This window comes from Pseudorhodoplanes sp., from assembly GCF_050250235.1.
In the GTDB taxonomy this organism is placed as follows: Bacteria; Pseudomonadota; Alphaproteobacteria; order Rhizobiales; family Xanthobacteraceae; genus Pseudorhodoplanes.
Map to the genome: position 1 here is coordinate 1 of NZ_JBFWPA010000020.1, position 56554 is coordinate 56554.

Annotated in this window: 50 protein-coding genes and 13 pseudogenes (1 of these 63 cut by a window edge); 47 read left to right on the forward strand and 16 right to left on the reverse strand. The window is 58.3% G+C overall.

The annotated features are described in order from the left end of the window. Positions 1 to 393: 393 nt before the first annotated feature. Both AB7F49_RS11455 and AB7F49_RS11460 read right to left on the reverse strand, forming a co-directional pair. A protein-coding gene (locus AB7F49_RS11455) for an IS3 family transposase (protein ID WP_428522388.1) occupies positions 394 to 1499 on the reverse strand; the annotation gives its coding sequence in 2 pieces (ribosomal slippage) (positions 394 to 1244 and positions 1244 to 1499; 1107 coding nt in all). A 64-nt stretch (positions 1500 to 1563) separates the two neighbouring features. After that, positions 1564 to 1683: pseudogene (locus AB7F49_RS11460) on the reverse strand (IS1595 family transposase); the annotation flags it as partial. A 38-nt stretch (positions 1684 to 1721) separates the two neighbouring features. Between AB7F49_RS11460 and AB7F49_RS11465 the strand changes: the two are divergent. The 13 genes and pseudogenes from AB7F49_RS11465 to AB7F49_RS11525 all read left to right on the forward strand — a co-directional run. Beyond that, a pseudogene (locus AB7F49_RS11465) lies at positions 1722 to 1913 on the forward strand (IS110 family transposase); the annotation flags it as partial. 282 nt (positions 1914 to 2195) lie between these two features. After that, positions 2196 to 2612 (forward strand): FAS1-like dehydratase domain-containing protein, encoded by a 417-nt coding sequence (locus tag AB7F49_RS11470; RefSeq protein WP_428522390.1) that lies wholly within the window; start codon positions 2196 to 2198, stop codon positions 2610 to 2612. Then, on the forward strand, positions 2600 to 2992 hold the full coding sequence (locus AB7F49_RS11475; protein ID WP_428522392.1) for a MaoC family dehydratase: 393 nt from the start codon (positions 2600 to 2602) through the stop codon (positions 2990 to 2992). The genes AB7F49_RS11470 and AB7F49_RS11475 overlap by 13 nt, the downstream gene beginning before the upstream one ends. Continuing rightward, positions 2989 to 4164 carry a thiolase family protein gene (locus tag AB7F49_RS11480; RefSeq protein ID WP_428522394.1) on the forward strand — a complete coding sequence of 392 codons (1176 nt, stop codon included), beginning with the start codon at positions 2989 to 2991 and terminating at the stop codon, positions 4162 to 4164. The genes AB7F49_RS11475 and AB7F49_RS11480 overlap by 4 nt, the downstream gene beginning before the upstream one ends. Before the next feature lie 8 nt (positions 4165 to 4172). After that, positions 4173 to 5645, forward strand: coding sequence for an aldehyde dehydrogenase family protein (locus AB7F49_RS11485; RefSeq protein WP_428522396.1), 1473 nt, complete (start codon positions 4173 to 4175; stop codon positions 5643 to 5645). A 61-nt stretch (positions 5646 to 5706) separates the two neighbouring features. Continuing rightward, a complete protein-coding gene (locus tag AB7F49_RS11490; RefSeq protein ID WP_428522398.1) occupies positions 5707 to 6474 on the forward strand; it encodes a Phenylacetic acid catabolic protein in 768 nt (255 codons plus the stop codon). A gap of 32 nt (positions 6475 to 6506) precedes the next feature. Further along, positions 6507 to 7538 carry a 2Fe-2S iron-sulfur cluster-binding protein gene (locus AB7F49_RS11495; protein ID WP_428522400.1) on the forward strand — a complete coding sequence of 344 codons (1032 nt, stop codon included), beginning with the start codon at positions 6507 to 6509 and terminating at the stop codon, positions 7536 to 7538. A gap of 2 nt (positions 7539 to 7540) precedes the next feature. Next, positions 7541 to 8461, forward strand: a complete 921-nt coding sequence (locus AB7F49_RS11500; protein WP_428522517.1) for an alpha/beta fold hydrolase — start codon at positions 7541 to 7543, stop codon at positions 8459 to 8461. 18 nt (positions 8462 to 8479) lie between these two features. Next, positions 8480 to 9697, forward strand: a complete 1218-nt coding sequence (locus tag AB7F49_RS11505; RefSeq protein ID WP_428522402.1) for a thiolase family protein — start codon at positions 8480 to 8482, stop codon at positions 9695 to 9697. A 153-nt stretch (positions 9698 to 9850) separates the two neighbouring features. Continuing rightward, positions 9851 to 10612: an SDR family NAD(P)-dependent oxidoreductase gene (locus tag AB7F49_RS11510; protein WP_428522404.1), complete on the forward strand. Its 762-nt coding sequence runs from the start codon at positions 9851 to 9853 to the stop codon at positions 10610 to 10612. A 142-nt stretch (positions 10613 to 10754) separates the two neighbouring features. Beyond that, entirely contained in the window at positions 10755 to 12644 is a 1890-nt protein-coding gene (locus tag AB7F49_RS11515; RefSeq protein ID WP_428522406.1) for a feruloyl-CoA synthase, read from the forward strand. 35 nt (positions 12645 to 12679) lie between these two features. After that, positions 12680 to 13909 (forward strand): ABC transporter substrate-binding protein, encoded by a 1230-nt coding sequence (locus AB7F49_RS11520; RefSeq protein WP_428522408.1) that lies wholly within the window; start codon positions 12680 to 12682, stop codon positions 13907 to 13909. Positions 13910 to 14032: 123 nt separating this feature from the next. After that, complete coding sequence (locus AB7F49_RS11525; protein WP_428522410.1) at positions 14033 to 14740, forward strand: TetR/AcrR family transcriptional regulator; 708 nt, start codon at positions 14033 to 14035, stop codon at positions 14738 to 14740. A 3-nt stretch (positions 14741 to 14743) separates the two neighbouring features. On the opposite strand, the gene AB7F49_RS11530 is transcribed toward AB7F49_RS11525, so the two are convergent. The 4 genes and pseudogenes from AB7F49_RS11530 to AB7F49_RS11545 form a co-directional block, all read right to left on the reverse strand. Then, positions 14744 to 15865 carry an ABC transporter substrate-binding protein gene (locus AB7F49_RS11530; protein ID WP_428522518.1) on the reverse strand — a complete coding sequence of 374 codons (1122 nt, stop codon included), beginning with the start codon at positions 15863 to 15865 and terminating at the stop codon, positions 14744 to 14746. A gap of 165 nt (positions 15866 to 16030) precedes the next feature. Further along, positions 16031 to 16489, reverse strand: coding sequence for an AMP-binding enzyme (locus AB7F49_RS11535; protein ID WP_428522412.1), 459 nt, complete (start codon positions 16487 to 16489; stop codon positions 16031 to 16033). A 43-nt stretch (positions 16490 to 16532) separates the two neighbouring features. Continuing rightward, positions 16533 to 16847: an AMP-binding protein gene (locus AB7F49_RS11540; protein ID WP_428522414.1), complete on the reverse strand. Its 315-nt coding sequence runs from the start codon at positions 16845 to 16847 to the stop codon at positions 16533 to 16535. Between the two features lie 103 nt (positions 16848 to 16950). After that, positions 16951 to 17124, reverse strand: a pseudogene (locus tag AB7F49_RS11545) (AMP-binding protein); the annotation flags it as partial. On the opposite strand from AB7F49_RS11545, the gene AB7F49_RS11550 reads away from it, so the two are divergent. Both AB7F49_RS11550 and AB7F49_RS11555 read left to right on the forward strand, forming a co-directional pair. Then, the gene (locus AB7F49_RS11550) at positions 17084 to 17296 is read left to right on the forward strand and encodes a hypothetical protein (protein ID WP_428522416.1); all 213 of its coding nucleotides are present in this window, start codon (positions 17084 to 17086) and stop codon (positions 17294 to 17296) included. The pseudogene AB7F49_RS11545 and the gene AB7F49_RS11550 sit on opposite strands and share 41 nt — an antisense overlap. A gap of 672 nt (positions 17297 to 17968) precedes the next feature. Next, positions 17969 to 18507 (forward strand): annotated as a pseudogene (locus tag AB7F49_RS11555) (transposase); the annotation flags it as partial. A gap of 277 nt (positions 18508 to 18784) precedes the next feature. Here the strand turns inward: AB7F49_RS11555 and AB7F49_RS11560 are convergent. The 4 genes from AB7F49_RS11560 to AB7F49_RS11575 form a co-directional block, all read right to left on the reverse strand. Continuing rightward, positions 18785 to 19711 (reverse strand): amidohydrolase family protein, encoded by a 927-nt coding sequence (locus AB7F49_RS11560; protein ID WP_428522418.1) that lies wholly within the window; start codon positions 19709 to 19711, stop codon positions 18785 to 18787. Positions 19712 to 19837: 126 nt separating this feature from the next. Continuing rightward, on the reverse strand, positions 19838 to 21082 hold the full coding sequence (locus tag AB7F49_RS11565) for a CaiB/BaiF CoA transferase family protein (protein WP_428522420.1): 1245 nt from the start codon (positions 21080 to 21082) through the stop codon (positions 19838 to 19840). Continuing rightward, on the reverse strand, positions 21079 to 22200 hold the full coding sequence (locus AB7F49_RS11570; protein ID WP_428522422.1) for an ornithine cyclodeaminase family protein: 1122 nt from the start codon (positions 22198 to 22200) through the stop codon (positions 21079 to 21081). The genes AB7F49_RS11565 and AB7F49_RS11570 overlap by 4 nt, the downstream gene beginning before the upstream one ends. 10 nt (positions 22201 to 22210) lie before the next feature. Beyond that, positions 22211 to 22714 carry a MarR family winged helix-turn-helix transcriptional regulator gene (locus AB7F49_RS11575; protein WP_428522424.1) on the reverse strand — a complete coding sequence of 168 codons (504 nt, stop codon included), beginning with the start codon at positions 22712 to 22714 and terminating at the stop codon, positions 22211 to 22213. Positions 22715 to 22787: 73 nt separating this feature from the next. Between AB7F49_RS11575 and AB7F49_RS11580 the strand changes: the two genes are divergently transcribed. The 8 genes from AB7F49_RS11580 to AB7F49_RS11615 all read left to right on the forward strand — a co-directional run bounded on the left by AB7F49_RS11580 (position 22788) and on the right by AB7F49_RS11615 (position 30393). After that, the gene (locus AB7F49_RS11580; protein ID WP_428522426.1) at positions 22788 to 23153 is read left to right on the forward strand and encodes a Rieske (2Fe-2S) protein; all 366 of its coding nucleotides are present in this window, start codon (positions 22788 to 22790) and stop codon (positions 23151 to 23153) included. Continuing rightward, entirely contained in the window at positions 23140 to 23418 is a 279-nt protein-coding gene (locus tag AB7F49_RS11585) for a hypothetical protein (protein WP_428522428.1), read from the forward strand. Before AB7F49_RS11580 ends, AB7F49_RS11585 begins: the two co-directional genes overlap by 14 nt. A 29-nt stretch (positions 23419 to 23447) precedes the next feature. Then, positions 23448 to 24695 carry an amidohydrolase family protein gene (locus AB7F49_RS11590; RefSeq protein ID WP_428522430.1) on the forward strand — a complete coding sequence of 416 codons (1248 nt, stop codon included), beginning with the start codon at positions 23448 to 23450 and terminating at the stop codon, positions 24693 to 24695. A 12-nt stretch (positions 24696 to 24707) separates the two neighbouring features. Continuing rightward, positions 24708 to 25748, forward strand: a complete 1041-nt coding sequence (locus AB7F49_RS11595; protein ID WP_428522432.1) for a YeiH family protein — start codon at positions 24708 to 24710, stop codon at positions 25746 to 25748. Positions 25749 to 25843: 95 nt separating this feature from the next. Then, positions 25844 to 26803, forward strand: coding sequence for a Bug family tripartite tricarboxylate transporter substrate binding protein (locus AB7F49_RS11600; protein ID WP_428522434.1), 960 nt, complete (start codon positions 25844 to 25846; stop codon positions 26801 to 26803). Between the two features lie 71 nt (positions 26804 to 26874). After that, complete coding sequence (locus tag AB7F49_RS11605; RefSeq protein ID WP_428522436.1) at positions 26875 to 28014, forward strand: ornithine cyclodeaminase family protein; 1140 nt, start codon at positions 26875 to 26877, stop codon at positions 28012 to 28014. Between the two features lie 253 nt (positions 28015 to 28267). Further along, on the forward strand, positions 28268 to 29233 hold the full coding sequence (locus AB7F49_RS11610) for a Bug family tripartite tricarboxylate transporter substrate binding protein (protein ID WP_428522438.1): 966 nt from the start codon (positions 28268 to 28270) through the stop codon (positions 29231 to 29233). 65 nt (positions 29234 to 29298) lie between these two features. Next, entirely contained in the window at positions 29299 to 30393 is a 1095-nt protein-coding gene (locus tag AB7F49_RS11615; RefSeq protein WP_428522440.1) for an ABC transporter substrate-binding protein, read from the forward strand. A 440-nt stretch (positions 30394 to 30833) separates the two neighbouring features. Here the strand turns inward: AB7F49_RS11615 and AB7F49_RS11620 are convergent. Next, positions 30834 to 31653 (reverse strand): annotated as a pseudogene (locus tag AB7F49_RS11620) (IS5 family transposase); the annotation flags it as partial. A gap of 535 nt (positions 31654 to 32188) precedes the next feature. Between AB7F49_RS11620 and AB7F49_RS11625 the strand changes: the two are divergent. From AB7F49_RS11625 to AB7F49_RS11645, 5 genes are all read left to right on the forward strand, one after another. Continuing rightward, complete coding sequence (locus tag AB7F49_RS11625; protein WP_428522442.1) at positions 32189 to 33442, forward strand: amidohydrolase family protein; 1254 nt, start codon at positions 32189 to 32191, stop codon at positions 33440 to 33442. 107 nt (positions 33443 to 33549) lie between these two features. Further along, a complete protein-coding gene (locus tag AB7F49_RS11630; RefSeq protein ID WP_428522444.1) occupies positions 33550 to 33738 on the forward strand; it encodes a hypothetical protein in 189 nt (62 codons plus the stop codon). A 4-nt stretch (positions 33739 to 33742) separates the two neighbouring features. Next, positions 33743 to 34162, forward strand: coding sequence for a Rieske (2Fe-2S) protein (locus AB7F49_RS11635; RefSeq protein ID WP_428522446.1), 420 nt, complete (start codon positions 33743 to 33745; stop codon positions 34160 to 34162). A 58-nt stretch (positions 34163 to 34220) separates the two neighbouring features. Further along, a complete protein-coding gene (locus AB7F49_RS11640) occupies positions 34221 to 35186 on the forward strand; it encodes a Bug family tripartite tricarboxylate transporter substrate binding protein (RefSeq protein WP_428522447.1) in 966 nt (321 codons plus the stop codon). Next, positions 35183 to 36202, forward strand: a complete 1020-nt coding sequence (locus tag AB7F49_RS11645) for a Bug family tripartite tricarboxylate transporter substrate binding protein (RefSeq protein ID WP_428522449.1) — start codon at positions 35183 to 35185, stop codon at positions 36200 to 36202. The genes AB7F49_RS11640 and AB7F49_RS11645 overlap by 4 nt, the downstream gene beginning before the upstream one ends. A gap of 620 nt (positions 36203 to 36822) precedes the next feature. Here the strand turns inward: AB7F49_RS11645 and AB7F49_RS11650 are convergent. Continuing rightward, a pseudogene (locus tag AB7F49_RS11650) lies at positions 36823 to 37095 on the reverse strand (Mu transposase domain-containing protein); the annotation flags it as partial. A 94-nt stretch (positions 37096 to 37189) separates the two neighbouring features. On the opposite strand from AB7F49_RS11650, the gene AB7F49_RS11655 reads away from it, so the two are divergent. The 3 genes and pseudogenes from AB7F49_RS11655 to AB7F49_RS11665 form a co-directional block, all read left to right on the forward strand. Beyond that, positions 37190 to 38455 carry an IS256 family transposase gene (locus AB7F49_RS11655; RefSeq protein ID WP_428522451.1) on the forward strand — a complete coding sequence of 422 codons (1266 nt, stop codon included), beginning with the start codon at positions 37190 to 37192 and terminating at the stop codon, positions 38453 to 38455. A gap of 43 nt (positions 38456 to 38498) precedes the next feature. Then, positions 38499 to 39027, forward strand: a pseudogene (locus AB7F49_RS11660) (IS30 family transposase); the annotation flags it as partial. Then, positions 39007 to 39372, forward strand: a pseudogene (locus AB7F49_RS11665) (integrase core domain-containing protein); the annotation flags it as partial. The pseudogenes AB7F49_RS11660 and AB7F49_RS11665, both read left to right, overlap by 21 nt. Positions 39373 to 39462: 90 nt before the next feature. Here the strand turns inward: AB7F49_RS11665 and AB7F49_RS11670 are convergent. After that, positions 39463 to 40380: a LysR family transcriptional regulator gene (locus AB7F49_RS11670; protein WP_428522452.1), complete on the reverse strand. Its 918-nt coding sequence runs from the start codon at positions 40378 to 40380 to the stop codon at positions 39463 to 39465. 163 nt (positions 40381 to 40543) lie between these two features. On the opposite strand from AB7F49_RS11670, the pseudogene AB7F49_RS11675 reads away from it, so the two are divergent. Further along, positions 40544 to 41355 (forward strand): annotated as a pseudogene (locus AB7F49_RS11675) (IS3 family transposase); the annotation flags it as partial. Positions 41356 to 41430: 75 nt separating this feature from the next. Here AB7F49_RS11675 and AB7F49_RS11680 read toward each other — a convergent pair. Together AB7F49_RS11680 and AB7F49_RS11685 are read right to left on the reverse strand one after the other, a co-directional pair. Then, positions 41431 to 42597 (reverse strand): NAD(P)/FAD-dependent oxidoreductase, encoded by a 1167-nt coding sequence (locus AB7F49_RS11680; protein ID WP_428522454.1) that lies wholly within the window; start codon positions 42595 to 42597, stop codon positions 41431 to 41433. Next, positions 42597 to 43496 (reverse strand): alpha/beta hydrolase, encoded by a 900-nt coding sequence (locus AB7F49_RS11685; protein WP_428522456.1) that lies wholly within the window; start codon positions 43494 to 43496, stop codon positions 42597 to 42599. The genes AB7F49_RS11680 and AB7F49_RS11685 overlap by 1 nt, the downstream gene beginning before the upstream one ends. A gap of 94 nt (positions 43497 to 43590) precedes the next feature. On the opposite strand from AB7F49_RS11685, the gene AB7F49_RS11690 reads away from it, so the two are divergent. The 10 genes and pseudogenes from AB7F49_RS11690 to AB7F49_RS11735 all read left to right on the forward strand — a co-directional run. Beyond that, the gene (locus AB7F49_RS11690) at positions 43591 to 45042 is read left to right on the forward strand and encodes a Rieske 2Fe-2S domain-containing protein (RefSeq protein ID WP_428522458.1); all 1452 of its coding nucleotides are present in this window, start codon (positions 43591 to 43593) and stop codon (positions 45040 to 45042) included. Positions 45043 to 45126: 84 nt separating this feature from the next. After that, a complete protein-coding gene (locus tag AB7F49_RS11695; protein WP_428522460.1) occupies positions 45127 to 46824 on the forward strand; it encodes an FAD-dependent monooxygenase in 1698 nt (565 codons plus the stop codon). A gap of 37 nt (positions 46825 to 46861) precedes the next feature. Next, on the forward strand, positions 46862 to 47881 hold the full coding sequence (locus AB7F49_RS11700) for an Ldh family oxidoreductase (protein ID WP_428522462.1): 1020 nt from the start codon (positions 46862 to 46864) through the stop codon (positions 47879 to 47881). Between the two features lie 109 nt (positions 47882 to 47990). After that, the gene (locus AB7F49_RS11705; protein WP_428522464.1) at positions 47991 to 49172 is read left to right on the forward strand and encodes a Gfo/Idh/MocA family protein; all 1182 of its coding nucleotides are present in this window, start codon (positions 47991 to 47993) and stop codon (positions 49170 to 49172) included. A gap of 11 nt (positions 49173 to 49183) precedes the next feature. Continuing rightward, entirely contained in the window at positions 49184 to 50149 is a 966-nt protein-coding gene (locus AB7F49_RS11710) for a Bug family tripartite tricarboxylate transporter substrate binding protein (RefSeq protein ID WP_428522466.1), read from the forward strand. A 45-nt stretch (positions 50150 to 50194) separates the two neighbouring features. Continuing rightward, positions 50195 to 50671, forward strand: coding sequence for a hypothetical protein (locus AB7F49_RS11715; protein ID WP_428522468.1), 477 nt, complete (start codon positions 50195 to 50197; stop codon positions 50669 to 50671). Then, positions 50668 to 52110, forward strand: coding sequence for an amidohydrolase family protein (locus tag AB7F49_RS11720; RefSeq protein WP_428522470.1), 1443 nt, complete (start codon positions 50668 to 50670; stop codon positions 52108 to 52110). The genes AB7F49_RS11715 and AB7F49_RS11720 overlap by 4 nt, the downstream gene beginning before the upstream one ends. Further along, entirely contained in the window at positions 52103 to 53056 is a 954-nt protein-coding gene (locus AB7F49_RS11725) for a VOC family protein (RefSeq protein ID WP_428522472.1), read from the forward strand. Before AB7F49_RS11720 ends, AB7F49_RS11725 begins: the two co-directional genes overlap by 8 nt. A gap of 51 nt (positions 53057 to 53107) precedes the next feature. Further along, positions 53108 to 53458, forward strand: coding sequence for a non-heme iron oxygenase ferredoxin subunit (locus AB7F49_RS11730; protein ID WP_428522474.1), 351 nt, complete (start codon positions 53108 to 53110; stop codon positions 53456 to 53458). A 64-nt stretch (positions 53459 to 53522) separates the two neighbouring features. Then, positions 53523 to 53795: pseudogene (locus tag AB7F49_RS11735) on the forward strand (transposase); the annotation flags it as partial. Between the two features lie 215 nt (positions 53796 to 54010). Here AB7F49_RS11735 and AB7F49_RS11740 read toward each other — a convergent pair. Next, positions 54011 to 54137 (reverse strand): annotated as a pseudogene (locus AB7F49_RS11740) (IS110 family transposase); the annotation flags it as partial. 227 nt (positions 54138 to 54364) lie between these two features. Between AB7F49_RS11740 and tnpA the strand changes: the two are divergent. The 5 genes and pseudogenes from tnpA to AB7F49_RS11765 form a co-directional block, all read left to right on the forward strand. Then, the gene (gene tnpA, locus AB7F49_RS11745; RefSeq protein ID WP_428522476.1) at positions 54365 to 54796 is read left to right on the forward strand and encodes an IS66-like element accessory protein TnpA; all 432 of its coding nucleotides are present in this window, start codon (positions 54365 to 54367) and stop codon (positions 54794 to 54796) included. Then, complete coding sequence (gene tnpB / locus AB7F49_RS11750) at positions 54793 to 55095, forward strand: IS66 family insertion sequence element accessory protein TnpB (RefSeq protein ID WP_428522478.1); 303 nt, start codon at positions 54793 to 54795, stop codon at positions 55093 to 55095. The genes tnpA and tnpB overlap by 4 nt, the downstream gene beginning before the upstream one ends. 38 nt (positions 55096 to 55133) lie before the next feature. Next, positions 55134 to 55475, forward strand: a pseudogene (locus AB7F49_RS11755) (acetyl-CoA acetyltransferase); the annotation flags it as partial. 38 nt (positions 55476 to 55513) lie between these two features. After that, a pseudogene (locus AB7F49_RS11760) lies at positions 55514 to 55651 on the forward strand (P-type conjugative transfer protein TrbG); the annotation flags it as partial. Continuing rightward, a protein-coding gene (locus tag AB7F49_RS11765) for a TrbI/VirB10 family protein (protein WP_428522480.1) crosses the window boundary here: on the forward strand, positions 55648 to 56554 show its 5' portion. The gene runs 296 nt beyond the window's last position; only the first 907 of its 1203 coding nucleotides appear in the window; its start codon is at positions 55648 to 55650; its stop codon lies beyond the right edge, outside the window. The pseudogene AB7F49_RS11760 and the gene AB7F49_RS11765, both read left to right, overlap by 4 nt.

Sequence of the window (56554 nt, forward strand, 5' to 3'; positions counted from 1 at the left end):
GCCGACATCATTGCGGCCATCCGACAACTGGTGCTGATCGCCAGCGATGATTTGATCGCCGGCATTCTCAACCGCAACGGCCTGGTGACCGGACATGGCAATCGCTGGACACGCGAGCATGTCACGGCACATCGGTCGCACCACAAGATCCCGGTCTTCCAGTCAGCACCGGACGGGAACGAGCCGTGGCTCAACCTGAACAGGGCAGCGCGCCTCCTTGGCATCGCACCCAAGACCCTCAGGTCGCCGCCGAAGCCGGCGAGATCGAGGGCGTTCATCCCCTGCCGGATGGTCCGTGGATATTCAGTCGGTCAGAACTGGCAAAGCCGCATGCAGCACAATCGTTCATCGCGCGCGGCAGAATCCAAAGCACCCCACGGGATCGCATCCCGATCAGCAAAACCTCTTCGCTTCAACCACATAGACAGATGGGTGTTGTGATGCACGATTGTAGTAGGTCACCCACCGCCCGATCCCAGAGCGGGTTTCCGATCCCGTCTCGAAGGCGTGGAGGTAGATGCACTCATACTTCAAAGACCGCCAGAGGCGCTCGATGAAGACATTGTCCATCCAGCGGCCGCGACCGTCCATGGAGATGCGGACGCCCGCTTCGATGAGGACCTCCGTGAAGCGGGGGCTGGTGAACTGGCTGCCCTGATCCGTGTTGAAGATCGTCGGGCGGCCGAACCGGGCCATCGCCTCCTCCAAAGCCTCGATGCAGAAGTCCGCTTCCATCGTGTTGGAAAGCCGCCAGGCCAGAACCCGCCGGCTGTACCAGTCCACGATGGCGACGAGGTAGAGAAACCCCCGTCGCATGGGGATGTAGGTGATGTCGGCGCACCAGACCTGGTCGGGCGTGTCGACCGTCATGACCCGCAAGAGATAGGGCCAGGTGCGGTGCTGCGGATGCCGCACCGTCGTCCTCGGCCGCTGATAGACCGCCGCGAGCCCCATCCGCGCCATCAGCCGTCGGACACGCTTGCGGCCGACGACATGACCGGCACGGCGAAGATGCCGGGCCATCTGCCGGGAGCCGTACCACGGTGTCTCCATGAACTGCTCGTCGATCGCCCGCATCAGCGCCAGGTTCTCCGGCTTCTCGACCCGTGGCCCACCATAGTAGGTCGACCGGCCGATGCCGACGAGGGCGCACTGCCGCACGACCGGCAGCGTCGGATGGTTCGGCTCGATCATCTCCCGCCTCCGCCCGGTGCTCATCGACCGGAGGCCCGTCGTAAAAAATCGCGTTCCACGACCAGTTGGCCGATCTTGGCGTGGAGCTGGTCGATCTCGCTTTCCCTCGCAGTCTCGACGGCCTCGACCTTCCCGGAAAACACCCCGGCCATCCCCTCGACCGCTTGCTTCTTCCAGGCGTTGATCATCGTCTGATGGACGCCGTGCCTGGCCGCCAATTGCGCAACGGTCATCTCACCCCGGATCGCTTCCAGCGCGACCTTCGCCTTGAACTCCGCGGAATACCGCTTCCTCTTCCCCGTCATCGGGTCCGTCCTCTCTCAGCCGAAACCAAGCTTAGCGGACCGTCCGGATTTCGGGGACCACCTCAGGGCGTACATGCCCGCCGAAATAAGCGCCGTCAATCTCGACATCGCCGAACAGCTTGGCACCCTTGGTCTCGGATGCGATGGCTTCGCGAAGCTTGTGCGCCAGCGCTGTCCCGTTTTTGCGAAATACGCACTCAGTGGCTTGCGCGTCAGCTTCGGGATTGTGGACATACTGTTCGGATTATTCCCGCTCAGTTCGTTAAGCCGTACCTGAAGTTGAATAAGAACGACACATTGGATGCAGGAGCCATCGCAGAAGCTGTCACACGGCCTACGATGAGGTTTGTGGACATCACGTCGATCGAACAGGCTGACATACAGGCGTTGCACAGAGCGCGAGATATGATGGTGACACATCCATCAGCAACCTCGGTCTGACCCACGACAGCCTCCTGAGGCTCCACAACTAGAGGGATCACTGAGCGAGAGCCGCTGCCAGGGGTTCGACGGATCCGGGTCTTGGCTGGAGCAAATTATCCGCCAGAACTGATATGTCGCTCCAGGAAAGGATTTTCATTGTAACGCGCTTCACGGACGGTGCCGACCATTAATTTACATATGTGTAAAAAAGCCTTGACCGGCTCCGTCGTCCACCTATACTCCCCACACGACAGCGGTGGGAGGACAACAGGGATGCGGGCCGAATTGCAGGGGCGAATCTACCCGCCATACAGGTTGCGACCGGACCGGTACAAGGCGAGCAAGCTCACGGCTGCGCTCGGTCTTGCCGCGGACGACAGGGTGCCACTGACCTATCTGATTTTCCTGCGCGGCGAGACGCTGGGCGTCGATCTCTTCAAGGATCTCGATATCCCGCGCGAGAAGGCGCTTCATGGCGGCCAGCGTTACGAATGGTTCGCGCCGGTCACCTTCGATGACGAACTGAGCGTCACCGCAACAAATCGACAAAGTGACCGAGAAACAGAGCAAGCGCGGGCCGATCCGGTTCGCCGACACTTCGCTCGAATATCGCAAGCTGAACGACGAACTGGCCCTGCGCGAGGTCACGCGTCTCGTCAAGCAATCATGAGGCGCGCATGTCCGGGCTGAAACAAGGTGACATCCTGTTCGGAGAGACGATCGCGCCGGCCGGCCGCGCGCGGGTTGCGCTGTTTTCCGAAGCGACCGAAGACCCGAACCCGATCCACGTCGATGATGACTTTGCGCACAAGGCCGGCTTTCCGACCGTGCTGCAGCAGGGGCCGATGACCACGGCACGATTCGCTCAGTTGCTCGCGAGAGTGGTCGGTGACGATGCGGTGACGTTGCTAGACGTGACCTTCACGGCCCCGGTCTATCCTGAGGATACATTGATCTTGCGCGCCGAGGTGGCCGAACCCGGCCCTTTGACCCGCTGTACACTGAGTGCGGTCAAGAGCGACGGCACCCAGACGGCGAAAGGTTTTGCCGACGTGAGGATGCCGGCTTGACAAGGCGGCACCCATATCGCGTGCTAGTGGCTGGCGGCGCCGTCGGTCGGTTCGGACGGCATCTGGATCGTTCGCTGGCGGACATCGCCGGGGAAGCAGTCGTGGAGGCCGTGGCGGCGGCGCGCGTGGCGCGCTCGGACATTGCGGCAGCCTTTGTCGGCAATGCCTTCGGCGGCACCATCATCGGTCAGGAATCGATTCTCGCGCAAACGCTGCTGGCGCCGGCAGGTGTTGCCGGCATTCCGATGCGCACGATCAAGAATGCCTGCTCCAGCGGAGCGGATGCCATTCATCTCGGCTGGAGCGCGATCGCTTACGGTCAATATGAGTGTGTGCTTGTGCTGGGCGCCGAGAAGCTTACCCATGAAGACAGGGCGCGCGCCTTCACGGCCCTCGCAAGTGCTACCGATCACGCACCGGTAGCGGACGGCCGCTCGGTCTTTGTGGATGTCAATGCCGGTCGCGCCAGGCAATATATGGAGCAATACAGCGTGACTCGCGAGCATTTTGCCAAGATCGCGGTCAAGAACCGGGCCCATGCGAGCTTGAATGCGCGGGCGGCCGAGCGCAAGCCGGTGACGGTAGAGGACGTGCTGGCGGATCGCGTGGTGGTCGAGCCGCTGACGCGCGCAATGTGCGGCGGCCTTTCCGATGGCGCGGCCTGTGTCATTCTGGTGAGCGAGGACTTTGCGGCGCGGCGCGGACTCAGCGGCACGTCCGAGATCGCGGCGTCGTCGGTGGTGTCCGGGTTGCCGTCCGGCAGTGAGGGCGGCAGCGCGACGCACCGGGCCGCCCGCGGCGCATATGAATCATCGGGCATCGACCCGCGCGACATCGCGGTCGCCGAAGTGCACGACCCGACCTCGCCGCAAGAGCTGTTTGACATCGAGGATCTGTTGTTCTGCGGCCGCGGCGAGGCGATCCGGCTGCTCGAGGACGGTGACACGCAGATCGGCGGGCGCATTCCGGTGAACACGTCGGGCGGGCTGACCAGTCGCGGCCATCCGGTCGGCGCCACCGGGGTCGCGCAGATCGTTGAAATTCACGAGCAGCTGACCGGCTGCGCCGGCGCGCGTCAGGTCGCGGGTGCCAGGGTCGGTCTCGCGCAAATGGCAGGCGGCCTTCTTGGCGGCGACTCCGCTGTTGCCGCCGTCCACCTTCTCTCAGTTTGAGGCCATCGATGTCCTACCAGATCCAGGATCGCTACGACCTTTTCATCAACAACGACTGGGCTCAGTCGTCGTCCAACGCGACGCTCGAAGCGAAGAGCCCGCTGACCGGCGATCTCCTGTGCACGGTGCCGGACGCGAGCGAGCGCGATGTGGTCGACGCGGTGATGGCGGCCAAGGCGGCCTGGCCCGCATGGCATCGCGCCGGCGCCAAGAAGCGGGCGGAGGCGATCACGAAACTTGCCGACCGTCTGCAGGCCGAAGCGGACCGCTTCGCCTGGCTCGAAACCGCCAATACCGGCAAGCCCTGGCGCGAGAGCAAGGCCAATGTGCTCACCGCGGTCGATCGCCTGCGCTACTACGCCGGCGTGTCGCGTGCGCTCGAAGGCCGCACCCTGTCGTCCGGCAATATCCTGAGCTTCGACTATCGCGAGCCGCTGGGCATCGTCGGCATCATCGGGGCCTGGAATTTCCCGATCAACATGTTCCTCGGCAAGATCGCCCCGGCCATCGCGGTCGGTAATGCCGTGATCTACAAGCCGGCCGAGCCGACGCCGGTGACGACGATGGAAGTCGCCAAGCTGATCGCGGAATGCCTGCCGCCCGGCGTCGTCAACATCCTGACAGGCGGCGGCGAGACCGCCGGGCTTTCGATGGTTTCGCATCCCGATATCCGCAAGATATCGCTCACCGGCTCGACCGCGACAGGACGCGCGGTAATGGCCGCCGCCGCGCCGTCGACCAAACAGCTCACGCTCGAACTCGGCGGCAAGAACGCCCAGATCGTGTTTCCGGATGCCGACCTCGACCGCGCCGCGCAAGGCATCATGCTCGGCGCCTTCATGAACCAGGGACAGGTCTGCACGTCCGGCTCGCGCGTCTTCGTGCACTTTTCGATCGCGAAGCAATTGCAGGAGAAGGTGCTCTCCCTGATCCCGCAGATGCGTTTCGGCGATCCGTTCGACAAGGCCACCACCATGGGCACCATGGTGTTCGAGGAACACCTGGAGAGCGTGCTTCACTACATCGACATCGGCAAGGCCGAGGGCGCGAGGCTCGTGACTGGCGGCAAGCGCGCAAAGCTCGACAAGTATCCGAAAGCGCTGGCGATCGAGCCGACCATCTTCTCCGAGGTCGAGAGCGACATGATGGTCGCGCGCGACGAAGTGTTCGGTCCGGTGGTGACGTTCCACACCTGGTCGACGGAATACGAGATGCTGGGCGCGGTGAATTTGCTGGATTACGGACTCGCTGCCGGCATCTGGACGGAGAATCTGGGCCGCGCGCATCGCACGGCGCAGGCCGTGGAAGCCGGCCGGATCTGGATCAATTGCTACAACCTGTTCCCGTCGGGATCGTCGTTCGGCGGCACCAAGGCGAGCGGTTTCGGACGCGAGGATGCGTTCGAGACCATGTTCGCCTTCACGCAGGTCAAGAACGTGATCGCCGACATCTCGGAGAAGCAGCGCAGCTTCTATCAGTGAGCGCGTCGCCGCGACTCCTTAACGCGCCCACCCCATCTCAGGACATTCAGGGAGACGATCGATGATCCAGCTTAATGCGAACCAGACCGGCATCGGCAACGTCACGCCGGACGTTTTCTTCCAGCAGGACGACGAGTTCAAGAAGCTCCAGCTGAACGTCATCGCCATTCATGTCGTGAGCGAGGAAGTCGGCGCCGATTTCTTCGAGCAGTCGATCCTGCGTGCGCCGTCTGCCGACATGAAGATGCGCATGGCGAAGACGGTGATGGAGGAATACGGACATCACCTTCGCTTCCGCAAGCTGCTCGAAGATCTCGATCTCGACTGGCAGGAGGTGATCAAGGACAAGGCGCATCTGAGCACTTTCGACGTGCCGATCGATACCTGGGCGGATCAGATGGTGTTTCTCGCGCTGGTCGACCGCGCCGCCGCACACCAGTTCCGGCACTTCATCAAGTCGCCCTACGAGCCGTTCCGCATCGCCTGCCAGGACACGCTGAATGAGGAATACGGCCACGTCGGCCTCGGCATGGACGGGGTGAAGGACCTCCTGAAGACGCCGGAGGGCCGTGCGCAGGTGGAGACGTCGGTGCAGAAATGGCTGCCGGTCGGTCTCGCGTCGTTCGGCGGCGACAAGTCGCGGACCAACGAACGCTATCGCCACTGGGGGTTAAAGTCGTCGACGAACGAGGACATGCGCGAGACCTATTACCAGCAGGTGCGTGCCTTCATCGTGAAGGACTGGGGTGTCCCGTTGCCCGCCACCAGCGGCGAGTTCACCGCCAGCATTGGCGGCGATCTGAGCAAGCACGTGATGTATGCGGGCTAGGACGGCGGTGACATCTCCAATCCGGTCTCAGCATGCTCGATAAGCCATCCGCCACTCATCAGGTGAAGCTCCTGCCGGAGGGCAACACGCTGGCCTGTCCGCCGACGCAGACGCTGCTGGATGCCTGCATCGCCGACGGCGTGCCGATCTCGTACAATTGCCGCTCCGGCGAATGCGGAGAGTGCATGGCGTCGCTGGTCTCGGGCGAAGTGCATGAACTGCCGGGCGCGGACCCGGCGATTTTCACCGACGCACATCGGTCGCAGGGCAAGATCCTCACCTGCATGTGCTTTCCCCGCAGCGCGCTGACCCTCGACATTCCGCTGCAGTCCGGCGCGCCGGCGATCCGCCCCGCGGCCGTCAACGCGATGGTGCAGCGGGTGGAGCGGCTGACGCCCTCGATCTTCGGCGTCACGGTCGAGACGCCATGGCCGATCGAGTACTATGCCGGGCAGGCCTTCGAATGGGTGGTGCCGGGTATCGCGCCGAACCGAACCTATTCGGCGGCCAACCGCCCCGGAAGCGACGTGATCGAGTTCCACGTGCGGGTGTATCCGGGCGGCAGGATTGGCGCGTTCGTGTCGGACCTGACCGCGGGGCAGCCGCTGCAACTCATGGGTCCCTACGGCCAGTTCCGGCTCTCCGGTAACGACTGGCGGCCCGCGCTTTGCGTCGCGGGCGGAACGGGACTTGCGCCGGTGATGTCGCTTCTGGAACATGCGGCGGCGACCAAGGACCGGCGGGCGATCCGGCTGTTCTACGGCGCCCGGTCGCAGGACGAACTCTATGGCCTGGACCGGATCGAGGCATTGGGGACGCTTTTGCCGGATTTCACGTTTACGCCCGTACTGTCCGACGAGCCGCAGGACTCCGGCTGGACAGGTGCGCGCGGTCTCGTGACCGACATCCTCGCCGAACAGGTGGGGGATGCTTTCGGGCTCGAGGCCTATCTCTGCGGTCCGCCTCTCATGATCGATGCCGCGGTCGACGTGCTGACGCGTTTCGGCGCGCTGGAACAGGACATCCGCTCCGACCGATTCGTACAGGCGAAGACATCGGCGTGAGCATGACGCTGCTTCAGCCTTTCACCGTCCCGCCGCCGGCCGAGGCCGTGAATCTCGTGATGGCGGACGGCGCGGTGATCCGGCTGCGCCGCTACGGCCGCGCGGGGCGAACGCGTCTGGTGCTGAGCCACGGCAATGGCCTCGCGATCAATGCCTATGTGCCATTCTGGCTGCCGCTGGCGGAAGACTACGACGTCGTGGTCTTCGACATGCGCAATCACGGCGAGAACTCGCTGCATAGTCTGGAGGGGCATAGCTGGGAGAACTTCTTCTCCGACATCGAAGAGGTGTTTCAGGGAATCCGCAACCACTTCGGCGCGGCGCGCACCGTCGCTGCCGTTCACTCCCTGGCTTCGGTCGCGACGCTCGGACACACTCTGCGCCATCCGGACCGCTGGGACGCGCTGTGCCTGTTCGATCCGCCGATCATGCCGCCCGCCGGGCATCCGCTGCACGACATCCAGCAAGCCGATATGGACTCGCTTGCGGCCCGCGCCATGCGGCGGCAGGAGATCTATGACTCGCCCGACCAGCTTGCGGCGCAGTTCCGGCGGCGTCCATCGTTCGGACGCTGGGTGCCGGAAGGCGCGGATCTGCTGGCCCGGCATACGCTGCGCCGCTTGCCGGACGGTCGCTGGACGCTGTGCTGCCCGCCCGCTTTCGAGTCCGACGTATTTCGCAAAAATGTCGACCCGACGCTGTTTCCCCGGCTCGGTGAAATTCGCGTGCCGCTGCGGATCATCGCCGGCGACCCGGATTCGCCTCATACCAGTCCCGCGGCACGGATCGCGAAATCGGCGCACGAGATATTCGGCGTCGATTGTGCGATGGTTCCCGGCACCACGCATTTCCTGCAGATCGAGGAGCCGCAGCGCTGCCGCGATCTGCTGATCGAGTTTCTGAGGCGGCACCGGCTGAACTGAACGAGCGAGTATGAAGCGATGACCTCACTTTCCGATCTGCGCATTCCCTACGGCGCTTATTGGTCGACGCCGTTTTCGCGCTGGCAGATGAGTCTGTCCGACCTGCACAGCATGAAGCTCGCGGCGGTGACCGCGGCCAAGGTCGCCAAGGACAAGGAATGGCCGCTGGAAACGCTCGACCATGCCGTGCTCGGCATGACGGTGCCGCAGGAGAAAAGCTTCTGGGGAACGCCCTGGGTGATGACCATGATGGGTGCACCCTTTGTTACCGGACCGACGGTGTCGCAGGCCTGCGCGACATCGGCGCGGGCGTTGTCAGCCGCGGCCAGTGAAATCGGAGCCGGAGACGCCTCCGCGTCGCTGGTCGTGACGTGCGATCGCACCTCGAATTCTCCGGTGGTCGTGCATCCCAATCCGCGCGGCGCGAGCGGCGCGCCGAGCGTCGAGAACTGGATGCTGGACAATTTCAACGACGAGCCGACCGGACATTTCGCCATGGTCGACACCGCGGAAAACTGCGCGCGAGACTGGCAGATATCGACGCAGGAGCAGCACGATCTCGCCGCGCTCCGCTATGAGCAATACCGCGATGCGTTGAAGGAAGACGCCGCGTTCCTGAAGCGCTTCATGACGCTGCCATTTGCCGTCCCGGACCAGCGCTTCAGGAAGGAGGCCGCGACGCTGACCGGCGACGAAGGCATCCACGACACCACGCTTGAAGGCTTGAAGAAGCTCAAGCCGGTGCGCGAGGGCGGCACCGTCACCTTCGGCGGCCAGACGCACCCCGCCGACGGCAATGCCGGGATGATCGTGACCAACACGGATCGCGTGTCCGAATTCACCCGCGAACCCGGCATCGAAATCCGCATTCTCGGATTCGGGCAGTCGCGCGAACGGCATGCCTATATGCCGGCGGCGCCGGTCAAGGCGGCACGGCGCGCGCTCGACGCGGCAGGGCTGACGATCGACAGGATCGACGTGTTCAAGTCGCACAATCCGTTCATCGTCAACGACATCGTGTTCGCGCGCGAGACCGGCGTCGATGCCACGCGCATGAACAATTTCGGCTGCTCGCTGGTATTCGGCCATCCGCAGGGCCCGACCGGTCTTCGCCTGATCATCGAGATGATCGAGGAACTTGTGCTGCGCGGCGGCGGCAATGGCCTATTCCACGGCTGTGCGGCCGGCGACACGGCGATGGCCACCGTTGTGTCGGTGCGCGACACGCGGAATTGATTGACGTCGTGTCCCGGGCGCGACGCAGCGCGATGCGGTGCGTCGCAGAACCGGGACCCAGTCGGAATATCAATGGGTCCCGGATCAGCGGCGCATCACTACGCTGCGCTTCGTGCTGCACCGCAGCCGGGACACAATCTGAGGCAGTCGAGCATGAACATCAAAGGACAAGGCGCTGTCGTCACCGGTGGTGCGTCAGGACTTGGGCGCGCGACGGCCGAGGCCTTGCATGCGGCGGGCGCGAGAGTTGCGATCCTCGACATCAATGCAAAGGCTGCGGAGGAGGCCGCCGCCGCGCTCGGGGGATTTGCCGCGGCCTGTGAAGTAACCAGCGCCGACCAGACCGCTTCCGCTCTTCGTGCGGCGGAGGACGCGATCGGCCCGATCCGCGTCTGCGTCAATTGTGCCGGCGTGGGTCCGGCGAAACGCATTCTCGGCCGCGACGGCCCCATGGATCTCGACGCCTTCGCCCGCGTGGTCCAGATCAATCTGATCGGCACCTTCAACGTGCTTCGCCTCGTCAGCGCGCAGATGGCGAAACACGATTCGCTGCCGGACGGCGAACGCGGCATCGTCATCAACACCGCATCGATCGCAGCCTATGAAGGGCAGGTCGGGCAGGCCGCCTATGCGTCGTCCAAGGGCGGCGTGGCTTCGTTGACTCTGCCGGCGGCGCGCGAGCTGGCGCGCCACGGAATCAGGGTTCTCGCGATCGCACCCGGGATCTTCGAGACGCCGATGCTGCATGCGCTGCCGGAAGCGGCGCAGCAATCGCTCGCCGCCGCCATTCCATTTCCTTCGCGACTCGGACGGCCGTCAGAATTCGCTGCGCTGGCCATGCATATCGTTGAGAACACCATGCTGAACGGCGAGGTCATACGCCTCGACGGCGCGATCCGGCTGGCGGCAAGTTGACCGTCGCGAGGCACCAAAAAAAATTTACGCAAACGTAAAAAATTATTGACTCCCTCCCTCTTTGGAAGGAGACTTGCTTCAAAGAACAATGGACGCAGCGCGCCTTCGTACGCGCAAAGACCGTCGCCGCCAGGGAGGTATGATGTCCGCATTCGCGCCGACCGCGCATGATTTCGTCGATATCGCGCTGGCCGCGCCGGCCGTCGACGTCGAACGGCGTGACAATGGCGAAATCGTGCTGCGTTCCCCGCTTCCCATGGCTGCGCATGCACGTCATGTCGGCGAATATCTGCAGCATTGGGCCAAAGCCGATCCGGCGCGCTCGTTTCTGGTCGAGCGCGATGCGGCAGGCGTCTGGCAGCATCTGAGTTTTGGTCACGCTGCGCAGCGCGCCGATGCCGTTTCGCAATGGCTGATCGAGAACGGCCACGATGCCGAGCACCCGGTCGCGGCGCTCTGCGACAATTGCGTGAACATGGGGCTGCTCAAGCTCGGTGCGATGCAGATTGGGATTCCGTTTCTCCCGGTTTCGCCGGCCTATTCGCTGATGTCGGAGAATTTTGCAAAGCTGAAGCATGTCATCGCCGAGCTTCAGCCGAGCCTGATCTACGTGCCGTCACTCGCGATGTTCGCACGGGCGCTCAAGGCGATCGACCGCACCGGAATTCGGATTGTGGCCGACGCGCCGCATCCGGATTTCCCCGATGCGATTCTGTTCGCGGAACTGCTCGCGGCCAAGGCCGGGCCGGATGTCGCAAGGCGGCGCGACGCCGTGACGCCCGATACGATCGCAAAGATATTGCTGACCTCCGGCTCGACCGGTATGCCGAAGGGGGTCATCAACACCCATCGCATGATGTGCGCCAACGGCACCGCGGTCGATCAGGTCTGGATCTTCCTGACCCGGACGCCGCCGGTGCTGGTCGACTGGCTGCCCTGGAACCACACCTTCGGCACCAACTTCAATTTCAACCAGGTGCTGCGCCATGGCGGCACCATGTATATCGACGCCGGAAAGCCAGCGCCCGGCAAGCTCGACATCACGCTGAAGAACCTGCGCGAGGTGCAGCAGACGCTGCTTTACAACGTGCCGCGCGGCTACGACATGCTGCTGCCGGCGCTGGAAGCCGACGATGATTTCGGCAGGTTCGTTTTCGAAAAGCTCGACGTGATCTTCTATGCCGGCGCGGCGTTGCCCCCGCATCTGTGGCAGCGGCTCGAGGCCCTCGCGATCAAGCATCGCGGCAAGCGGCTGCCGATCCTCTCGTCGCTCGGCTCCACCGAGACCGGGCCGGTCGCGAGTTTCTGCCACTGGCCGGCGTCCGATATCGGCGGCGTCGGCCTGCCGGTACCGGGATGCACGCTCAAGCTTGTGCCGGACGGCGGCAAGCTGGAGATGCGGGTGCGCGGCGCCAATGTCACGCCCGGCTATTTCCGGCGCCCGGACCTGACCGAAAAGGCGTTCGACGGCGAGGGCTTTTTCAAGCTCGGGGATGCGGTCGCCTTCATCGATCCGGAGCGTCCGGAACGCGGGCTTCGCTTTGACGGACGGGTCTCCGAGAATTTCAAGCTGTCGAGCGGCACCTGGGTGCAGGTCGGCGACCTGCGGCTGTCCGCGATCAGTGCAGCCGCGCCGGCGATCCAGGATGCGGTGGTCACCGGCCATGACCGCGAAGACATCGGGCTTCTGATCTTCCCGAATCTCGAAGGCTGCCGGACAATCTGCAATGAGCCGGATGCGCCGCTCTCTGACCTCGCAACGAGACCCGAACTGCACGCGCACCTGAGCAAGACGCTGGGCGCATTCAACGCGGCCAATCCCGGATCGAGCCGCCAGGTTGCGCGCGCCCTCATCATGACGACGCCGCCCTCGATCGACGGCAACGAGATTACCGACAAGGGCTACATCAATCAGCGTGCGGTCCTGGAAGGCCGCGCCGCGCTGGTGGCACGGCTCTATGCCGAAATGCCGCAGGCGGATGTGGTCCTTATTCCGCGCGAGGCGACGACGAAGCAGCAGAGCGCCGCCTGACGGCGGATTTCACGCGCACAACACGGGAGACGACCATGAGGGCATTTTCTGCCAGCGCTATTCTATTGTCTGCAATCATGCTGCCCGCAACACTGGCCGCAGGACCGGCGGCGGCTCAGGACCGCAAGCCGATCAAGATCGCTGTCATGAACGACATGTCCGGCGTCTATGCCGATTTTCAGGGCATCGGCTCGGTGGTGGCGGCAAGGCTGGCAGTCGAGGATTTCGGCAAGCAGATCGGCGACAGGCCGATCGAGATCGTGTTCGGCGATCACCAGAACAAGGCCGATATCGGCGCCACCATGGCGCGGAAGTGGTACGAGGTGGATGGCGTCGAGGCGATCGTCGACGTGCCGAATTCCGGAATTGCGCTCGCGGTGAGCGACATCACCAGAGAGAAGAACAAGGTGTTCCTGATCTCCGGCGGCGTGACGACCGACCTCACCGGATCGAAATGCACGCCGAACAATGTCCATTGGACGTTCGACAATTATGCGCTCGCCAACGGCCTCGTGCAGGCGGCGCTGAAAGCCGGCAACGATTCCTGGTATTTCCTGACCAGCGATTACGCGTTCGGGCACAATCTCGAACAGGCCGCATCGGGCCTGGTCAAGGCCAACGGCGGCAAGGTTCTCGGCGCCGTGCGGCATCCGATCGGCACCGTCGATTTCTCATCCTTCCTGCTGCAGGCGCAGGCCTCCAAGGCCAAGATCATCGCGCTCGCCAATGCGGGCGGCGACACCACGAGCGCGATCAAGGGCGCGGCGGAATTCGGCCTCAACAAGGGCGCGCAGAAGATGGCCGGCCTCGTCTTCATCATCAACAACGCGCATGCGCTCGGCGCCTCGGCACAGGGGTTGCTGGCCGTCAGTCCGTTCTACTGGAACACCAATGACGCGACGCGCGCCTTCGCGCAGCGCTTTCAGGCCGCGCATCCGAACAAGAACATGCCGAACGAGATGCAGGCGGGGGTCTATGCGGCGATCCTTCATTATCTCAAGGCGGTCAAGGCGCTGAATGGCGATACCAGCGGCGACAAGGTCGTTGCGAAGATGAAGGAAACGGAGACCGACGATCCACTGTTCGGCAAGGGCCGCATCAGGGTCGACGGCCGCAAGATCCACTCGATGTATCTTTTCGAGGTGAAGGCGCCGGGCGAAATGAAGAGCCCGTGGGACTATTACAAGCAGGTGCTGGAAATTCCGGGCGAGCAGGCCTTCCGGCCGCTCGACAAGGGCGGCTGCTCGCTGGTGAAGGCGAACTAGGCGCTAGGATGGCACAATTCCTCTCCCCGCTGGCGGGGAGAGGAAGAGCCGGCGTGAACTGGCACAAGACCCGCGGATCGGATATGCAGGGGCAGCGCCCTCAGCATCATCGGTGAACAACGTATGTCCGTCCGCGAGCCCGCCAAGAAGGTCAAGAAATCGGAACTCCGGCGCGAGGCGATTTTGCAGAACGCGCTGAAGATTTTCGACCGCCAGGGCTTCGCCAATACCTCGCTCGACGACATCGCCAAGGAGACCGGCGTCAAGCGCGAGGCGATCTATTATTATTTCAACAACCGCGCCGAAATCCTGCTGCACATCATCCGGCCGCAGAGCGAGTCCCTGGTCGAAGGCCTGCGCGAAGTGGTCAACTCCAAGGCATCGTTCCAGGACAAGCTTTACGGTGCGATCCGCAACCACCTCCACCGCTTCGACCGGCATTGCCTGGAAATGACCGTCAGCCTGCGCGATGTCTATCTCGAGGACGCCCGCGAGGTGCGCAAGGAGATGGACAAGATCTGGCGGTCCTACGAGTCGATGTGGACCGAATTGATCGCCGATGGCCAGAAGAAGGGCGATTTCGAAAAATACGGCGAGCCGAAGATGATCGCGTTCGGTATCCTCGGCATGTGCAACTGGCTGGCGCGCTGGTACGACCCGAAGAAAGCGATCGCGATCGAGGAGTTGATCGAGACCTATTTCGGCATGATCGCGTTCGGACTGGTGAAAGATCGCGCGCGGCGTTCGGTCCCGTCATCCGACAAGAAGGTTGCTCCGCGGCGCGGGGCGCGGAGCACACTGGTCGGAATTACGCTGAATGCGGTGAAGTAGTCTTCACCACTTCATGGCGCACTTGCCGGCGAAGTTGTCCTGGGCGTCCTTCACCACCGTGGCCGCGGTCTTGAGAGTCAGCACCCCGTCGGCATCCTTGACCACGTCCTGCAGATAGAAATCCTGAATCGGGAAGTGGTTGTTGTTGTACCGGTAAGGCCCGCGCACCGAAAGATAGTCTGCCCGGCGCATCGCATCCTTCTTTGACGTATCGCCCTTGACCGCGCTCACGGCGCTGTTGATGAGATTGGCGGCGTCGTAGGTCTGCGCGGCATAAAAGGAGGGGTAGGCCTTGTACTTCGCCTTGAAGTCGGCCACGAATGTCTTGTTGGCATCGTTCGGAAGATCGGCAACCCAGTGCTGGGTACCGGGAACGCCGAGCGCGAGATCGCCCTGACGCGGCAGCGACAGCGCGTCGATCGTGAAGGCGGTGTAGAGCGGGATCTGACCTCTCAATCCGGCCTGATTGAGCTGGTTGAGAAACTGGACGTCGGCCGCGCCGGGATAGAACACGAACAGCGCGTCGGGCTTGGCGGCGCGCACTTTCGAGAGCTCCGCCGAAAAATCGAGGTGATCGGGCCACTTGGTATAGTCCTCACCCGCGATCTTGCCCTTGAACACGCTTTTCACGCCCCCAAGGATATCCTTGCCGGCCGCGTAGTTCGGGCCCAGCAAGTAGAGCGACTTGATGCCTTTCTGGTTCATGTACTCGCCGATGGCGGCCGGGGTCTGATCGTTCTGCCAGGAAGTGGTGAAGAAGAACGGCGAGCAAAGCTCGCCCGCAACCTGGGACGGGCCGGCATTGGCGCTGATCAGGAACGTGCCGGAATCGATGACCGGTTTCAGCGATGCCAACAGGACATTGGACCAGATATAGCCGACCACGAAGTCGACCTTGTCGGACTGGACCAGCTTCTCGCTCTTCTGGCGGCCGATATCCGGCTTCTGGCCATCGTCCTCGTAAATCACCTCGACGGGTCGACCGCCGATCTTGCGTCCGAGATGATCGAGGGCGAGCTCGAACGCATTGCGCATGTCGTTGCCGATCACCGCAGTCGGGCCGCTGAACGTGCTGACGAATCCGATCTTGACGGGCTTGTCCTGTGCCATTGCGGCTGCGGTCATGGCGACAGCAGCGGCCGTGCCGAGAAGAATGGATTTCACGTGCTTTTTCCCTATTACGGACCCGTCATTGCGAGGGGCAAAGCGACGAAGCAATCCAAGTCCGCTGTTTTGTCATTGTCGAAACGATTGCCGCCACCGCTCCGCCGCGCTTGGGCGGCGCGTCGATCAATTGGCGGCGGCTTGCTGCCGCATCCGGAAGCGCTGAATCTTGCCGGTGCTCGTCTTCGGCAATTCGTCTACGATTTCGAACCAGCGCGGGCATTTGATGTGCGCAATGCGCTCGCGCACATGGTTGCGCAGTGCCTCGTCCAGGTGAGCGCGGTCGAACCGTTCTATTCGCGCGGGACCACATGAGCCTTCGGCTTGATCATCTCGTCGGCATCGGGATGGCCGACGACCGCGCATTCCAGCACCGCGTCGTGCTGCGCGATGACGCTCTCGACCTCTGCGGGCGAGACCCAGATGCCCGACCCGCAGCATGTCGTCGGAGCGGCCGACCAGAAGGAAATTGCCGTCCTCGTCCTGATGCATCTTGTCGCCGGTGAGCACACCGCCCGCGCTCATGAGTTCCGCGGTCTTCTCCGGCTTGTTCCAGTATTGCTGCGCCGCGGACGGACCGAACATGCGTAGGTATCCGATTTCGCCGCGCTTCACCGGTACGTTGTTGTCATCGACGATTTCGGCGCGAAAGCCATTGACCAGCTTTCCGCAACTGCCAGGGCACCGACCGCCCAGGCTGGTTGACGATACACATGTGAGTCATCTCGGTGGTGCCGACACCATCGAGGATTTCGACTCCCGCAAATTGTTTCCAGCGGTGGAGCAGGGCGGCGGACAGGGTTTCGCCGCCGCTGAGGCAGAAACGCAAATTGCGCGAGGCGTGGCGTACGCGATCCTGTCCGATCTTCTTTCGGCAAGACGCAGGAGCCCGGCAAACAGCGTCGGCACGCCCATGATGACCATCGGCTCGTGCCGGAAGCATTGCCCCCAGACCGTGTCGGGAGAGATCGGGCCGGGATCTTCGGAGGAGACAGCACGACGTCGTTTTGGGTCATGTCGAGTGCGCCGCGGCCGAACCATTTGGTCGCCCAGTAGATGTGGTTGCCGGTATGCACCACACGCTTCGGGCTGCCAACCGAGCCTGACGAATAAAGCCAGAAAGCCATGTCGTCGGGATTGACGGCCTGGGTGTCCGCCTCCGCGGAGTGTGTCGTCGCGATGGTCGAGCCCACGTACGCGGCCGCGTGCGCAGAACACATGACGCAGGCGCGGCAGGTCGCGGTGCATGCCTGCAATTACGGGCGCGACGGTGTGATCGGCGATGACCGCGACCGCCTGGCTGTCGGCGATGTAATCGCGATAATCGTCGGGCTTCAAATACGTGTTAATAGGTACCGCCACGGCGCCGATCTTCACCGCTCCGAGAAATAGAGACGGGAAGTCGATGTCATCGACGAGACTAAACAGCACGCGTTCACCGGCGACACGCCGAGTGAACGTAACGCGTTTGCGACCCTCGCAACTCGTGCGGAGATATCTCCGTAGCTGTGGTTGCGGTCCGGTCCGGCCAAGTCGGTCCGACTGGCGCGAGTGCCGGTGTGGTTCTCGAGCAGATAGTCGACGATTTTGCCGCGCAAACCCGTGCGAGAGCGAACCGTCGTTAATTTCTCCATGGTGTTTCACGTAACAATAGTTTTTGCTTGAGTGTAAAATTCCGGCATAAGTAAGAATATGTCAAGGAATGTGCAGAGCTTACGCGCACTATCTCCAGCCCGTGTACCGGTTCGTTCCAGAAAGCCGAGCTCACACGAGCCCACGCGGCTCGCTGGGTTGCGGCGCTCGGACTGAGAGCTATAAGCGATATCATGGACCATGATGACGTTACTGACGGCAGGCCCTGAGCTGCTGTTATCCGTGCCACATCGAATAGCCTTTTGCACGATGGGATATCTGATTGCGAGCGCATGTCACCGGCGAGCTTGAACCTTCCACGGTGAGCCATCTCCAGCATAGAGCATCTGTCCGGCATCAGCGTCCTTGAGACAAATTAAGGGGCTTTCCGAACGGAGGATTTCTAGCTCATCGTAGCTGCAAGGGGCGAAGATGAAGCAAAAATCTGGGCCGGGCAAAGCGCCGGCAGAACAAGTGCTGAAAGACATCCGGCGTCGGACGCGCCGGCACTACTCGGCTGAAGAGAAAATCCATATCGTACTGGAAGGGCTGCGTGGCGAGGAGAACATTTCCGAGCTGTGTCGCCGCAAAGGCATTGCCGCCTCGATGTATTACGGCTGGTCGAAGGAGTTCCTGGAAGCCGGCATTGGCGGGCGACACGGCGCGCGCTGCGACCTCTGGCGAGGTCAATGATCTTCGTCGGAAGGCCGCAGCGCTGAAGGAACTCGTGGCCGACCTCACTCCTGAGAACCGCCTGCTCAAAAAAAGATGAACGGGGATGGGGAGGGCGAGACATGAGATACCCCGCGTCCGAGAAGGCCGAGATCATCGCGCTGGTTGAACAATCGCGCCTGTCGGCCAAGCGCACGCTCGATAAGCTCGGCATCCCACGGGCCACGTTCTATCGCTGGTACGAACGCTACCGCGAGGCCGGGATCGACGCTCTCGCTGACCATCGTTCGCGGCCGGCGATGTTCGCAGCCTTGTTTGAAGACAGCAACTAATGGTCGACCCAGCTGCCGAGCCGCGAAAGCACGAGCCGCCAAAACGGCCAGCCCGGTGTGTTCGAAAAGCTTGCCCCAAGGGTGCCGACGGCAAGGTCATTATCACATGCTTGCAAGATCTTAATCGGCTGCCGAAGGGGGGATTGACCACTGCAGCGACGTCAGCGCGGCGGGCCCGTGAGACGGCGCTCTCCTGGTTCCGAGCTCCAACCTCTCTATCCGAAGCAAGTAGCGGATAGTGGACTCACTTTTGGGCAAGATCGTCACCCTGTGGCGAACTTTTTTGAGGTAAGCGCAGCTTCAAGAGCCGATCTGCATTCCGATGGGCAATTTTTTCAACGTCTGTTCGGTCCAGCCGAATGGAGTCGAGCAGCGCGCGGCCATCGCGGTTGGCGTTGTATGGGTAGTCTACGCTGAACAGGATACGGTCGATGCCCCAAGTGTCCAGCAAAAGATGAAGGGGTGGTAAAGTAAATTGGCCGCTGGTAGTAACGTAAACTTGGTCTCGCAACTGCCGGGTCAGTGTGCGTGACATTCTTCTGAGGATTTCGTTACTACACATTGCGTCAGTACGGGCAAGCGTCATCGGAAGGAATTCGCCCATATGGCCGATAATGAGCTTCAATCCTCGATGTCGTTCGAGCGCACCGCTGAAGACGAGCCGCAGAAGATGGATCGCTGTTTCGGCGTGCCAACCGAAGCCGTAGGCAGACAGGCAAAAGCCCAACTGGGGTGGAAGGCCATCGAAGTAAGCCTTGTAAACGGTCTCCGGCGGCAAATTCGGATGAATGTAGATGGGTACGTCTAACGATTCCGCTCTGGACAAGAGCGGTTCGAACCCAGGATGATCGAGAAATTTTCCATCCGTTGTTCCATTGATCATGGCCCCAACGAATCTGAGGTCATGGATGCACCGCTCGAGCTCATCGGCCGCGGCTTGGGGGTTACTAACTGGCAGGTGGGCGAACCCCGCATAGCGCTCCGGCCGCTCCGCGATCAAGCTCGCGAGACCGTCATTGACGCGGCGTGTCCATTCTACCGCCTCTTTAGGCGGTAGAATGTCGGCCCCCGCACCTGACCACGAGAGGACCTGCAAGGTAATTCCCGCCGCGTCCATGTCTGCGAGACGCCCAGCACCAAGATCTGCCAGATACTTGGACCCCTCGACCATTGTCCGAGCCGCGCGGTCTGGCGGGAGGGCGCCTCGAGACAGTAGGGCGGTTCCAGAGACCTCTGCCGCAAGAGAGGGAATGCTGAAGTGCTCCTCAATCGCTACTATTCTCATCGAGCTATCCCCTTAGATAATACCTTTGCGCCTGAGCCCGTTGATTTTGTGTTCCGAATAGTTCAGTTCCTTACCATAAACCGCGTCGTTATGTTCACCAAGCTTAGAACCGAGAAAATCGACGGAGCCGGGCGTCTCTGAGAATTTCGGCACCACGTTCTGCACGACGGCTGCCACGAGGTCGGGATCGGCCACCCGTACCAACGCATCGCGCGCGGCGTAGTGCGGATCGGCAAATATGTCTTTAATGTCATAGATGACCGAGAACGCCACTTCATGCTCGTTGAACCGGCTGACGACCTCTTCTCGCGGCCGCGCCGCGATCCAGTCCGCGACAATGCCGTTGATTTCGTTGCTATGCTGAACACGGCTGGCATTCTCCGCGAACTTTGGATTGGCGATCAGGTCTTCGCGTTCCATCGCGCGACACAGCCGCACCCAGATATTGTGATTGCTCGCGGCCATGGTGATGTATCGGTCGTCGCTGGTCCTGTAAGTCGAGCTCGGCGCGGCATAAGCAACCTGATTGCCGGTTCGGGTGTGGATCTCGCCGGTCTTGTCGTATTGGATGGCGTCGAAATCCATAAGCCGGAAAAGGGCTTCGTACAGCGCCAGATCGATCATCTGCCCGGTGCCGCGTTTGGCGTCCCGGTGATAAAGCGCGACCATGACGGAAAAGGCGCCGAATAGTCCGGAGATTAGGTCTCCCAAGGGATAGCCGGGCGACATTGGCGGACCATCCGCATCGCCAATCAAGTGTGTGAGGCCGCTCATGGCTTCGGCCACGCGGCCAAAGCCTGGACGATCGCGATAGGGACCGTATTGACCAAAACCGGAAATCCGCAGCATCACAATGTTTGGCTGGATCGATTTGATCACGTCGTACCCGACACCCCAGCGCTCCAGCGTTCCCGGTCGATAATTCTCGATGACCACATCGCGGCCGACGACTAGTTCCTTGAATATCTCGGCTCCGGCCGGCTTGCCCAGGTCGAGGGTAATGCAGCGCTTGTTGCGGGATATCGACTTCCACCACAGTGGGATGCCGTTGTAGATCGGCTCGAGCTTGCGTTGACCGTCGCCATGCTGCGGATGCTCGATCTTTATGACATCCGCGCCGAGATCGGCCAGCAAAACCGATGCAAAAGGCGCCGCGACCATATTGCCGGCGTCGATCACACGAACGCCCGCCAACGGCTTGGCGTGTGAACGCTGGGCGAAGTTAAATTTCTCGCCCCCGGTTCGATGAACGCTCACGCCACGACACCCTTCCGACTCTTCCCTAGAAACGCGGAGTCACGGATGGCACGGAGATCGTCGTCGTATTGCATGAAGAAACTTGAATCGATTTCGGTGCCGACGCCGCGCGATCTGGCGCGCTCGTAGATTAGCCGGCCCATCGCGGCAAACTGAATGCCCATGCCGACATTGTTGTTGTGATAGGTGATCTGCTGGCCTGTCGAGCGTCCGTGGATGTTTTTCTTTATCAGGAGTTCGCCGACCTCGTAGATATCCGACCACGACAGGGTGCCCTTGCGCAGGTGCGGATACAGTTCCGGCTGTTTGTCGAGCTTTACCGACTCCCGCGAATTGACGACGATAAGATCGCTCCGCAGCACGGTCTCGTCGTCGGTTTCCCGACGCGGCAGAAAGTAATCGCTGCCGATCATGGTGTTGACATGGGTGCCCGGCTCCAACCATGCGCCCTTGAACACGGCCTCGTTCGAGCTGGTCGCGGTCGTGACGATATCGCAACCTGCGACCGCATCACGTGCATCGTCCACGGCCACCGCCCGAACCCCGACGAGATCGTTGATCTGCTTAGCCACGCGCTCGCGCCGTTCTTTGCGTGTGCTGTAGACGCGGATTTCCTCAATACCGGTCACCGCGCACGTGCATTCCGCCTGCAGCAGGGCTTGGGTGCCGGACCCGAACAGGCCCATCACCTTCGCATTGTCGCGCGCCATCCGCTTCGTCACGATCGCGCTGGTAGCGGCAACACGAATGGGGTTAAGGTAGAAGTCCTGTAGCACCGCGAGCAGCTCCGTGGTCTCGGTATCGAATACGAATACCAGCGCCGAGAACGCGCCGGGAAAGCCAAGCCGCGCATTGCCTCTCTTCTTCTCGACGGAGACCGTCGCAGAGTTGATGCGCAGTCCCATCGAATGCATGCCGGGCACGACGCCAGCCATTTCGTTAAACCAGTAATAGTGATCGATCCGATCTTCACGTGGATGGTAAATGCGTCGGCGCGGCAGCTCTTGCGCCTCGCCGCGGCCGTGCTGGATATACGCCTTTTCGATGACGTCGATGCATTCGTCCGTGGTCACCAGACCAGGCATATCCTGGTTTCGGAGCAAAAGGGTTGTCTTCATGCGAGCGCTCCTACTTTCGGGCCAGTCGGCTGACCCTTGCCGGGCGCAGCACGTTCGGATTTATGTCCTTCAGATTCCCCACCATCGTCTCAGCTACGCGGAGAAACGTGACAAAATCATTCGCTCCAACATTGGCGCGCGCGGCCGAATTGATTTCAACCGCATGGGGAATAAGTTTACGAGTCAGCGACTTGCCTTGCGCCGTGAGCTGCAGATTCACGATCCGGCGATCTTCGGTATTTTTGACCCGTTGAATGAAGCCCCGCTTTTCCAATTCATCCAGCACCGCGGTCGACGACGCCTTCTCCACGCCGAGGTATCGCGAGATGGCCGAGCACGTCATTCCGGGATTGTCCCACAAGCTTCGTAGATGCAGCCACTGGCTCAGCGTTACGCCATAGCGAGCCAGCCTGCCCTGCATCCCGTTATCGAAGGCGCGGCTGATTTCACGCAACAAATGCCCGAGTCCGCGCTCGGGTAACCCGGCCGATTTCGTTGCAGACCGCTGTGTCACGAGGGGAATTGACTCCAGATTGTTCGTATGTCTACCATACGATCTCACTTAGTTACAAGCAGGATAAAGCGATATGCCGGAAATGCTTGTGGGGCGGGCGGCGGACTTCTCGGACAACTCAGTGCTCATCGTCACGTCAGGAGAGACGGAGGTCGGCGTGTTTCGCCGCGGCAAAGATTTCTACGCCTATGAGAATCTGTGCCTTCACCAAGGCGGTCCGGTTTGCGAAGGAATGCGTTCCCCCCGCGTCGATGACGTGATCGCGCCGGATCGCACGCTCGCCGGACAGCGTTTCATACAAGACGATATTCACATCGTCTGCCCGTGGCACGGTTACGAGTACAAACTCACAAACGGCGAATGCATCGGAAATCCGAAATTGCGTTTGCGAAAGTTCGAAGTGCGGCAGCGTGAGGGGAATATCTATGTCGTTCTCTGACACCCAAATCGCGCCACTTAGGGAGCATCGTGTCGAAAGCGCAGCGTTCGATACGCTCTCGGATCGCGAGTTGCAGCTTCATCTGGAAATGGCGGTTCGCGCCTACGCAGCGCGAATCGAGGATGGCGCCGACATACTTCCCTTCACGCGCCCACGCGCTGTTAGCGCGACGGAGGTCATGACCGTAATCAGCCGCATGCTGAAGTCCACGGGCATCGAGGTCTTTGAACTTGGCATGTGGCAGGCGTGGACGGGCGGCCGCTAGATCGCTCTCCTTTTGATCGGCAGGAAACGATGAACATACTGGCAACCGGGCTTCGCGATCCTTCGGTCGAGGAATTCGATACCCGCACCCTGTTGAAAAAGGCTGCGCAGCAGGCGACGAAACGACGTTACGAAGACTTCCTGATCGTCGATGTCGACGCCCACCATTACGAGACCGAGTCACTCTCGGAAATTCTTGAGTACATCGAGGACCCGGTCCTGCGGGCCACTGCGAAGGCCAAGGGCGGCGTCTATGCCGGTGCCCCGACGCTGATGAACAATCAGCCTGGCTTCCAGGACATGGGCGGGCGCATCGGTCGTTACAGCACGCGCCGTCTCGAGAAGACACCCGCCGCGCCGCCGCACCGCGACGTGCATCTGACCAAGCGCTGGATGGACGCGCTTGGCGTCGACATCGTCTGCCTTTTTCCGACGCCGATGCTTCTCCTCGGCCTGCATCCCAATGTGGAAATCGAAATCGCGCTGGCGCAGGCCTATAACCGCTGGCTGACGCAGAATGTGCTTAGCTCGGAGCCGCGCATCAAGTCGATGCTGTATCTGCCGTTCAACGATCCCGAGGCAACCTACAAGACGGTGCAGGAATTCGGCCACAAGAAGGGCGTTATCGGGTTCATGATTACGGCAGCGCGCTACAAGCCAGTCTACCATAATGCGTATATGAAGACCTACGCGCTGCTGGAAGAGCTGGGCAAGCCGCTTTCCTTCCATGCGGCTTACAACTGGTATGACCAGTCGTTCTTCCAGACGACCAACAAGTTCATCGCCGTCCACGCGCTCGGCTTCACGTTCCATAACATGATCCATCTGACGAACTGGATCGTGAACGGCCTGCCGGAGCGCTTTCCGAAGCTGAAGACGATCTGGATCGAGAGCGGACTCGCATGGGTGCCGTTCCTGATGCAGAGGCTCGACAACGAATACATGATGCGAACCTCAGAGTGTCCGTCGCTCAAGCGCAAGCCAAGCGACTACATCCGACAGATGTATTTTACCACACAGCCCATGGAGATGGTCGACAACCGGGACGCCCTGGAGCTTACGTTCAAGATGATGAACGCCGACAGCCAATTGCTCTACTCGTCTGATTATCCGCATTGGGACATGGACCTGCCGAGCGTAATCTACGACCTCCCTTTCTTATCCGAGCAGGCAAAGCGCAACATACTGGGTGAAAACGCTCGCAAGCTGTTCAACCTCGAGCCGATATTTTCCGACCTTAAGCTGGCCGCGCGCGAAGCGCATCAGAAGTCCGCCTAGTACGGCTCGCGCATGTGCCAGTCGTTATCCGACGAATGCCACGCGGCCGAACCATTGCAGGCCGGCGGTGCAAAACAATGGCTCGCGCGCACATGGCGTGGCCTTCTGCTCGCCATCGGGATCGCGCTCGCTGCATATCTGCTCCGTAGCGCATCGTATATCTCGGCGATAAGCCCGCTGATCACCGCCGTGATCCTGGGGGCAATCTGGAGAAACTTAATTGGTACGCATCAATGGGCCTGCGATGGAATACAATTCGCGACGCGACCCCTGCTTCGTTTCGCCATTGTGCTTCTCGGCTTTCAAATTACGCTGGCTCAGCTTCTAAGCATCGGAACAGGACGCCTCGCGCTGACGATCGCGATCGTCACCATCACATTCGTTGTAACGTGCTGGATCGGGCGCAGGCTTTGCGTCGATATGAAATTAGCCGAACTGATCGCAGCTGGAACATCAATCTGCGGCGCGTCCGCGATCCTGGCCGCCAACACAGTCACAAAGGCCTCAGACGCCGACGTCACCTATGCCGTGTCTTGTATCACCTTGTTCGGTACCGTCAGCATGCTGTCGTTTCCGTTCGCCCTTTCGATCTTGGCGCTAACGCCGGAGCATTACGGGATTTGGGTCGGCGCTTCGGTGCACGAGGTCGGTCAGGTCGTTGCCGCTTCATATCAGGGTGGAGAAGCGGCAGGGGATGCGGCCGTCATCACAAAGATGGCACGCGTTCTTGTGCTGGGCCCGATGATTTTCGCTTTGGGCATTTTCGTGAAGCGATCTTCCGCGGCCCCAGCTACAGTAAAATTGACCCCGATTCCTTGGTTTGTAATCGGTTTCTGCCTGGCCATTGCGTTAGCAAGCGCAATAGAGATCTCGCAAGCGGTCAAAATAACGCTGTCATTCTTTGCTTCATTGCTGCTGACGATCGCACTTGCTGCGATTGGTCTTCAAACTCAGTTTTCGGAACTGCGAGCGCGCGGAATTCGCCCGCTTGTCCTCGCCGCTACCAGCACGCTTTTGATTACGATGTTTTCTTACTTGCTACTCGTGTTATGATCGGGGAGGTGGATCGTGACGTTCTGAACTCCTTGATATCAGTACGCGGCCCTGAGCGACCAAACATAAGTCGATCAAAACATTGGGAGGACATAATGAAATATCTGGCGGCCGTTTGCTTTGGTTTTGTTCTGGCGATGCAGGCAGCATCGACGCGCGCGGACGACAATTTTCCGTCGAAGACCATCCGCATCGTTGTGTCCTACGCGGCCGGTGGGACGCCCGACTCCGTTGCCCGAATTATTGCCGAGCAGTTATCGCTAAAATTCAAACATTCGGTTTTTGTCGAGAATCGCCCGGGTGCAAACGGTGCAATCGCGAGTGATAACGTCGCGAATTCGCCCGCGGACGGTTATTCTTTGCTGCTTGCGTCTGATGGGCCTGTAGTGATCATGCCGCTTTTGAAAAAGGGCATCGCTGATCCGCTCAAGAGGCTTGTACCCGTCAACCTAACCGCCGAGAGTGCGTTTGTGTTGATGGCAAGGAACGATCTCGAAGCAGTAGACCTGAAGTCTCTCCTGCATCTGGCGAAAATCAAAAAACTCACTTATGGTTCGGCGGGTGTCGGTAGCCAACACCACCTTGCCGGTGAGTTGCTGAAAGCCCGTGGCGGAATCGATTTGATTCATGTTCCATACAAGGGTGCGGCCGAAGTCCTGGTCGATCTGATGGGTCAACGCTTGGATTTAGGATTCGGTGGGATCCCACCCTCGACACCCTACATCACCGGCGGCAATGTTCGACCTATTGCGGTAACGTCCGAAGTCCGAAATCAAAAGATCCCTGCCGTTCCGACATTTAAGGAATTGGGCTACGATGGATATCGCGTTGTGTTCTGGGTCGGCATCATGGCGCCGGCTGGGACTCCGCCAGCTGTGATCGCCAAATTGAATGATGCCATCACGATTGGCATGAAGACACCTGATGCTAAAGGGAAGCTGGAGAAGCTCGGTGTCGACCTTGTAAATCTGGGTCCTACCGAATTTGCGAAACGGCTCGACCTCGACAAGAAGATGTGGAGCGACCTGATCGACCAAACAGGATTAGGGCAATAGCTAAGAAGCCAACGCGCGCGCATGCACAGCGCGCGCCCTTCCGATCCATGCAGGTTAACGATCCGAGGTGCATGTTGCTGATTCTTTCGAACGAAGACGTGAGTCGACTGATCACAATGCCCGACGCGATTGAGGCGCTTCGCATCTCGAACCGCGAAGTCGCGGCGCTCAAGCGGGACAGTGAATACCGGCTGAATCGTGCGCGCACCAATCACTATCTCCCATGGGACGCAGACGCATCGCCGGACGGGCAAGCCGTCCTACGTAACGGCGCCGGTAACGACCCGCGTCTCCTCTACAATTTTAAGTCGATGGAAGGCGGGAGCCTTCACTTCGGCGTTTGGGCGCTACGCAGCAGCTCTGACCTCGTGAAACTTAGCACCGGCCCGTACGGGCAGCTGCATACGTACCTGCGCTACGGCGATCTTCCCGGCGGCCATGGCTATAGCGACCTCATTTTCCTATATAACATCCATAACGCCCAGTTCGAAGCCATCATCCAAGCTGCTGTGTTGCAAGGGATTCGTGTCGCCGCAACCTCGGCCCTCGGCACTGACTACCTCTGCCGCGCGGAGGTTTTGCGCGCCGGCATGTTCGGGTCCGGATGGCAGGCGGCGGCAAATCTTCGCGCCCTGCTTCATATTCGGCCCGGCATCAAGCAGGTGAAGGTGTTCAGTCCGAACCAAGCGAAGCGCGAAGCTTTCGCAAGGCGGATGTGTGAGGAACTCCACATTGATGTCGTAGCAGTCGACACGCCGGAAGATGCCGCGCGCGGAATGGACATCATCTATGAGGCGTCAAGCTCTCGCACGCCCGTATTCGACGGTCGGTTGCTCGAGGAAGGACAGCACGTGATGTCACTCGGTGCCGGCGATGAGCATTTCAAGCGGCGCTTGATCGATCCGGTCGGCGTCGCCCGATGTGACACCGTTGCAGTCCATTCGCTTGAAGTGAAATACGGGCTGGAGGAAATCAGTGATTGCGTCGAATCTGGCGCGTTCGACTGGGATCGGGTTGTCGACCTTCCCGACCTCGTGAGCGGCCATTGCAAGCCAGACGTGTCCGGCCGATCTATCTCGTTTTTCAAAAACAATGTCGGGCTCGGCAGCCAGTTCGCTGCTGTCGGCGGACTAGTACTTAAGAACGCTAAAGAGCGCGGAATGGGCTTCGAACTGCCGCAAGGCCGGGTATCGCAAGTGATGGAACGATAAGTTCTGGACGTTCGGGATCGCTAAAATGCCACGTCAACTTTCCGATTTTAACGACCAATCACTCGATATATGCAGACAGGATTCTATCGCATCGATATTTTTCCCGGATTACGATGCGCAGAAAAAGCAGCGGCGATCGCAAAGGCGAGCCGCATCAATTCATGAACGACTTCAAATAGATTAAGGTGGACATTGCGCGTCAGCAGGGAATCCTTTTAGATATATGCGGCTCCTCTACATTCGGAGAATTGTCATGGGTCAGAAGCTTTTAGTCGCGATTGCGTTGATATTTGGGCTCATACAGCCAGTTTCTGCCCAGGAATATCCAACACGGCCGGTCAAGATTGTTGTGCAGTTTCCGCCCGGCGGCGTTCCGGATGCGAGTGCCAGGCTTATCGCGGAAAAACTCGGCGAGACTTTGGGCAAACCATTCGTCGTAGAGAATCGTCCCGGGGCTGGCGGAAATATCGCCACTGATTTGGTGGCCAAGTCAGAGCCAGATGGGCATACCCTGTTGTTGGCTGCATCAGCATCTTTGGTCATAAGCCCAAACCTTTATCGGACGCTGCCGTTCAAAGTATCCGACTTGACCCCGATCAGCTTGATAGGCTCGTTTGATTTTGTGATGTTGGCTTCCCCGAGTTTTGCCGCTTCGTCTGTCCCTGACCTGATAAATCTAGCGAGGGTAGAACCGGCAAAAATCAATATCGCCTCCTCTGGCTTCGGCAGCGAGCATCATCTCGTGGGTGAATTATTCCAGCAGAGCACAGGCATACGCCTCACGCATGTTCCCTACAAAGGGTTTGGACCTGGTGCGACCGATGTGATTGCGGGTCACATCCCACTCATGTTTGGTTCTGTCCCCGCATCGCTCCAACTTATCCGCAGCAACAAGGTGAAAGCGCTGGCGGTGACTGGTGACACGCGCGCCGGCGCGCTTCCTGAAGTCCCGACCTTTGCCGAACTCGGCTATAAAGATGTCACGATGACCTCATGGGTTGGCGTACTCGCGCCATCCGGCACTCCCCCGTTCATTGTCGAAAAATTGGCTGCCGAGATTGAAAGGTTCGTTCAGTCGTCAGAAGGTAGAGCTCGCATCGACAAGCTAGGCCTTGGGTTGATGCCGCCGGGCCCGCGTGCCCTTTCCGATCAGATTACGAGCGGCACCCGCTTTTGGGCTGATGTTATCAAAAAAGCCGGTGTGCCTCAGGTCGATTAAGCAGCAACGGAAATCACGCTTTCGTTGAAACGTCCCATCACGCAGATCCAATGCATGGAGAGATCGTGAGTACGAACCTCGTTTCTAATAAAGCCTCTGACAGCAGTCAGGCTTCTGCCAGGCCGGAGGCGATCTGGTACACGCGCTGCCCGGTCCCAACAGCGGCAGGGATTGCCATTCAGAAAGGCTGGCTTAAAGATGAGTTTGCTGCCGACGGCATCGACTTTCGTTCCATCCGGCACTCCCAAGACCCGAAAACGCGCGAAGCCCATTATACACACACATTGGATGATTCGTTCCGTCAGGGCGGCAATGCGCCGGCTTTGTACGCGCGCTCCGAGGGTAAGGACACCGTCCTCCTGGGATTGCACTGGATTCCGCAATATCAGGCAATTTTATCTCTGCCAGAATCAGGAATAACCACGATCAGGCAACTGCGAGGAAGGAAGCTTGCTTTGCCGCGCCGCGTCAATGATGCAATTGACTTCTGGCGAGCTACAGCTTTGCAGGGCTATGAGAATGCGCTGCGGCTCGAGGGGCTGAGCCTCGACGACGTCGAGCTGGTCGATCTTCCGATTGAACGAAGCTATGTTGACGAAGACGTTGCCATCACTGACGCGTTAACGCCGGCGCCCCGCTCAATCAAGTTTCAGACGCGAGAGATGGTCGCGCTGCTCCGACGCGAGGTCGATGCGATGTTCGGATATAGCGTGTGGGGCGCCGCCGTGCGGAGCCAACTCAGCGCAACAGAAATCGTAAACCTTGCGACCCTGCCGTCGATTGACATGCAGGTCAATAACGGTGCGCCTGAAACATTAACAGTCAGCGGCGGACTGTTGCGCGAACACCCCGACCTGGTGGAACGGTATCTCGCGAAACTGCTCATGGCGGCGGATTGGGCGAAAACCAACAAAGACGCTGCCCGCCGCGCAATCGCTATTGAAACTGGTAGCGCCGAATACTGGCTTGATCAGGGTTGCGGCGCCGATTGTCATAGCCGATTGCAATTCTCTTTCGATAAGGACCTGTTGCAAGCCTTAGAGATGCGCAAGCAATTCCTTTTAGAGCACGGCTTCATACGTGAGAACTTCAGCATTGTAGAATGGGCTGACGATAGACCGCTAGAGAATGCATTGAAATTTCTTCGTTGCGGTTCATGAACATCCATGCGGCTCCTTCGGATAGCTATCGGACAGGACTGACTGCGACATCGGCGCGAGAGGGGCTGCAAATATGCCTTGCAGCGGCCGGAATACAACCGTCTGCTCGCGTGATGCTGCAAGGCTACAAAGCATGGACGCAACCGTGAACGCACCGACCGCGACGCGAAAGCCCTTTTTGCGCCAAAGCGAACGACCGCCGTTGTACCAAGGGTTTCGAAACCTCGAGTTCTGAACTGACCGATTTGCGGGAATGTATCCAGCCTTGCGTCGCGGTCGATACATACCGCAGGCTCCGATGGGTCCCGCAGATTAAGGGCCTTAGAGCTCAACGAGTTCTAGCAGGCTGCTGAAAAGTGTGCGCCGTTTCGGCTGTTACGAGGTTCTGAGCGTGGGCAGGGCGCGCTCCGAAAGCGCGGCCGGCTTGAGGGTTATGGCTGCGGCGTCACACGCCGCCTGCGCAGGTCGCCAACGAAGGCAGTCACGTCGTAAGCCTTGTCGGCAGCGAGCGAGATGCGACCACGCCGGTTGCGCCGGTCGAGCATGGCAAGTGCCGCTTCCCTCTCCGCAAGGCCCGTGGCACGGGTCAGCGCCGCATTGACCGCGAGACCGTTGCGGTTCTCCATCAGCACATGCCCCATGAAGGACAGCCGGCTCTCGCGGCCGTACGCCCTGCGATAGAGTCGGGCGTCGGATGGGTGGTCGAGGCATGCGTCTCGTTGGAGCGCTTCTCGTTGTGGAAGTTGCGCTCGCCGTTGCGGCCCGGTCCGGGTGGCTTGCCTGAGCCGTCCTTCGGACATCGACGCCCAGGCATCGATCAGCGTGCCGTCGACCGAGAAGTGCTCGCTCGATAGCAGCCTCCTGACCCGCGGTGCCAGCAGTGCCGCCAGAAACTCGTGCGCCACCTCCGCCTCCAGCAGCCGGTCGCGGCTATGCGTGAACACCGGCGGGTGCCAGATCTGCATCTATCGGCAGGCCGACGAACCACCGGAACAAAAGATTGTAGTCGATCTGCTCCATCAGCATCCGTTCGGAGCGCACCAAGAAAAGGGCCTGCAGCAGCGGCGCCCGCAGCAACATCTCCGGCGGGATCGAAGGGCGCCCCGTGGGCGAATAGAGCGCCTCAAACCGCTTGCTCAGAACGCTCAGCGCCTCGTCCACCAGCTTACGGATCGCCCGTAAGGGATGATGCGCCGGACCCCGCTGCTCGAGCCGCACATATGAGACCAAGCCCTCAGACCGATCGTCCCGCCCGCGCATCCCAATTCACCCCCCTTGGCTCCAAAGCCCAAAGAATCACCATCAGAAACCGCCGTCGAGTCAGCTCTTCAGCAGACTGCTAGGCCTCTGCTCCCGCACAGGATCATTGATCCAGCTATCGATCGCCTCCGCGTCTGCGGCGTCGCCCTTATCGGCTTTGACGTAAGCACGATCATAGTGCGGAGCGATCAGGCGGCAACCGATCTCGCGCGCCAAAAATGCGCGGCAGCGCAGCCTCCATCGCCACAATCGTTGAAGGATAAAAGCTAAGGAAGATCATAGCCTCGCTGCGCCCGAGCCGCCGACGACCTGGAACACACTTTGCCGAAATACATGCCGAGCGGTGCGGGAGCCCTTCTCTAACCACCCTCCTTCTAGCTGCAGACAGCCATTAAAGCATGCCACCCGCGGGGAGGCGGCTGTCCATCCGTCAGGTCAAAGCCAAAGGTCGATATGGAACGCAGTGTTCCGAATTTGAAATCTTAAATTCTGCTACGAACTCAGCTAAGGTGCGGCAACCTTAAAGGAGACTGTGATGTTGGACCGCGCGAAAAGCCACTTTCGGGAATTGCAAGAAATAACAATGCATACGGATACGCGCGATTGCCTAGCCCATGCCACGCGTCAGGCAGAGAGCTACGATGATTATTTTCTTGTAGATGTCGACGCGCATGTTACCGAAACCTCTTTTTGGCCTGAGATCATTTCCACGATCGATAATGATGTTATCCGTCAGATGGGAGAGTCGGCACTAGCTCGACCTGGTGGCAGCGGCACGGCTCTTCTAAACATGTCTCCTGGCATCAACTATCAGAATGTCTATGGGCGCATTCCCCATCAGCAAGGTTTACTTGAAAGGGTAGAAAGCAGTGGTGATCATCCGTTCACCCAGTTGGCTCGAAGAGCGATGGATGCGCTCGGCCTAGATTACCAGATTGTGTTTCCAACGCCGATGCTGCTGCTCGGCATGCACCCGCAAGATGATGTCGAGGTGGCATTGGCTGGGGCTTACAACAAATGGCTTATCGAACGCATTCTTCCGCAAGATGATCGCTTGAAGGGGCTTGTTTATCTTCCGTTTAATACGCCGGAAGCGTGCGTCGAGCAGGTCCAAAGATATGCGCAGTTGAGTAGCATTATAGGCTTTACTATATGCTCGACTCGTAACAAGCCGGTTCATCATAACAGCTATATGCGGCTGTATTCTCTGATCGAGGAGGTGGGTAAGCCGCTGACATTTCATTCGGGTTTCAATTGGAACGACCCGTCTTTTCAACAGCTAAACCGGTTCATCTCTATGCATGCACTTTCGTTCGTACATTACAGTCTAATTCACATGACGAATTGGATCATCAATGGATTGCCCGAACGCTTTCCGAAATTAAAACTCATGTGGATCGAAAGCGGACTTGCCTGGATTCCGTTCCTCATGCAGCGGCTCGATCATGAATATCAGATGCGAAGCTGCGAAGCTCCGATGCTGAAGCGTTTACCGAGCGAGTATATGCGGGAAATGTACTACACGACGCAGCCACTTGAGAGAACCAATCTAAAGCTGCTCGAAGCAACCCTAGACTCGTTTAATGCGGAGACGCAGCTACTCTACGCTTCCGACTGGCCTCACTGGGATTTCGACACTCCGGGATCCATCACCACGCTGCCATTTCTTTCAGAGCAAGCAAAACGCAATATTCTTGGCCTGAATGCCGCGCGTCTCTTCAATCTTGAGGTGGGGCGGCGGAGGCCAAAACCGCGCGATGTCCTTGCGTCGCGCCCGGCCGTGTCATGACTGCAAGTGAGAAAGAGCCTCGTCTCGGGGGCCGCTTTATAACGGAGGCCAATCGGGCGCTCTTATCCGGACATCTTGCAAAAGTGGATGATGAGGACCTAAGGCGCGTGCTGACTGCAGCAATCCGGCTGTATTCCGCCAAAATCGAATTCGGCGGCGCAGCCGGCGAACCGGTGGTCGTTTCCGAAGTTACTCCAACGGACATTGTCGTGATGGTCAGCGCTCTAATCGAGGCTGTCGGACTTAATCTGTGGGATGTGTCCATGTGGCACAGCAGAGTAAAATACAGCAGGTGAAAAAATGCGCGATGTAGACATAGGGGCTGCCTCCGATTTCGGTGATCCAGACCGAAAGCTTATTGGATTTGACCGATTTGAGGTGGCCGTCTTCAAACTGAGTGACGAGTTTTTCGCTTACCTAAACCACTGTCCGCACATGGGCGGACCCGCATGTCAGGGTAAGATAATTGCGAAGGTCGAGGAGGACCTTGCCGAAGATTGCACAAGTCGGGGTATGACGTTTTCCAAGACTAAGTTGCACGTCGTTTGCCCGTGGCACGGTTTCGAGTTCGACATCCGAACCGGCGTTCATCCCGGCAATCCCAAGGCGCGACTTCGGAAGATTCAGGTTCGGGTGATCGACGGCAGCGTTGTGATTACAGTGCCATCTCATGAGGAGCATCTCCCTTTAATGCAGGAAGCTGATATCTCTGTTTCATAATGAGAGTCTGGAATTCGCGGGAAAATCGTTGCCTCAGGTTTGCAAAATGGAGATTCTGATGCGAATAGCTTTGGTAGCCGCCGTGCTTATCGGGTTGATACAATCAGGTTTTGGGAAAGAATTTCCGGAGCGGGTTGTAACGATCGTGGTTCCGTTCGCAAGTGGAGCGTCCACCGACATCGTTGCCCGCTTTGTCGCGCAAGGTCTTTCATCAAAGCTTGGTCAATCTGTTATTGTGGAGAACAAGCCGGGTGCCGGTTCGGTGATTGGAACGGATTTTGTAGCCCGTTCGCAGCCAGACGGACACACCTTACTGATGGCGACCCTTTCATCCGTGGCCACAAATCCATCCGTATTCAAGAAGTTGTCGTACAATCCCAAAAATGATTTTGTTCCGATAATCGCAATCGCTAAAATTCCGTTCGTGCTCGTGGCGAACGACAATTTACCGGTTAAAAACATTTCTGAGCTGATAGCGTTCGCTAAAGTGAATGAAAACAAAATAAATATGGGTTCTGCTGGCCCCGGATCGGCGCACCATCTGTTTGCTGAGCTATTCGCCAGCATGGCTGACATCAAGTTCGCTCATGTTCCTTATCGCGGGAGCCTACCCGCGCTGAACGGTCTACTCACGAAGAGTATTGACGTGACTTTCACAGATCTTCCTCCGGCCAAAGGGATGATTGAGGGTGGAAAGCTTCGCCCGCTTGCGGTTAGCACCGCTACACGTATTCCTGAACTTCCGCATGTTCCTACTTTGAACGAGAGCGGTGTACCAGGCTATGACGCCGCCCCCTGGTTCTTGATCTTGGCTCCTGCAAAAACACCTCGGGCGGTGGTCGAACGACTGCATGTTGAGTTGCAGGCTATTGTTTCCGATCCTGAGACCCGACGCCGCATAAACGACATGAGTCTGGTAGCGATGGATCCCTTGTCGCTGACGGAACTTGAAACGTTTGTGACCAGCGAGATCGAACGATGGTCCAGGATCGTACACAAAGTCGGCTTGGCAGGCTCCCAATGATGAAGCAGCATTCATCAGCCAATCTTCCAGGAGGGAAAAAGATGAAGAAATCGCTATTGATTCTTTCGATGTTTTTAACGCCATTCCTTTGGTTGGTGAGTGCAAATGCAACAGATTTTCCGAAGCAGAAGATTTCGATCGTCGTACCATTCGCGGCCGGGGGTGCGAACGACATAACCGCGCGTCTCGTGGGCGAAGCCCTGTCCCACGAACTGAAAGCCCCGATTGTAATTGAGAATCGCCCGGGCGCTGGTTCGGTACTCGGCACTGAGTTTGTCGCACGTGCAAAGCCCGACGGTTACACATTGCTATTGGGTGGTCTCTCCGCCATCGCGCTCAATCCGACCGTTTATAAGGCGCTACCGTACGACCCAAGAACTGACTTCGTTCCTTTAGCAAATGTAGGCGAGGTACCCTTTGTTCTTGTTGTTAATCCGGCACTTGAAGCCAAGTCCGCTTCCGAATTGATTGCTTACGCCAAAGCCAACCCCAGAAAGCTGAATATGGCATCCGCGGGATCTGGTTCGCCGCATCATCTTTTTGGCGAGTTGCTCGCAAGCGTGGCCGGCTTCGCGGTGACACATGTGCCATACCGGGGTAGCCAGATTGCCGTTAACGACGTGGTGGCAGGGCATGTCGACATGATGATTGCAGATTTGCCGGTCGCGCAATCGTTGATCGAATCTGGCAAGCTGCGTGCGCTTGCAGTCACCACAAAACGAAGAGTGCCCAACTTACCGAACGTGCCTACGTTGGATGAAGCAGGTGTGCCCGGCTATGAAGCTGCTGCGTGGCTGCTGCTACTAGTCCCAGCAAAAACACCGCGATCTGTCATAGAAGCGCTATATAGCGCTACGAACAAGGCACTTGCCACTCCGGAGTCTAGACGACGGATAGAAAAACTCATGATACCCGGAACCTCGGCCCCCTTGCCAGATCTGCAGGAGTTCGTGAAGGCAGAAATCGCCCGCTGGGAAAAGACCATCAATTTGGCAGGGTTAGCCTCTTCGCAGTAGGGGTAGGGCAGCGAACTTGGGCTGCCTAAGTATTTCCTGCAGTCTTCCTGACAAAGGGACCGAGCATGAAGCGCAAGAGGTTCACCGAGGAGCAAATCATCGCTGCTCTATGAGAGCATGAGGCTGGCTCGAAGACCGCCGATCTGGCTCGCAAGCACAGCATCTCGGAGCCCACGCTTGTCCCGTCGTCAGGTGATTTGAGACAGGTTGCGGCCTGCTTCAGGGCAGGTTCTGGCCCATCTGGTTTCGGATTTAAGCGGCTTTGTTGCAGTGACCTGCCTTCATTGAGTGGTCCGTCTCGGATGTTAGTTTAGCGATGGCGGCTTGCCAGCGTTGCAGGCGGAGACGCCCCACGGAGCGAAGCCGGCCACGCTGCAAACCCCGGCACGAAGACCTCTGGCGCGGGCGGCCTGTATCGCAGAGAGGCATCTTCAAAAGCGGTGCACGTCAAGACGCCTGCAAGCCATGGCCTGCACCCGGTTCCGCTGACACGCACTTATCCAGCCTTCCGTTCGAACTCCATAGGGCTCAGATCTCCGATCGTCGAGTGCTGTCAACGGGCTGCGAACTTTCCGTGAATCTGGGCTTCCAATTTTCCCTAGCTGACGGTTGTCCCTCGTTGCGAGGTGGGCGGCGATGGACCGGTAGACTTCGAGAGAGCGGCGCGACACATGCTCGCCGGGTCGCCCCAAGACAGCGCCATGATCCGTTGCGCGGCTGAAGGCGGACATTGTCCTTGCGCGCGCGACGCCCTGCCTGTGTTCCGGTACGACGCGGGTCCTGCGGCGGCCCTCGAGCACCGGATGGACAGCGACCAACCGACCCTGATCAAGAATGCGGATCGAATCCGGCGGTTGATGGACCTCGACGATCCTGCGGGTACGGTCCGGGAGCTATGGCCGAAACTGGGTGATGACGGGTTGAGAGAGGCGGCGTATCGAGGCGGGTATCCAGCCTGCCAGAACCTCTCAAGGAGAGCGATACGCCATGACCGAGACTACCAACTTGCTTGCTTTCCGTCAGCCATCCACGGTTGACGATCCACTGACCGATATCCTCCGCGCTGGGGCGCGCGACCTGCTTGCCAGGGCGATCGAGATCGAGGTCGACACGTTTCTGGCCAGCACGTCTGACCTGACACTGCCCGACGGCCGAGCCCGGCTGGTCCGGCACGGCTATGGACCGGCGCGGCAAATTCAGACCGGCATCGGCCCCGTGGAGGTCGCCCGGCCGAAGGTTCGGGACCGCGGCGCCCCCGGGGTCGATCGGATCCGCTTCAGCTCGGCGATCCTGCCGCTGTGGGCGCGGCGCACCAAGAGCCTGGATGCCCTGCTGCCGGTGCTCTACCTGCGCGGCATCTCGACCGGCGACTTTCAGGACGCGCTGTCGGCGCTGCTCGGCAAGGATGCGCCGAACCTGTCGCCGTCGGTGATTGCACGCCTGACGGCCGAATGGCAGGCCGAGTACGAGCGTTGGCAGCGACGTGACCTGTCGGCGCGGCGCCACGTCTATGTCTGGGCCGATGGCGTTTATTTGCAGGCCCGGATGGAGGATCACAGCGAATGTATCCTGGTGCTGGTCGGCGCGACGCCGGAGGGCAAGAAGGAACTGGTCGGCTTCCAGGTGGGCGCCCGCGAGAGCACCCAGAGCTGGCGTGAGCTCTTAATCGATGTGAAGCAGCGCGGCTTGCGGATCGCTCCTGAACTGGCGGTCGGTGACGGCGCTCTGGGGTTCTGGAAGGCCCTCGACGAGGTCTTCCCCGGCACGCGACACCAGCGGTGCTGGTGCCACAAAGTCAGCAATGTGCTCGACAAGGTCGCTAAATCCGTGCAGGGCGCCATGAAGAACGACCTGCGGAACGTCTATCTGGCGCCGAGCCGGGCGAAAGCCGAAACAGCGATCGACGCCTTCGTCGAGAAATACCATGCCAAATACGGGCCTGCGGTCGAGTGCTTGATCAAGGATCGTGAGGCGCTGCTCGCCTTCTTCGACTTCCCTGCCGAGCATTGGGCTCATCTGCGCACCTCGAATCCGATCGAGAGCGTGTTCGCCACGGTGCGGCACCGGACGGTGCGGACGAAAGGATCGCTTTCGCCGAAAACCGCAAAACTGATGGTCTTCAAGCTGGTCGACGCCGCATCAAAGACCTGGCGCCGACTGAAGGGCACAAATCACTTGCCGAAGGTGATCGCCGGTGTCAGGTTCTCCGACGGCATCGAGGTCATCACACCGACCGAAAGCCACGCCGCCTAATCGGCCGCGTCACCCAGAATCCTGCATAGCTCGGTCAAAGGCCTGGAGTCCTGAGCAGATCGCGCATCGACTCCGGATTGACTATCCAGAGGATCCGACCATGCGGATCAGCCATGAGGCGATTTATCGGTCTTTGTATATTCAGGGCCGCGGAGCATTGCGCCGTGAACTGACTGCTTGCTTACGATCGGGCCGCGCTTCGCGTGCTGCGCGAACGCACCAGAAATCGAAACAAATCCTTTATCGGGGACGCCGTCATGATCAGCGAGCGACCGCCGGAGATAGCTGACAGGGCCGTCCCGGGTCACTGGGAAGGTGACTTAATCCTTGGTCTTGAGAGCTCGGCGATCGGCACGCTTGTGGAGCGAAGCTCGCGGTTCACCGTGCTACTGCATTTGCCGCGGATGGAAGGCTACCAAGGCGGTCAACGTGTCCGAAACGGTCCGCCACTCGCAGGCCACGGCGCCCAAGCGGTCCGTGAGGCTATTGTCCAATCAATGGGCGAACTTCCCGGGCGGTTGCGTAGATCGCTGACATGGGACCAAGGGGCGGAAATGGCACAACACGCGCGATCGGTCAGTACAATCCGGGTGTTGCGACGGTCGGTTGAATCCGCCCAATACGTCAGCATTCGATACACCGAGCGCCTGGCCGAAGCGGGCATCGAGCCTTCCGTCGGCAGCGTCGGCGATTCATACGACAATGCGCTCGCCGAAACGATCAACGGCCTCCACAAGGCCGAGGTCATCCATCGACGCGGTCCGTGGCGCTCGTTCGAGGCGGTCGAATTCGCCCCGCTCGAATGGGTCGACTGGTTCAACAATCGCCGGCTGCTGGAGCCCATCGGCAACATCCCGCCAGCGGAAGCCGAGGCAGGCTATTACGCTATGCTGCAAGAGCCGGTCATGGCAGTGTGACTCAAACAAAACGGCCTCCGGTGAAACCGGGGCGGTTCAACTTGCTTTCAACCGGCGCGCTCCAGCTTTCTGGAATAAGACCACCTAAGGTCAACCTCCGCCCACTGGATACGTTTTCAATTGCTTCCGCAAGATATCAAGAAAACTCTTAATCTTCTGGGGAAGGTGCTGTTTCCAACGATACGTGGCATAAATGGATAGAGGCTCAATCGGCCAGTCATGAAGGATTTGGACGAGGGCGCCGCGATTGCTTTGCGCGCTTGCTTCAGTCAAAATTACCACACCGCCGCCGGACAGTGCCAGCTCTCGCACAGTCGAAGTATTGTTCACAGTCACTCGTGCTTTAACATCTTTGGTCTCCGCGCTGTCAGGCGACAATATAATGGACCATAATCCCTCCCGGCGTTGGGCTTCGTGCACAATGCAGTCATGTCGATGGAGGTCGGATATGTGTTTCGGGATTCCGTTTCTCTTGCTATAGTTCTTGGAGACAAAATAGCCTCGCTTCAGCTGTGCGATCAGCTGGGCGGGCCGAACGTCACCACCCGTGCTGCCGCCGATATGGATAGATAGATCATAGGGCTCCTCCAATAAATCGATCCACCGATTGGTCACGTCTGCGTAGACGTCGACTCCTGGATTGTCGACCATGTAGGCGATGATGCTCGATGCCAGCCAATTGACTCCGATATCCGGAGGCAAACTCAAATGCAATCTGCTTCGGATATTCGCGTGGTGTTCGGACAACTGTACGACGGCGGCATCGACATCTCCCAGGATGCGCTCGCAATGATTGTAAAGCAAACGTCCGGTCTCTGTAAGGGCGAGGTGGCGTCCTTTACGAGAAAACAACGTCGAGTTGAGCGAAAGCTCCAATGCTGCTAGCTGCCGGCTTAACGTTGATTTCGGCAAACGAAGTCGTCGACTAGCCTCCGCAAGACTGCCGGAGTTGGCTATTCGATAGAACAACTCGATGGCATTCAGGTCGATAGAGGTACCCTTTTGCATAAATCGCACTCCCGCGCTGAGATACCCCTCTAGTAAAGAGGCAGATTCGGTCTCTGTCACTAACGTTGCCTCGCTTTGATCAGAGGTTAGCCCGAGCACGTGATTGAAGAACTTTTTCCTTGGCTCCAATCGTGCGGGAACAAGCTTCACCCGGACGAAGTACGGGCTCTCCGAACGCCACGCCTGCCGGATTGTCGATCAGCCAAGCGGTACGCAGCGCTATACGGCCATTGACCCGGCGGATGAGGATGCGCTGACCGGCGCGATCATCGCTCTTGCCTCACAATACGGCCGCTACGGCTATCGGCGCGTCACCTCGCTGCTAAGGACTTCCGGCTGGCAGGTTGGTTGCGATCGCGTGCGGCGGATCTGACGCCGTGAGGGGCTTAAAGTACCGAAGAAGCAAAAGCCGCGAGGCCGGCTATGGCTCAACGATGGATCATGTGTCCGGCACAGGACGAGCCATCGCAATCATGTCTGGAGCTACAAGTTTTGTCGAGGCGCAGACCCATGATGGTCGCCGGATCAGACTGTTGACCTTGATCGACGAGTTCACCCGCGAGTGCCTCGCCAGCCGGTCGCTGGCCGTATCAACAGCCTCGGCCATCGAAACAGTAGCCGATGTGCTGCTCGCCAAGGGCATTCCGGAACACATTCGTTCTGACAATGGAGCAGAGATGACCTCCAGGCTCGTACAAAGCTGGCTTAGCAGGGCTGGGATCAAAGACGCTCTACATCGAGCCTAGCAGTCCATGGGAAAATGGCTATTGCGAGTCCTTCAACGGAAAGCTGCGCGACGAATGCCTGAATGAGGAACTCTTCTACTGCCTCAAGGAGGCTCGCATCGTTATCGAGCAATGGCGAAACCTATACAACATCGTCCGTCCACGCTCGTCGCTTGGTTACCGACCGCCAGCACAACAAACATCCACAGGCGTCATGCCCACGCTGGCTCACCAAGCCCCCATGCAATAATCTCTATCCGCCTGGTTCAAAATATCTGTCAGGTCAACTGCACAGTCGCAATAACTCAAACAAACTATGACCGATTTAAAGACGTTGTTGGTCTTCGATCGCTCTACGCAGCATCGAAATGCGTTTGCCACAGTTTATACCTGCAGCCGCTACGATAAAACCGTTCGCATCAATGCAAGTCACACCCAAATTCTCATCAGGATCAATGTCATCCCATATTCTTGTTTCAACGGCCAAATCAGGCAAACCAACGACCTGAATGTTCCGGTTAAATTGGTCTGACCAAAACCAAGGTAAATCCTCGTATGTCGCTTCGACCCCTGCCATTGTCCGCGCCGCAACTATCGGCTGCGTAGCGGCCGTTTTCCAACACTCCAATCGCCGCCTGCAGCCCCAGTGCGCGACGGGGTAATTTGTTACCTCGCCGGCGGCAAGGATACTGTCATCACTGGTGCGGCAGCGCTCATCGACCACGATGCCATCGTCTACCATTAGGCCGCAGTCAGACGCAAAGGCAGAATTAGGCTTGATGCCGATGCAAATTAGCACTTCGTCAGCATGAAGGCTTTGTGATGTTGAGGAAACACAAAGCCCATCAGACACGTGAGATATTTCGGTCACTCTCTCGCCGAGCAATATAGAGGTCCCGCGAGCGGTGTGAAGCTTAAAAAGCCAGTCGGAAATTTCGACCGGGACACTGCGAGATGCCAGTCGATCCGACGCTTCCAGAACCGTGACGCGTACATTTCGGGTGCGAGCGGCGGCGGCTACTTCAAGCCCTATCAGGCCTCCGCCTACCACAACTAGATGCCTTTCGGGCAAGAGTGCATTTCGCAATCTCTGAGCGTCTTCATACGTTCTGAGCTTGTGAATCCGTGCCAGTACCTCGGGCGAGCACGGCAGAACGATAGGCGAGGAACCAACCGCAAGCAGTAGACGATCGTAAGCAATCCGTTCACCGTCCCAAAGCTCAATCTGGCGCCTTTCACGAAGAATGCGGGCAACTCCACACTGCGGCCGAAAGAAAATTCCAGCGTCTGCGTAAGCATCCGGCTTGGAGAGAAAAGGAATCGAAGCGTTGGCGTTTTCAGCAGTCAGGAGTTCCTTCGACAGCGGCGGCCGGTCATATGGTGCGTGTATCTCCTCTCCCAACAAGAGAACAGGACCCTTTGCCAGACGCGCCAACTCCAACGCTGCTGTGTGGCCGGCAAGCCCGGCACCGACTATCACAAACGAGTGCATCAGGAAGCGGCGCGGGAATTATCGTGGGCGACATGCACTGGTAAATAGACATTCAACCAATTCTCGATGGTCGATCTTACCAATCTGTTTTCCTCCGCAAACATGAAATGATCGACGTTAGCGAACAAATGCAGGTCGGTAGGTTGTTTGGAGCGCCTGAAAAGCTCGATAGATTGATCAGTCGGAGTGACTGAATCGTTTGAGCTGTGCAAGAGCAAAACCGGACGTGGGGAGATGTGCGCAATCACATCATTGGCTTTGAAATTATACATGCTCTCGACTGTTTCGATCGGAAACTCCGCTATGGCGTTACTTTTAAGGTTTGTCTTCAGTTGTGACGGGATAGGAACGATTTTGTCTCGGGGTATCTTGATAGAATGCCCGGTCTGTTTCTTGATTTCCAAACCCTGCTCCAACATCTCGCAGAAGGCTGCCCACGCGTCCCCCGGGTGCTGACCCTTGAATTTCGCCTCGCCATCGCCCCAGCCCCCTGATGATATCACCGCAGCAACTCTTAGATCGACACCCCCCGTATAGATTGCTACCGCGCCTCCAAAGCTGCTGCCGAAGCATCCGATTCGGTTCGCATCCACCTCTTCGCGTGAGGCAAGATAGCTCACGGCATTCTTTGTATCTTCTACCTGCTCCATGCAGATGACTCGACCCCGCTCACCGTCACTTTCTCCACAGCCTCGCATATCTATTCTCAATGCGACGTAACCAAGCCTCGACAAAAAACGGCAAGGCACCGAAGCATTGTCGCTCTCTTTCGTACTGCCAAACCCGTGCAGTACAACGAAGGCCGGCTGACCGCGCACGGAGCCGGTGTTATCAGGAAGGTGGATGATGCCTGACAGGCGCAATCCGTCCGACAAAACTGAAACTTTTTCCTCGCGCATTGTCTAACGTTGGTCCTTCACTTCATTCGCCGTGGTGCAAACCGCCCTGTGTTTCGAACAGGGTAATAATAGGCCGTGTGGATGCCTTTTTGTCTTGCGTGCCAGAGCGCATGAATACTCGCTCCGAAACACGCTGTACAACTATATTTTGAATCAGTTTATGAGACGATCCGTTCCAAATTTGCCCACTGGAAAGAAAATAAGTTTTGCCGCATGTTCAGATTTCACGTCTAAGGAGTTTGACATGGAAACTCAGCAGCTCACGCGCGTCGGGCCAGGCACTCCAACCGGCAGCTTCCTGCGCCAATTTTGGATGCCCGCTCTGATGTCTTCAGAGCTGATGGCTGATGGAGCGCCGATCCGTCTTTTGCTTTTGGGGGAGCGCCTGATCGCCTTTCGCACGACATCCGGCAAAGTGGCCATTATGGATCACCGGTGCCCGCACCGTTGCGCTTCGCTGTTTTATGGACGTAACGAGGATGAGGGTCTTCGTTGTGTCTACCACGGCTGGAAGTTTGATGGCGATGGGAAGTGCATCGAGGCGCCTAATGTGAGCAGCCGAAAACCGATCCATCCGACTATTCCGACGACAGCTTATCGTACACGCGAAGTAAACGGCGTCGTTTGGGTGTATATGGGTGAGCGTCAAACCCCGCCGCCGTTCCCAGAATTTCCGGTCCTGCTGGAGCCTGCCGACAAAGTGAGCGTTTGGTGCATGCAGCGCGAGTGCAACTACCTGCAGGCGCTCGAAGGCGACCTTGATACTTCTCATTCCGGATTCTTGCATCTCGGTGTTGGCATGGGGGCCGACGAGAGTACCAAAGGGCGGACCAGCCCGGAGGCGCTTTCTATGGCGGTCCCCAACCCGGAATTTAAGATCGTCGATACGCCGAGCGGCGTGAGGGCTGGTGCCTATCGTCCCGCCGATCAAAGTAGCACCTATTGGAGGTTCACCAATTTCATCATGCCCTTCTTCAGCCAAGTCCCGCCCTGTCCTCTCGGCTCAGAGGCTGTGCTGAGAGCGTGGGTGCCGATGGATGATTATCATACAATGTTCTTTTCTATTACTTCGGATACTTTCCTGCTTTCCCGGAGCCCGAACGCGCGGCAAAGAGCAATCCCGCAGCCTGGTCTGACAACCGACTACAAATATCTCCCAAACACGACGGATTGGTACGGCCGTTGGCGCTCTGCTGCGAATATGAGCAACGACCATTTGATTGATCGAGAAATGCAGCGAAAGCAAAGCTATACAGGCATTGAAGGTCTCGACATTCAAGACGCGGCAGTAACAGAGAGCATGGGGCCGATCGTTGATCACTCGGCGGAGAATCTTGCGCAAAGCGATCTCTTGGTGGTGCATGCTCGTCGGAAGATGGTGAATGCTGTTGAGCAGTGGATCCAGGATAAGGCTCTGCCCGCTCCAGTAGATAATCCATCGTTGCTTGGTGATCTTTGGAGCGGACACGTGATCGCTCCGAAGGGAGAGGCTCTCGAGATCGTGTACGAGAAGAACATTCCTTCATCGCGTCATGTCGCCGCATAGGCTGGCGAGAGGCAACAATTTCATCGTGAGCCCGCGTGCAACATTTGGCAGCGATGTAGCTGCGCTCTTCGCTCGAATTGACACGTGACAGTCAGCAAGAAAGCGGAAATAAAGATCCCAGCGATGCAAGACAGCAATACGTTGTCAGTTCCTGTCCTGATAGTCGGTGCCGGGCCTGTAGGAATGGGCTTGGCTCTTCACTTACGGCATCTGGGCGTCAGTTCGCTGCTGGTAGATCGCCGTGCTGTCCCGCTCCGGCATCCTAGAGGCAACAGCCATAACGCCAGGACGATGGAGCACTACCGGCGCTTGGGTTTATCGAAAGCTATAAGACGGCTAGGGATTCCGAGAGATCACCCAACCGATGTTGGCTATTTCACGACCTTGGCGGGATATGAACTCGCCCGTTTGCGTTTGCCATCGGAGAACGAAAAGCAAATCGAATTGAAGAATGCGCAACCTTTCGACCAGATCGTTGAACCCATTCTTCGCTGCAATCAAATGTACGTAGAGGAGTTTTTGCTTTCACACATACGCACAACAAGGGAAATTCAATGTCAGCTTGGCTGGGAACTAGCCAGCTTTGCTGACAAGGGCGACTGTGTCGAGACCGTAATGGTGGACGTGTCGAGCTCGCGCGAAGTGCGCGTGGATTGCCAGTATCTCGTCGGTTGCGACGGTGGCCAAAGTGCTGTCCGAAAAGCCTTAGGGATTTCCTATTCGGGCACACCCTACCGAGAGCAAGCCTATGCGGGTGGACTGACCGCGTCGACCTACATCCGAGCGCCTGCTCTTTATCAGAGGGCGATCCGCAGTCGCTGCTGGCAATATTCGATCGTGAATCCGAGAGTGCGCAGCAATATCGTCACTCTTGACGGAACAAGCGAGTTTTTGTTCTCAACGCGGCTAAAACCGCAGGACAATGAAACCGAGAGACAGGCAATTCATCGACAGCTCGTCATGAGCATGGGACTGGAACTGGAATACGAGTACATCTCTCACTTCTTATGGACCGCGGGCCAAGCTCTCGTTGCGGAACAGTATCGGCAAGGGCGAGTGGTTTTGGCGGGCGATGCGGTGCATTTGTTCACTCCACAAGGGGGCTTTGGAATGAACACTGGCATGGATGATGTAGCCAACCTTGGATGGAAACTCGCAGCTCTTGTTCAGAATTGGGGCGGCCCTACGCTTCTAGCGAGCTACGAAAAGGAGCGAAGGCCTATTGCCATTCGAAACACGAACGCAGCCCAATCTATGGCGAGACATATAGGTGATATTCCAGTCGCAGAGTTTCTTCTTGAAGAATCACCTAGGGGCGCCTGCGCGCGAAATGAAACCGGTGCGGCTTTGGGGCTGCTGACGGAGGAGTTTGCATCCCTAGGAATTCAACTGGGCGCTCGTTATGAGGACTCCAATATTAACGTTTACGATGCCGGCGTGTCTCCGGTGGACAGTCCACATGAGTACGTTCCGAGTTCGGTGCCCGGAGGAAGAGCGCCCCATATTTGGATCAAGCCAAATTTAACATCGCTTTATGATCTTCTTGGCCATGGCTTCTCCCTTTTGTGCTTAGGCACGGCGGAACGCACGCAGCCGTTTCAGGAGGCAGCTGAACGGAGAGGGCTTCCGCTAAAAGTTTTGTCGATCGCTATGCCGGAGGCGCGGGATCTTTATGGCGTTGATTATGCGTTGTTGCGGCCAGATCAGCACGTTGCATGGCGAGGTAATGAAATCCCGCAGAACTGCGATGCAGTAGTCGCCGCAGTCGCAGGCTGGCGATAGCCGCGGACGCTCAGACATCGCATCTAGTGAGGGTAACTTGGCTATCATAAAGACTTCCGAGCTGCGTGCTACCGCACAGTCTATATTTGAGCGACGGGCATTTCCGGTCGAGCATGCCGCGACGTTGGCGGAGGTCTTGGTCTGGGCCAATCTGCACGGGAAGGACACCCATGGGGTCGCTCGCATTCCGAGGTACCTTGAATTGGTAAAGAGCGGCGAACTAAATCCGACGCCGAACATCACGCTTGCCGCTGACCTGCCTGCAATGACGATCCTTGATTCCGACCGTGCCGCAGGCGCGGTCGCTCTTCAACATTCGATTTCCTGCGCCGTGAGCAAAGCGCGCCGACACGGCATTAGTCTGACGCTTATCAAACGGACGACCCATACTGGGTCGATCGGCTACTTTACAACATGCCTCGCGTCGAAGGGATTTGCTGCTATCGCAGCGGCCGCATCCATACCGAACATGGCGTACCATGGGAGTCGGTCGGCGCTCGTTTCAACTGCGCCGCTGGCAGTATCGATCCCGCGCAGTGAGGCGAAAGCGATAACTTTGGATATGGCCTCAAGCAAGATTTCGTGGGGGGGGCTCGTGGCGGCACAGAGGAATAATGTGCCGCTCAATGTGGGAGACGCATTGGACGAGCAAGGAAACTTAACTGAAGATGCGAGTCGGGCTACCGCGTTATCGCCTTTAGGAGGACCTAAGGGTTCCGGTCTTGCACTCATGATCGAGCTGCTGGCTAGTGTTATGGCCGGAAATCCCATTTTGCAGGCCTACCTCAGCCTCGAAAATCGGCAGCACCAACAAAACGCTCTCTTGATTGCTATAGATGTTTCGCAATTGGGAGATCTTGCAGTGTTCGTTCATCGCGTCGAAGCGTTGGCATCCCTTATCAAAGACGCAGATACGCAAGACGGTGTGGACGAATTGCTGATGCCCGGTGAACGGGGCCAACAGCTCAAGGTGAAGAGATTGCGGGACGGGATTCCAATTCCTGAAGAGCTATGGAAACGACTTCAGATCGAAGCAGACACAAACAATGAGCGTTAGCGGAGTGTCCATTGTCGCAGCCATGGTGGTGATATGCCCTGCAGAGGGTGCCCCAGAGCGGGACATACGCGAACATGGCACTAGCAACCGCTTGAAGAACGGAAGTAAGTTGACAACATCGCGTAAAAAAGTGCGCCTGGGAGTGATCGGCCTCGGCAAGGCATATAGCTTTTTGTCCAGGGCGTTGCGTGAAGATGAGCGGATCGAGCTAGTCGCTGCGGCAGACCCGAACGAAAGTGCGAGACTCACTTTTCATTCGAAAACGGGAGGGGTTGCCTACGCCGACGCGGGTCAATTGCTTGCAGATAGCCGGATAGACGCAGTTTATATCGCGACCCCTCCGGCTACACATCTCTCTTTAACCTTGGCGGCAGCTGCAGCGGGCAAGCATATTCTAATCGAGAAGCCGATGAGTGTGAGCATCACTGAATGTGAAACCATGGTTCAGGCTGCAGACAAGGCTCATGTACAACTGCTCGTCGGCCATACTCACAGCTATGACCTTCCGATCCTGATGGCTCGCGCCCACATCCTATCGGGAAAATATGGGCGGCTCCGGCATCTCACGTTGGTAAACTACAATAATTTTTTGACGCGACTGCGAGCGCCGGACGCACTCGATTCAAAGAACGGGGGCGGCGTCGTGCTGCATCAGGGATTTCACCAGGTCGATGTGGCGAGACTTATTGCTGGTGGCTTGGTTGATACTGTAACGGCTTCGAGGGGCTTCTGGAACAATAGATTTCACTCAGAAGGCGCCTACACGGCGACATTGCGCTTTCGGTGCGGGGCCACTGCTACATTGATCTACAGTGGATACGGACGCTTTGACTCAGACGAGTTTTGCGGAGGAGTGAGTGAAACCGGATTGCTAAAGGCGACACCCCCTGCACACGAAAGCGAGTTTGGCTTAGTTGAACGGCGACAGCGCTACCATGAACATTTCGGGCTGGTGCTAGCAAGCTGTGAAGACGCTGACATTAGGCCGGGTCCAGAAGGGGTGATCATCTATCGGGAGCATGAGAAGACTTTCGCTCGGGCGCCTGAAGTCTCAATCCCGCGGTCCGAGGTAATTGATGAATTGTATGGCGCGGTCGTCAATGGCGAGTCTCCACTTCACTCAGGAAATTGGGCGCTAGCAACCCAAGAGGTATGCGAACTCATGCTCAGCAAGTCCAGCGAGAGTGGAAGCCATAAGCTAAAATTGCAGGTAGAGCATGCGCCTATTTCGGAGCGACGCTTTGACAAATCTGTGGTCCCTGCAGCCATCCATAATCGACAACAAGTGTGAAAAGGGAGGAAATGATGCGAAAGTGGAGTCTCTGTATTTGTGCGGCGTTTCTGACGCTAATTGCGGAAAACGTCGGAGCTTTTCCCGACCGTACAATTACCGTCGTCAACACCAATGCTGCGGGCAATACGGGTGATATAGCATTCAGGATCATTCTTCCAATTTTAGAGCAGCGGCTGGGTCAAGCGATAGTGGTTGTCAATAAGCCAGGCGCTAGTGGAGAAATAGCGGTCTCTGAAGTAGCCCGTGCAACGCCCGACGGTTATACCCTGCTGCTTGCGCCCAACAATAACTATGTGATGAATCAGTTCATATTGAAGTCATCTGCAGGGAACCCTCTAGAACTCCTCGCGCCTATTACCACAATATCAGCCGGACATTCAGTAATTGTGGTTCCAGCAAATCTTCAAGTTTCAAATCTGAAAGAACTGCAAGAGCTGGCGAGAAAAGAACGGGGCAAGATCAACTATGGCTCGCCAGGTACCGGAACTCCGCCCCATCTCGCTGCAGCGGCATTTGCGAAGCTGGCAGATATCGAGATGGTACATGTGCCGTATAGAGGCTCGCCAGCCGTTATCCAGGGCCTGCTAACGGGTGATATTCAGTTGTATTTTTCAGTTGTGAGTGCGGTGAAGGGGCAACTTGACTCCGGGAAGCTGAAAGCTCTTGCTGTAGCTGCGCCACAACGACTGGATGTGTTGCCTGAGGTGCCGACAACAGCGGAGCAGGGATTCCCCGAATTGATTTCGGGCTCATGGTGGGCCTTAGCCGCACCTAAAGGTACTCCGTTGGAACGGCTAGAGAAAATCGCCGCAGCGGTACAGTCTGCATTTCGTGATCCTGCCGTGCTCAAGCGCTTCAAAGAATTGAACATAAGCCCTGGCGGCGCAAGCGCTCAGGAATTGGAAAATCAGATAAGCCAAGAAACAATCTTCTGGAGGAAAATCATCCCTTCATTAAAGATCTCGCCGCTGTGATCGCGAGCAATCTTTCACAACAACTTCGGATCAGGAGGAAAGAAGATGTCACTTCCCAAAGCCCCACTACGCGAAGTAATCACGATAAACGGCACCAACGTTGAGCTTGCGGTCAATGGAAATCCGGTCGAAAATTTGGGTGTACTGAAGTCAAAAGAACTCTTTCACTACCTGAATATTTTTGATCGCAAATTTCAACCCTCTAATTTCAACAAAGCCGACGGGACGCCTCTCCGGCTCTTCGATTCTGCGACCCTCAAGATCGATGTCTCAAAGCGATCCAAAGAAGATATGGGCTTCTGGCACAGGAATATCGACTATCACGAGGTGATTTTGTGCGTACGTGGTGCGCTGCGATGGGAGACAGAGATGGGTGCTGTGACCCTGCGCGAGGGCGAAATGATCGTTATTCCCAAAGGCATTAGCCACCGTTCCATGTTGTGCGAACACTCGGCCGAGGAGAATGTCCTCGTCGAGCTGAAATGCACGGACAATCTGAACTATGTCGGCGAAAACAGGTGAATTACAAAATGAGCGCCACCGCATCCACAAGCTCCGAGGGAGCGAGTGCCGCTGATACGATCGTAGTCAATATTGATTGGCTCATAACAGTCGATGAGCAGCGTCGAGTAATTCGCGACGCTGCCATCGCTATCAAGCATGGTAAGATCGTTGCAGTCGGTAAAAGCTCTGAAATCCGTAGCGTTTGGAGTTCCGATCGCATATACGACGCTGCAGATACGGTCGTTACGCCTGGCTTCGTTGACAATCACCTACATTCCTCTTTCCAGCTCTCCCGGGGATTGGCCGATGAAGCGAACGCTCAGTCCTTCCTTTTCGATCACATGTATCCATACGAAGGGGCGATGCAGGCAGAGGATGTCTATGTAAGCGCATCGCTTGCTGCCGTCGAACTGCTGACGCACGGTGTCACCTGCTTCATTGACCCCGGGAATTACCATCCCGGAGCTACTGTGGACGCGGTATGCGCGACCGGCATGAGGCTTGTTATAGCCCGGTCGAGCTTCGATAAAACCAAGTCGGTTCTAGGTGTCCTGCCCCAAACTATGATCGAAACAACCGAGGATTGTTTGCAACGAACCGATGATCTCTTCGCAAAGTATGCGGGCTCTTACGCGGGCAAAGTTTCGGTTAGCGCTTCCTTTCGCGGTCTGAATAACGCTTCTGATGAACTCATCCTCGGACTAAAGTCGCTATCGGACGAGTACGAGGCAACGCTGCAAACCCATGCCTGCTTTTCGTATAGCACCCATGATTCAAGTCTGGCGCAGTACGGGCTTTCCGAAATTGAGCGGCTCGAAGCCCTTGGAGTACTCGACGATCGCATGTTGCTAGTGCATTCAGGTTGGCTGGAGCCAGGCGAAGTCGCTTTGCTCGCAAGACGTAAGGCTACTTTGGTTTGCGCTCCATCCTCTTCGATTCACAACGGCTACGGCAACATCGCCGTTGGTAAGTTGCCGGAGCTTATGGCTCTCGGCGTGAACGTGAGCCTGGGGTCTGATCACGCCTGTTCCGGCTCTGTCGATATGGTGCAGGAGATGCGTTATTGCGCGTGCGGATATAAAGAAGTGCGCCTTAATCCGCGTGTCATGCCTCCAGAAACCGCGTTGGAAATGGCGACTATCAATGGGGCACGGGGAGCGGGCCTCGCCGACCGGATCGGGTCGATTGAAGTCGGCAAGGAAGCGGATTTCGTTATCTTCGATTCCAGCTTACCGGAATGGCAACCGCTCTACAATCCGGTGTCAAACCTTGTCTATAGCGCAACCGGCCGAACTGTAAGGGACGTATTCGTCGCGGGTGACCAGGTGGTCAGAGATGGTCGATTGGTTAATGTGAATCAGAGTGAAATTATGCGGGATGTTACCAAAACCGCACATCGGATCGCGAGCCGATTGGATATGAGAAAGATCCTGAAGCTGAAGTGGCCGGTTGAATAACAGTCCCTTCGCGACGTCAGTCCAGGAAAACGAAGAACTTCGAAAGGTCTATCTTATGTCTGTGATCTCAAAAATTGGATTTGTGTGTTACGACACAAAAGACATCGAAAGGCTTGCGGATTACCATGAAGGGGTCTTGGGCTTTAGGATCCAGCGTGAAGGAAATTTGTGCTATTGTTATGGTTCATCCGGCGATGCCGAGATTGTGCTTCGCCACAGCGACCGATCCGGCTGCACAGTGCTTGGGCTTCAGCTCTGTGACGAACAAAGCCGCTCTGACCTCAAGCGGCGTCTGAGCAGTCAGGGCGTAAAAGTTGCGAAAGGATCGCACGTTGCTCTTACCCTTGGCTTAGACGAGGCGATTGCTTTGCCAAACATTCACGGGATTGACATCGTTGTTTATGGCCAGAGCTGGCCCTCAATGGAGCCCCTGCGCGCTTCTGCTGCAATTCTGCCATCAAAGCTCGGCCATGCAGCGTTTAACGTGATTGATCCGCAGGCCACCGTTGCATTTTTCACCGATATATTTGGATTCAAGGTTTCGGATTGGATGGGCGATTTCTTCGCATTCTTGCGCTGCAATTCGGATCACCACGCCGTAAATTTTCTGCGCGGAGACCAAGCGAAGAACCATCATGTTGCATTCGAACTCCGGGACTGGTCGCATGTGCAGCAGGCATGCGACCATCTTGCTCGAAACAAAATCAAGTTGATTTGGGGGCCGGGCCGCCACGGCATCGGTCACAACATATTTACCTATCATTACGATCCAGACGGCAACATTATTGAGCTCTTTACTGAACTAGATCGCATAGCGGGCGAGGAGCTGGGTTATTTCGAGCCTCGCCCCTGGCATTCCGAGAAGCCGCAAGTTCCACGGATCTGGACCCCGGAGGAAGCGTCAAACTTGTGGGGCGAGCCAGCGCCAGCCAACTTTCGAAAATAATGCCATTGACGGATCGAAAAGAGTCGGTGGCCCGCAGAGGCTAGGAAAATCATGGGTCTGGAAAAGAAGCCGAATCAGTCCGTCGGCGGCAGTTGGGTGAGGGTTGCTAGTATTGATGAAATACCGGCTGCCGGAGTAAGAGCAGTTGAGGTGAATGGCCACGAATTGGCCTTGTATAATATTGCAGGATCGATTTTTTGCACATCGAATATCTGCACTCACGCATATGCATTGTTGAGTGATGGATTTCTTGAAGGCACTGAAATAGAGTGCCCCTTGCACGCTGGCCGATTTGACGTCTTAACTGGAAAAGCATTGTGTTCACCGGTGACAGAGAATTTGGTTGTATACGAAACTAAAGTTTCTGGCACGGATGTTCTTGTATTGCTCTATGCGCGCTGACTGATCCGCCCTCGATGAAGTGATCCGCCTTGAAGTATGTCTTTTGGCATCCAGGAGGACCGATATGCCGAGGAAGCGTTACAAGCCTGAAGAGATCGTTGCGAAGCTGCGGCAGGTTGATCTGCTGGTCTCGCAAGGGGCGGATGCGATCCGCCAGATTGGCGTGAGTGAGGTCACGTTTTATCGGTGGCGTCAGGAGTTCGGCGGGCTGAAGACCGATCAGTTGGAGCGGCTCAAGGACCTTGAACTGGAGAACAACCGGTTGCGCCGGGCGGTCTCGGACCTGACGCTGAACAAGCTGATTCTGACCGAGGCGGCCAAGGAAAGCTTCTTCTCTATTCGGGGGCGCATGGTGCAAGCTCCTTTTTGTACTCTCTCAGGTCGGGCTGTTGCCGCCTCATGATGGGATCAGAAGGACCGGGCGGAGCCATCTAAGCCGCGCGGTCGAAAGTGCGCCGCACGAGTTTCCTCGGTCTCACCCGATCCCATCGTCCTCGCGGGACGCCTCCTCCAGCGTGGAGGAAGTTGAACAGGTCGATTGGTTGCCCCTGTTTATATTGCGCTTGCGGTCCAGCGGAAGTCGGCGTCATCCCGCCACATACGATGAAGTATGATGGCAGGCTTGCGCACGACAGCGACTATGGCTTTGTTGCATGCCGCGTCGACGTGCGGGCGGCAGGAGCCTGGACCGGTTCGGTCTGGTTGCTCTGAGGCCGCAAAACTGGATCGTTTTTGGTTAGAGTCGTCGGCGCCGATTCTCCGGCTGGGAGGAGCGCAGAGCGATGAAGGCTTCGAAGTTTTCGGACGCCCAGAAGGCGTTCATTCGTAAACGGTGTTTTGATCCCACCTTTCGCGTAGGTGGCGGTTCTGTGAGTCTGCGGTCTGATTTGGACCGCAAGGCTTAGAATGATCACTGAGCATAATGCTATCACGGAGCCGGTTCGGCGAATTGAAGTGTTCACGGGAGCGGGTCGACGGCGGACCTGGAGTGCCGAGGACAAAGCGCGCATCGTCGCCGAGAGTCTGACAGGCGGGGAATCGGTGTGCGCTGTAGCGCGACGTTATGGCTTATCTCCGCAGCAGTTGTTCGGGTGGCGCCGGCAATTGCGGCAAGTGACCGAAGATGCCGAGCCAGCGCCGCAGTTTGTGCCTGCGGTGATTGAAGCAACCTCACCTGAGCGCCCGCGTAAGCGCGTGAAGCCGCGCAGTCGCCGACACGGCGGCGATGCCGTTGGCATCATTGAAGTGGAGATCGAGGGCGTGACAGTTCGGGTCGGCCGTGGCGCGGAGGCGAAGACGGTCGCGGCGGTGCTTCGAGCCTTGAAGACGGGCGCATGATTGGACCGACTGGCGCGGTCCGGGTGCTGGTGGCAACCAAGCCGGTCGACTTCCGCAAAGGTGCGGAGGGGCTGGCGGCACTGGTACGCGAGACGATGAAGGCCGATCCGTTCTCGGGCGCGGTCTATGTGTTCCGGGCGAAGCGCGCGGACCGGGTGAAGCTGATCTATTGGGACGGCACGGGCGTGTGTCTGTTCGCCAAGCGGCTCGAGGATGGCATGGAAGGTCTGGATTGGAAGCGGGTTCACGCCGCACGCGAGACGCCGGCACCGGTCGCAGCTTCGGCACAGGAGGCATGATGCCCAAAGGGATACGCGACAAGGTAGTCATTCTCGGAATGGGTTGCTCGCAGTTCGGCGAACGCTGGGACAAGGATGCCGGCGACCTGATTGTTGAGGCTTTTCAGGAATGCGTTCAGGACGCAGGCGTGGGAACCGAACAAATTGACGCCGCCTGGTTTGCCACCGGAATAGAGGAGCAGCATGTCGGAAAATCTGCCGTGCCGCTGGCTGTAACCTTGCGGTTGCCGTTTATCCCGGTCACCCGGGTCGAAAATTTCTGTGCGTCCGGCACGCAAGCGTTTCGTGGCGCAGTGTACGCCGTAGCCTCCGGTGCCGCGGATATCGCGCTGGCTCTCGGCGTCGAGAAACTCAAGGACACGGGCTATGGCGGGTTGCCGCAGCGCTCCCGCGGCGTACTGAACGACATGTATTGGGCGAACTCGTCAATTATCGCGCTCGCCAGAACTACTACATCGTCGACCGGCTGTTCGGTGCTGCCGAACTACGCCTCGGAGACAAGAACAGCGAGCGCCGTGTCCGCATCATCCGCACCGATGGGAGGCGCCGGTCATGACCGACGGTTCGCACGGAGCGCCCGATGTCACGCCGGATTTGCGTTTACGCCCAGAACGTCCACGCGTGACGCGACTGTCGCGTAAGGTGTTGATCGGCCTTGGTGGCGTTTCCGGCCTTGTGGTCGCGGCGGCCCTGATCTACGCGCTCCAGACCCGAAAAGCCGATCGCTCGGCCAAGGAGCTTTACTCGATCGAGAACCGCTCGACCGCCGATGGCTTGACCGGACTGCCGCGCGACTACACTGGCATTCCAAGACTTGGTCCGCCATTGCCGGGTGATCTCGGACGGCCAATTCTCAGCGCGCAGAACGAGGGCAGGCCCATACCGCCGGGAGGGCCCCTGCCGCAACCCGGCGTCACACCGGAAGAACAGCGACGCTTGCAGGAGATCGAAGCCGCGCGCCTGAGCAAGCTCTTCGCGGCAACCGCGATCCGAGTAGCGTCGCCAATAGCGCCGAGCAGCGGGCATGCCACGCCAGGCTCAACCCTCGCCGTGCCCGCAGACGCGCCGCCGCTCGATCCCAATGCCGTCCAGGACATGCAGGACCGCAAGCTCGCCTTCATCAACGGACCTGTTGATCGCCGAACCGTCAGTCCCGATCGTCTCGCAAATCCTGCATCACCTTATCTCGTGCAGGCCGGCACGGTCATTCCGGCCGCGCTCCTAACCGGCATCCAGTCCGATCTTCCAGGGCAAGTCACGGCGCAGGTGACGGAGCATGTCTACGATACGCTGACGGGAAAATTCCTGCTGATCCCGCAAGGGTCGCGCCTGATTGGTCAATACGACAGCCAGGTCTCGTTCGGACAGAAGCGCGTCCTGCTCGTCTGGAATCGGTTTATGCTGCCGGATGGCAAATCGATCGTGCTGGAGCGCCAACAAGGCGCTGACGCCCGTGGCT

Bases quoted from the DNA above. Each gene is read 5' to 3' on its own strand.
- AB7F49_RS11500 (WP_428522517.1), top strand. From the start codon at position 7,541: ATGACGCTGCTTCAGCCTTTCACCGTCCCGCCGCCGGCCGAGGCCGTG.
- AB7F49_RS11470 (WP_428522390.1), top strand. From the start codon at position 2,196: ATGCGGGCCGAATTGCAGGGGCGAATCTACCCGCCATACAGGTTGCGA.
- AB7F49_RS11645 (WP_428522449.1), top strand. From the start codon at position 35,183: ATGATGAAGCAGCATTCATCAGCCAATCTTCCAGGAGGGAAAAAGATG.
- AB7F49_RS11510 (WP_428522404.1), top strand. From the start codon at position 9,851: ATGAACATCAAAGGACAAGGCGCTGTCGTCACCGGTGGTGCGTCAGGA.
- tnpA (WP_428522476.1), top strand. From the start codon at position 54,365: ATGATCACTGAGCATAATGCTATCACGGAGCCGGTTCGGCGAATTGAA.
- AB7F49_RS11535 (WP_428522412.1), bottom strand. From the start codon at position 16,489: ATGTTCGGTCCGTCCGCGGCGCAGCAATACTGGAACAAGCCGGAGAAG.
- AB7F49_RS11520 (WP_428522408.1), top strand. From the start codon at position 12,680: ATGAGGGCATTTTCTGCCAGCGCTATTCTATTGTCTGCAATCATGCTG.
- AB7F49_RS11490 (WP_428522398.1), top strand. From the start codon at position 5,707: ATGATCCAGCTTAATGCGAACCAGACCGGCATCGGCAACGTCACGCCG.
- AB7F49_RS11715 (WP_428522468.1), top strand. From the start codon at position 50,195: ATGTCACTTCCCAAAGCCCCACTACGCGAAGTAATCACGATAAACGGC.
- AB7F49_RS11670 (WP_428522452.1), bottom strand. From the start codon at position 40,380: ATGCAAAAGGGTACCTCTATCGACCTGAATGCCATCGAGTTGTTCTAT.
- AB7F49_RS11640 (WP_428522447.1), top strand. From the start codon at position 34,221: ATGCGAATAGCTTTGGTAGCCGCCGTGCTTATCGGGTTGATACAATCA.
- AB7F49_RS11585 (WP_428522428.1), top strand. From the start codon at position 23,140: ATGTCGTTCTCTGACACCCAAATCGCGCCACTTAGGGAGCATCGTGTC.
- AB7F49_RS11655 (WP_428522451.1), top strand. From the start codon at position 37,190: ATGACCGAGACTACCAACTTGCTTGCTTTCCGTCAGCCATCCACGGTT.
- AB7F49_RS11625 (WP_428522442.1), top strand. From the start codon at position 32,189: ATGTTGGACCGCGCGAAAAGCCACTTTCGGGAATTGCAAGAAATAACA.
- tnpB (WP_428522478.1), top strand. From the start codon at position 54,793: ATGATTGGACCGACTGGCGCGGTCCGGGTGCTGGTGGCAACCAAGCCG.
- AB7F49_RS11550 (WP_428522416.1), top strand. From the start codon at position 17,084: ATGGTCGAGCCCACGTACGCGGCCGCGTGCGCAGAACACATGACGCAG.
- AB7F49_RS11610 (WP_428522438.1), top strand. From the start codon at position 28,268: ATGGGTCAGAAGCTTTTAGTCGCGATTGCGTTGATATTTGGGCTCATA.
- AB7F49_RS11685 (WP_428522456.1), bottom strand. From the start codon at position 43,496: ATGCGCGAGGAAAAAGTTTCAGTTTTGTCGGACGGATTGCGCCTGTCA.
- AB7F49_RS11530 (WP_428522518.1), bottom strand. From the start codon at position 15,865: ATGACCGCAGCCGCAATGGCACAGGACAAGCCCGTCAAGATCGGATTC.
- AB7F49_RS11680 (WP_428522454.1), bottom strand. From the start codon at position 42,597: ATGCACTCGTTTGTGATAGTCGGTGCCGGGCTTGCCGGCCACACAGCA.
- AB7F49_RS11580 (WP_428522426.1), top strand. From the start codon at position 22,788: ATGCCGGAAATGCTTGTGGGGCGGGCGGCGGACTTCTCGGACAACTCA.
- AB7F49_RS11560 (WP_428522418.1), bottom strand. From the start codon at position 19,711: ATGGTCGAGGGGTCCAAGTATCTGGCAGATCTTGGTGCTGGGCGTCTC.
- AB7F49_RS11730 (WP_428522474.1), top strand. From the start codon at position 53,108: ATGGGTCTGGAAAAGAAGCCGAATCAGTCCGTCGGCGGCAGTTGGGTG.
- AB7F49_RS11485 (WP_428522396.1), top strand. From the start codon at position 4,173: ATGTCCTACCAGATCCAGGATCGCTACGACCTTTTCATCAACAACGAC.
- AB7F49_RS11540 (WP_428522414.1), bottom strand. From the start codon at position 16,847: ATGCTTCCGGCACGAGCCGATGGTCATCATGGGCGTGCCGACGCTGTT.
- AB7F49_RS11495 (WP_428522400.1), top strand. From the start codon at position 6,507: ATGCTCGATAAGCCATCCGCCACTCATCAGGTGAAGCTCCTGCCGGAG.
- AB7F49_RS11595 (WP_428522432.1), top strand. From the start codon at position 24,708: ATGTGCCAGTCGTTATCCGACGAATGCCACGCGGCCGAACCATTGCAG.
- AB7F49_RS11515 (WP_428522406.1), top strand. From the start codon at position 10,755: ATGTCCGCATTCGCGCCGACCGCGCATGATTTCGTCGATATCGCGCTG.
- AB7F49_RS11710 (WP_428522466.1), top strand. From the start codon at position 49,184: ATGATGCGAAAGTGGAGTCTCTGTATTTGTGCGGCGTTTCTGACGCTA.
- AB7F49_RS11590 (WP_428522430.1), top strand. From the start codon at position 23,448: ATGAACATACTGGCAACCGGGCTTCGCGATCCTTCGGTCGAGGAATTC.
- AB7F49_RS11525 (WP_428522410.1), top strand. From the start codon at position 14,033: ATGTCCGTCCGCGAGCCCGCCAAGAAGGTCAAGAAATCGGAACTCCGG.
- AB7F49_RS11600 (WP_428522434.1), top strand. From the start codon at position 25,844: ATGAAATATCTGGCGGCCGTTTGCTTTGGTTTTGTTCTGGCGATGCAG.
- AB7F49_RS11505 (WP_428522402.1), top strand. From the start codon at position 8,480: ATGACCTCACTTTCCGATCTGCGCATTCCCTACGGCGCTTATTGGTCG.
- AB7F49_RS11570 (WP_428522422.1), bottom strand. From the start codon at position 22,200: ATGAAGACAACCCTTTTGCTCCGAAACCAGGATATGCCTGGTCTGGTG.
- AB7F49_RS11605 (WP_428522436.1), top strand. From the start codon at position 26,875: ATGTTGCTGATTCTTTCGAACGAAGACGTGAGTCGACTGATCACAATG.
- AB7F49_RS11635 (WP_428522446.1), top strand. From the start codon at position 33,743: ATGCGCGATGTAGACATAGGGGCTGCCTCCGATTTCGGTGATCCAGAC.
- AB7F49_RS11475 (WP_428522392.1), top strand. From the start codon at position 2,600: ATGTCCGGGCTGAAACAAGGTGACATCCTGTTCGGAGAGACGATCGCG.